Origin of the sequence: Vogesella fluminis, from assembly GCF_014652335.1 — a bacterium.
GTDB lineage: Bacteria > Pseudomonadota > Gammaproteobacteria > Burkholderiales > Chromobacteriaceae > Vogesella > Vogesella fluminis.
This window is the reverse complement of sequence record NZ_BMYP01000016.1, coordinates 1-57,133: the sequence shown is the minus strand read 5'-3', so window position 1 is coordinate 57,133 and position 57,133 is coordinate 1. Positions and strand designations below refer to the sequence as shown.

At 63.6% G+C, this 57,133-nt stretch carries 52 protein-coding genes (1 of these 52 cut by a window edge); 21 read left to right on the top strand and 31 right to left on the bottom strand.

Going from position 1 to position 57,133, the window contains the following annotated elements; translation table 11 throughout:
• On the bottom strand, positions 1-1,278 hold the 5' portion of the coding sequence (locus IE083_RS08190; RefSeq protein WP_189353120.1) for a leucyl aminopeptidase. It extends 285 nt beyond the left edge of the window; only the first 1,278 of its 1,563 coding nucleotides appear in the window; its start codon is at positions 1,276-1,278; the stop codon falls past the left edge of the window.
• A gap of 169 nt (positions 1,279-1,447) precedes the next feature.
• Here IE083_RS08190 and lptF point away from each other — a divergent pair, with 169 nt between their 5' ends.
• Genes lptF through IE083_RS08170 form a run of 4 tightly spaced genes read left to right on the top strand, consistent with a single transcriptional unit; the run spans position 1,448 to position 6,649 of the window.
• The gene (gene lptF / locus IE083_RS08185; RefSeq protein WP_189353119.1) at positions 1,448-2,554 is read left to right on the top strand and encodes an LPS export ABC transporter permease LptF; all 1,107 of its coding nucleotides are present in this window, start codon (positions 1,448-1,450) and stop codon (positions 2,552-2,554) included.
• Entirely contained in the window at positions 2,555-3,628 is a 1,074-nt protein-coding gene (lptG, locus tag IE083_RS08180) for an LPS export ABC transporter permease LptG (RefSeq protein ID WP_189353118.1), read from the top strand.
• Positions 3,625-6,198: a [protein-PII] uridylyltransferase gene (locus IE083_RS08175; protein WP_189353117.1), complete on the top strand. Its 2,574-nt coding sequence runs from the start codon at positions 3,625-3,627 to the stop codon at positions 6,196-6,198. Before lptG ends, IE083_RS08175 begins: the two co-directional genes overlap by 4 nt.
• Before the next feature lie 4 nt (positions 6,199-6,202).
• Complete coding sequence (locus tag IE083_RS08170) at positions 6,203-6,649, top strand: MaoC family dehydratase (protein ID WP_189353116.1); 447 nt, start codon at positions 6,203-6,205, stop codon at positions 6,647-6,649.
• An 84-nt stretch (positions 6,650-6,733) separates the two neighbouring features.
• Here IE083_RS08170 and IE083_RS08165 read toward each other — a convergent pair whose 3' ends face one another.
• Positions 6,734-7,819 (bottom strand): M14 family metallopeptidase, encoded by a 1,086-nt coding sequence (locus IE083_RS08165; protein ID WP_189353115.1) that lies wholly within the window; start codon positions 7,817-7,819, stop codon positions 6,734-6,736.
• 63 nt (positions 7,820-7,882) lie between these two features.
• Entirely contained in the window at positions 7,883-8,650 is a 768-nt protein-coding gene (locus IE083_RS08160; RefSeq protein ID WP_189353114.1) for a transporter substrate-binding domain-containing protein, read from the bottom strand.
• Positions 8,651-8,775: 125 nt separating this feature from the next.
• Between IE083_RS08160 and IE083_RS08155 the strand changes: the two genes are divergently transcribed.
• Entirely contained in the window at positions 8,776-10,167 is a 1,392-nt protein-coding gene (locus tag IE083_RS08155; protein WP_189353113.1) for an aminotransferase-like domain-containing protein, read from the top strand.
• Between the two features lie 89 nt (positions 10,168-10,256).
• On the opposite strand, the gene speA is transcribed toward IE083_RS08155, so the two are convergent.
• The 5 genes from speA to IE083_RS08130 form a co-directional block, all read right to left on the bottom strand.
• Positions 10,257-12,137 carry an arginine decarboxylase gene (gene speA / locus IE083_RS08150; RefSeq protein ID WP_189353112.1) on the bottom strand — a complete coding sequence of 627 codons (1,881 nt, stop codon included), beginning with the start codon at positions 12,135-12,137 and terminating at the stop codon, positions 10,257-10,259.
• A gap of 428 nt (positions 12,138-12,565) precedes the next feature.
• Positions 12,566-13,855, bottom strand: a complete 1,290-nt coding sequence (locus IE083_RS08145; protein ID WP_189353111.1) for an NAD(P)/FAD-dependent oxidoreductase — start codon at positions 13,853-13,855, stop codon at positions 12,566-12,568.
• 145 nt (positions 13,856-14,000) lie between these two features.
• A complete protein-coding gene (locus IE083_RS08140) occupies positions 14,001-14,852 on the bottom strand; it encodes an ABC transporter permease subunit (protein WP_189353110.1) in 852 nt (283 codons plus the stop codon).
• Positions 14,845-15,762: an ABC transporter permease subunit gene (locus IE083_RS08135; protein ID WP_189353109.1), complete on the bottom strand. Its 918-nt coding sequence runs from the start codon at positions 15,760-15,762 to the stop codon at positions 14,845-14,847. The genes IE083_RS08140 and IE083_RS08135 overlap by 8 nt, the downstream gene beginning before the upstream one ends.
• An 11-nt stretch (positions 15,763-15,773) precedes the next feature.
• Positions 15,774-16,898 carry an ABC transporter ATP-binding protein gene (locus IE083_RS08130; protein ID WP_189353108.1) on the bottom strand — a complete coding sequence of 375 codons (1,125 nt, stop codon included), beginning with the start codon at positions 16,896-16,898 and terminating at the stop codon, positions 15,774-15,776.
• A gap of 182 nt (positions 16,899-17,080) precedes the next feature.
• Between IE083_RS08130 and IE083_RS15965 the strand changes: the two genes are divergently transcribed.
• Positions 17,081-17,212, top strand: a complete 132-nt coding sequence (locus IE083_RS15965) for a hypothetical protein (protein WP_268245125.1) — start codon at positions 17,081-17,083, stop codon at positions 17,210-17,212.
• 159 nt (positions 17,213-17,371) lie between these two features.
• On the opposite strand, the gene IE083_RS08125 is transcribed toward IE083_RS15965, so the two are convergent.
• Positions 17,372-19,177: a GGDEF domain-containing protein gene (locus IE083_RS08125; RefSeq protein ID WP_229799657.1), complete on the bottom strand. Its 1,806-nt coding sequence runs from the start codon at positions 19,175-19,177 to the stop codon at positions 17,372-17,374.
• A 136-nt stretch (positions 19,178-19,313) separates the two neighbouring features.
• Between IE083_RS08125 and IE083_RS08120 the strand changes: the two genes are divergently transcribed.
• Together IE083_RS08120 and astE are read left to right on the top strand one after the other, a co-directional pair.
• On the top strand, positions 19,314-20,102 hold the full coding sequence (locus IE083_RS08120) for an alpha/beta fold hydrolase (RefSeq protein ID WP_189353107.1): 789 nt from the start codon (positions 19,314-19,316) through the stop codon (positions 20,100-20,102).
• A 109-nt stretch (positions 20,103-20,211) separates the two neighbouring features.
• Complete coding sequence (gene astE / locus IE083_RS08115; RefSeq protein WP_189353106.1) at positions 20,212-21,225, top strand: succinylglutamate desuccinylase; 1,014 nt, start codon at positions 20,212-20,214, stop codon at positions 21,223-21,225.
• A gap of 117 nt (positions 21,226-21,342) precedes the next feature.
• Here astE and IE083_RS08110 read toward each other — a convergent pair whose 3' ends face one another.
• Entirely contained in the window at positions 21,343-22,731 is a 1,389-nt protein-coding gene (locus tag IE083_RS08110; RefSeq protein ID WP_189353105.1) for a D-2-hydroxyglutarate dehydrogenase, read from the bottom strand.
• Between the two features lie 79 nt (positions 22,732-22,810).
• Here IE083_RS08110 and serA point away from each other — a divergent pair, with 79 nt between their 5' ends.
• Positions 22,811-24,040: a phosphoglycerate dehydrogenase gene (gene serA / locus IE083_RS08105; protein ID WP_189353104.1), complete on the top strand. Its 1,230-nt coding sequence runs from the start codon at positions 22,811-22,813 to the stop codon at positions 24,038-24,040.
• A gap of 82 nt (positions 24,041-24,122) precedes the next feature.
• On the opposite strand, the gene accD is transcribed toward serA, so the two are convergent.
• The 15 genes from accD to leuC form a co-directional block, all read right to left on the bottom strand.
• Complete coding sequence (accD, locus tag IE083_RS08100) at positions 24,123-24,998, bottom strand: acetyl-CoA carboxylase, carboxyltransferase subunit beta (RefSeq protein WP_189353103.1); 876 nt, start codon at positions 24,996-24,998, stop codon at positions 24,123-24,125.
• A 79-nt stretch (positions 24,999-25,077) separates the two neighbouring features.
• Entirely contained in the window at positions 25,078-25,872 is a 795-nt protein-coding gene (gene trpA / locus IE083_RS08095) for a tryptophan synthase subunit alpha (RefSeq protein WP_189353102.1), read from the bottom strand.
• A gap of 96 nt (positions 25,873-25,968) precedes the next feature.
• Positions 25,969-27,168, bottom strand: a complete 1,200-nt coding sequence (trpB, locus tag IE083_RS08090) for a tryptophan synthase subunit beta (protein ID WP_120811087.1) — start codon at positions 27,166-27,168, stop codon at positions 25,969-25,971.
• A gap of 52 nt (positions 27,169-27,220) precedes the next feature.
• Positions 27,221-27,844 (bottom strand): phosphoribosylanthranilate isomerase, encoded by a 624-nt coding sequence (locus IE083_RS08085; protein WP_189353101.1) that lies wholly within the window; start codon positions 27,842-27,844, stop codon positions 27,221-27,223.
• Between the two features lies 1 nt (position 27,845).
• Complete coding sequence (truA, locus tag IE083_RS08080; protein ID WP_189353100.1) at positions 27,846-28,634, bottom strand: tRNA pseudouridine(38-40) synthase TruA; 789 nt, start codon at positions 28,632-28,634, stop codon at positions 27,846-27,848.
• Positions 28,631-29,242, bottom strand: coding sequence for a hypothetical protein (locus tag IE083_RS08075; RefSeq protein ID WP_189353099.1), 612 nt, complete (start codon positions 29,240-29,242; stop codon positions 28,631-28,633). The genes truA and IE083_RS08075 overlap by 4 nt, the downstream gene beginning before the upstream one ends.
• A gap of 2 nt (positions 29,243-29,244) precedes the next feature.
• On the bottom strand, positions 29,245-31,329 hold the full coding sequence (locus tag IE083_RS08070; RefSeq protein WP_189353098.1) for a FimV/HubP-related protein: 2,085 nt from the start codon (positions 31,327-31,329) through the stop codon (positions 29,245-29,247).
• 26 nt (positions 31,330-31,355) lie between these two features.
• Entirely contained in the window at positions 31,356-33,521 is a 2,166-nt protein-coding gene (locus IE083_RS08065; protein WP_189353097.1) for a motility hub landmark protein FimV, read from the bottom strand.
• Between the two features lie 164 nt (positions 33,522-33,685).
• A complete protein-coding gene (locus IE083_RS08060) occupies positions 33,686-34,702 on the bottom strand; it encodes an aspartate-semialdehyde dehydrogenase (RefSeq protein ID WP_189353096.1) in 1,017 nt (338 codons plus the stop codon).
• A gap of 68 nt (positions 34,703-34,770) precedes the next feature.
• Positions 34,771-35,877: an aspartate-semialdehyde dehydrogenase gene (asd, locus tag IE083_RS08055; protein WP_229799656.1), complete on the bottom strand. Its 1,107-nt coding sequence runs from the start codon at positions 35,875-35,877 to the stop codon at positions 34,771-34,773.
• Between the two features lie 156 nt (positions 35,878-36,033).
• The gene (gene leuB / locus IE083_RS08050) at positions 36,034-37,098 is read right to left on the bottom strand and encodes a 3-isopropylmalate dehydrogenase (RefSeq protein WP_189353095.1); all 1,065 of its coding nucleotides are present in this window, start codon (positions 37,096-37,098) and stop codon (positions 36,034-36,036) included.
• Entirely contained in the window at positions 37,095-37,421 is a 327-nt protein-coding gene (locus IE083_RS08045) for a hypothetical protein (protein WP_189353094.1), read from the bottom strand. The genes leuB and IE083_RS08045 overlap by 4 nt, the downstream gene beginning before the upstream one ends.
• Before the next feature lie 23 nt (positions 37,422-37,444).
• Positions 37,445-38,083, bottom strand: coding sequence for a 3-isopropylmalate dehydratase small subunit (leuD, locus tag IE083_RS08040; protein WP_189353093.1), 639 nt, complete (start codon positions 38,081-38,083; stop codon positions 37,445-37,447).
• Positions 38,080-38,202, bottom strand: a complete 123-nt coding sequence (locus IE083_RS08035; protein ID WP_082133711.1) for an entericidin A/B family lipoprotein — start codon at positions 38,200-38,202, stop codon at positions 38,080-38,082. Before IE083_RS08035 ends, leuD begins: the two co-directional genes overlap by 4 nt.
• Before the next feature lie 26 nt (positions 38,203-38,228).
• Complete coding sequence (gene leuC / locus IE083_RS08030) at positions 38,229-39,635, bottom strand: 3-isopropylmalate dehydratase large subunit (RefSeq protein WP_189353092.1); 1,407 nt, start codon at positions 39,633-39,635, stop codon at positions 38,229-38,231.
• A 211-nt stretch (positions 39,636-39,846) separates the two neighbouring features.
• Here leuC and IE083_RS08025 point away from each other — a divergent pair, with 211 nt between their 5' ends.
• Complete coding sequence (locus tag IE083_RS08025) at positions 39,847-40,632, top strand: helix-turn-helix transcriptional regulator (RefSeq protein ID WP_189353091.1); 786 nt, start codon at positions 39,847-39,849, stop codon at positions 40,630-40,632.
• Positions 40,633-40,659: 27 nt separating this feature from the next.
• Here the strand turns inward: IE083_RS08025 and IE083_RS08020 are convergent, their stop codons facing one another.
• The 3 genes from IE083_RS08020 to IE083_RS08010 form a co-directional block, all read right to left on the bottom strand.
• Positions 40,660-41,811 (bottom strand): MFS transporter, encoded by a 1,152-nt coding sequence (locus IE083_RS08020; protein WP_189353090.1) that lies wholly within the window; start codon positions 41,809-41,811, stop codon positions 40,660-40,662.
• A gap of 79 nt (positions 41,812-41,890) precedes the next feature.
• Positions 41,891-42,304, bottom strand: coding sequence for an RNA-binding S4 domain-containing protein (locus tag IE083_RS08015; RefSeq protein ID WP_189353089.1), 414 nt, complete (start codon positions 42,302-42,304; stop codon positions 41,891-41,893).
• Complete coding sequence (locus IE083_RS08010; RefSeq protein WP_189353088.1) at positions 42,301-42,951, bottom strand: fumarylacetoacetate hydrolase family protein; 651 nt, start codon at positions 42,949-42,951, stop codon at positions 42,301-42,303. Before IE083_RS08010 ends, IE083_RS08015 begins: the two co-directional genes overlap by 4 nt.
• A gap of 381 nt (positions 42,952-43,332) precedes the next feature.
• Here IE083_RS08010 and IE083_RS08005 point away from each other — a divergent pair, with 381 nt between their 5' ends.
• The 4 genes from IE083_RS08005 to IE083_RS07990 all read left to right on the top strand — a co-directional run bounded on the left by IE083_RS08005 (position 43,333) and on the right by IE083_RS07990 (position 49,215).
• Positions 43,333-45,099 carry a PHA/PHB synthase family protein gene (locus tag IE083_RS08005; protein ID WP_189353087.1) on the top strand — a complete coding sequence of 589 codons (1,767 nt, stop codon included), beginning with the start codon at positions 43,333-43,335 and terminating at the stop codon, positions 45,097-45,099.
• A gap of 100 nt (positions 45,100-45,199) precedes the next feature.
• Positions 45,200-46,381: an acetyl-CoA C-acetyltransferase gene (locus IE083_RS08000; RefSeq protein WP_189353086.1), complete on the top strand. Its 1,182-nt coding sequence runs from the start codon at positions 45,200-45,202 to the stop codon at positions 46,379-46,381.
• 155 nt (positions 46,382-46,536) lie between these two features.
• A complete protein-coding gene (locus IE083_RS07995; RefSeq protein ID WP_189353136.1) occupies positions 46,537-48,327 on the top strand; it encodes an aminopeptidase P family protein in 1,791 nt (596 codons plus the stop codon).
• Positions 48,328-48,447: 120 nt separating this feature from the next.
• Positions 48,448-49,215 (top strand): substrate-binding periplasmic protein, encoded by a 768-nt coding sequence (locus IE083_RS07990; RefSeq protein ID WP_189353085.1) that lies wholly within the window; start codon positions 48,448-48,450, stop codon positions 49,213-49,215.
• Between the two features lie 76 nt (positions 49,216-49,291).
• On the opposite strand, the gene IE083_RS07985 is transcribed toward IE083_RS07990, so the two are convergent.
• A complete protein-coding gene (locus tag IE083_RS07985; RefSeq protein WP_189353084.1) occupies positions 49,292-50,500 on the bottom strand; it encodes an amino acid aminotransferase in 1,209 nt (402 codons plus the stop codon).
• 358 nt (positions 50,501-50,858) lie between these two features.
• Here IE083_RS07985 and IE083_RS07980 point away from each other — a divergent pair, with 358 nt between their 5' ends.
• Positions 50,859-51,458 (top strand): HutD/Ves family protein, encoded by a 600-nt coding sequence (locus tag IE083_RS07980; RefSeq protein WP_189353083.1) that lies wholly within the window; start codon positions 50,859-50,861, stop codon positions 51,456-51,458.
• Positions 51,451-51,783 carry a cysteine-rich CWC family protein gene (locus IE083_RS07975; protein WP_229799655.1) on the top strand — a complete coding sequence of 111 codons (333 nt, stop codon included), beginning with the start codon at positions 51,451-51,453 and terminating at the stop codon, positions 51,781-51,783. Before IE083_RS07980 ends, IE083_RS07975 begins: the two co-directional genes overlap by 8 nt.
• A 4-nt stretch (positions 51,784-51,787) precedes the next feature.
• Here the strand turns inward: IE083_RS07975 and IE083_RS07970 are convergent, their stop codons facing one another.
• A complete protein-coding gene (locus IE083_RS07970; RefSeq protein WP_189353081.1) occupies positions 51,788-52,546 on the bottom strand; it encodes a sulfite exporter TauE/SafE family protein in 759 nt (252 codons plus the stop codon).
• Between the two features lie 173 nt (positions 52,547-52,719).
• On the opposite strand from IE083_RS07970, the gene IE083_RS07965 reads away from it, so the two are divergent.
• Positions 52,720-53,001, top strand: a complete 282-nt coding sequence (locus IE083_RS07965; protein ID WP_120811049.1) for a SemiSWEET transporter — start codon at positions 52,720-52,722, stop codon at positions 52,999-53,001.
• A 30-nt stretch (positions 53,002-53,031) separates the two neighbouring features.
• Here IE083_RS07965 and IE083_RS07960 read toward each other — a convergent pair whose 3' ends face one another.
• Positions 53,032-53,706, bottom strand: a complete 675-nt coding sequence (locus IE083_RS07960; protein WP_053068126.1) for a MarC family protein — start codon at positions 53,704-53,706, stop codon at positions 53,032-53,034.
• Positions 53,707-53,845: 139 nt separating this feature from the next.
• Here IE083_RS07960 and IE083_RS07955 point away from each other — a divergent pair, with 139 nt between their 5' ends.
• From IE083_RS07955 to IE083_RS07940, 4 genes are all read left to right on the top strand, one after another.
• On the top strand, positions 53,846-54,292 hold the full coding sequence (locus IE083_RS07955; protein WP_189353080.1) for an AAA family ATPase: 447 nt from the start codon (positions 53,846-53,848) through the stop codon (positions 54,290-54,292).
• Complete coding sequence (locus tag IE083_RS07950; protein WP_189353079.1) at positions 54,285-55,595, top strand: replication-associated recombination protein A; 1,311 nt, start codon at positions 54,285-54,287, stop codon at positions 55,593-55,595. The genes IE083_RS07955 and IE083_RS07950 overlap by 8 nt, the downstream gene beginning before the upstream one ends.
• Positions 55,596-55,617: 22 nt before the next feature.
• Positions 55,618-56,595 carry a PD-(D/E)XK nuclease domain-containing protein gene (locus IE083_RS07945; RefSeq protein ID WP_189353078.1) on the top strand — a complete coding sequence of 326 codons (978 nt, stop codon included), beginning with the start codon at positions 55,618-55,620 and terminating at the stop codon, positions 56,593-56,595.
• A partial coding sequence (locus IE083_RS07940; RefSeq protein WP_229799654.1) for a hypothetical protein occupies positions 56,592-57,133 on the top strand: 542 nt, incomplete at its 3' end. The genes IE083_RS07945 and IE083_RS07940, both read left to right, overlap by 4 nt.

Sequence of the window (57,133 nt, the reverse complement as noted above, 5' to 3'; positions counted from 1 at the left end):
CAATTCCTGGTAGTCGTCCCACAGCGGCATGTGCCAGGCGCGGTCGCCGACTTCTTCGCCGGCGGCGATCAGCTCCTTGGCCAGACCGTCCTGGTTGCTGAACAGACCGGTGGCGATATTGCCCAGCGCCACCACGCAGGCGCCGGTCAGTGTCGCCACGTCCACCACCGTCGCCGGATTCAGGCGCTCGGCATAGGTCAGCGCGTCGCACAGGATCAGGCGGCCTTCGGCGTCGGTGTTGAGCACTTCGATGGTCTGCCCCGACATCGAGCGCACGATGTCACCCGGCTTCAGCGCGCGGCCGGACGGCATGTTTTCGCAGGTCGGGATCAGCGCCACGATGTTGAGCGGCAGCTTCATCTCCACGGCGGCGCGGAAGGTACCCAGCACCGAGGCGGCACCGCCCATGTCGTACTTCATTTCGTCCATGCCTTCGCCCGGCTTCAGCGAAATGCCGCCGGAATCAAAGGTGATGCCCTTGCCGATCAGCACCACCGGCCGCTCGGTACGGTCGCGGGCGCCGAAGTGCTTCAGCACGATGAAGCGCGCCGGCTCGTCGCTGCCGCGCGCCACGGCGAGGAAGGAATCCATGTTCAGGGCGGCGATCTCGTCCGGGCCGAGCACCTCGACCTCGCAGCCGAAGTCTGCAGCCAACGTTTGCGCCGTTTGCGCCAGATAGTCAGGCGTGCAGTGGTTGCCCGGGGTATTGGCCAGGTCCTTGGTCAGCTTCATGCCGGCGGCAATGGCCTGGCCGCGCTGCAGGCCGCGTTCGCCGTCGGCGAGGTCGCTGCGGCGCGGTACGGCAAAGGTGAACTTGCGCGGTTCGCGCGCCTCGTCCTGCTTGGACTTGAACTGGTCGAAACGGTAGAAGGCATCGACGGTGGCGACGGTGGCTTGTTCCACCATCCACTCCACATCGTGTTTTTTGACGTGCAATTCCGACAGGTAGCTGACGATTTCGTTGGCCTGGGTCGAGGCCAGTGCCTTGACCGAGGCACGGATCGCCTCGCGGTATTCCTTGGCGCGGAAGTCGCGCTCCTTGCCGAGGCCGACCAGCATCACGCGGTCACACAGCGTGTGCGCCACCGAGTGCAGCAGCAGGGTGGAGCCAAGCTTGCCGTCCATGTCGCCACGCTTGAGGACATCGGTCAGGAAGCCGTTGGAAATGCGGTCGAGCAGGTCTGCGGCAAAAGACAGCTTGCGGGTTTCGTAGACGCCGACCACAACGCAGGCGACGCGCTGTTTTTCCGGGCTTCCGCTTTTGATGTTAAACTCCATGACACAGCTCTCCGATGTATGTTGGGATCATCAAGGCGCATCCCGTCAAGCTTTTGGCTTGGCTTGAATCTACCGGCCCACCTTGATTTTTGACCGAAAGCCTCTTCGGCTAATATTTCTAATTATCACTACCCTTTTGACGCATTGTCAAAAACAGGCCCGCTTTAATATGCTTTTCAAGAAAAGCCTTACGCGCGAACTGACTTATACCAGTATCGGCGTTTTTTTCATTCTGCTGGCGATTTTGCTGACCACCCAATCCATCAATCTGCTCGGCCGCGCGGCACAAGGGCGCATCGCCAACGAGGCGGTGGCGGCGCTGATCGGTTTCTGGACGCTCGGCTTCTTTCCGGTGCTGATGATCCTGACCGTGTTCGTCAGCGTGATGGTGGTGTTCACCCGCATGTGGCGCGAGCATGAAATGGCGGTGTGGCTGGCCAGCGGCAAGTCGCTGTCCGACTGGGTTGGCCCGGTGATGCGTTACGCGCTGCCGCTGAGCCTGCTGGTGGCCGCCGGCACGCTAGTGGTCGAGCCGTGGGCGCAGCAGCGCAGCCGCGAATATGCCGAAGTGCTGAAACAGCGCGAGGAGATGACCGCGCTGGCACCGGGCGTGTTCAAGGAATCGCGCAGCAATGACCGTGTCTACTTCATCGAGAGCTACTCCGTCGCCACCGGTGCCACCCGCAACGTGTTCGTGCAGAACATCGCCGATGGCGAGGTGTCGTCGGTGTTCGCCAAGGAAGGCCAGCTGGGGCGGGACGAATTCGGCAACCGCACGCTGACCCTGCGCAACGGCCGCCGCTATGTCGGCGAGCCGGGCAGCGGTGCCTTCGAGGTGGTGGAGTTCGACAGCTACCGCATCAAGATCAGTGACAATATCCGCACCGCGGTGCCGCAGATGGACAGCAGTACGCGGCCAACCTTGCAGCTGTTCGGCAGCGACGATCCGAAAGACCGCGCCGAGCTGGCCTGGCGCCTGTCGCTGCCGCTGTGCGCGCTGCTGCTGGCGCTGCTGGCGCTGCCGCTGAGCTACTACAACCCGCGCTCCGGCCACGCCTACAATCTGGTGTTCGCGCTGGGCGCCTATCTTGCCTACCAGAACCTGCTCTGGCTGCTGCGCAACTGGATTGCCAGCGACAAGCTGCCGAGCGCGCTGGCCATCCTGCCGGCGCACCTGCTGATCCTGCTGCTGGCACTGGCCTTGCTTCACTACCGCAACCGTCCTGCCGGCTCGCTGCTGCCGGTGCTGCGCGGCTGGCTGCGAAAGACCCCGTAAATGAAGACCGTACGCAACTACATGATGGCGCGCTTTTTCGGCGCGACCCTGTTCACCCTCGCCTGCCTGCTGGGCCTGTACGGCTTTTTCGACATCATCCGCGAAGTGCCTGACCTCGGCAAAGGCAGCTACCAGACCGGCACCATGCTGGCCTACGTCGCGCTGCAGATCCCGGGCCACGCCTACGAGCTGATGCCGCTGGCGGTGCTGATCGGTGCGCTGGTGGCGATGTCGCAGCTGTCCGGCAGCGCCGAGTACACCGCCATCCGCACCTTCGGCGTCTCGCTGGGGCAGATCGCCCGCTTCAAGCTGATCTTCGGCCTGATCATGGCGCTGTCGGCGCTGGCGCTGGGCGAATTCATCTCGCCGCAGTCGGAACAGATGGCCGAACGGCTGAAGCTGCAGTCGACGCGTTCGCTGATCGCGCAGGAGTTCCGCTCCGGGCTGTGGGTGAAGGACGACAACAACATGATCAACGTGCGCGAGATGCTGCCGGACAACACCCTGCTCGGCATCCGCATCTACAGTTACGACGACGAGTACCGGCTGATCCGCAGCGAGTTCGCCGAGCGCGCCACCTACCGGGGTGAAGGCAACTGGCAGCTGGAAGGCGTGCGCTCGTCCACGCTGCACGCCGACCACGTCAGCACCTCGCGCCAACCCGGTCGCCAGTGGCAGTCGGTACTGCAGCCGGACATCCTGTCGGTGCTGCTGGTGGTGCCGGAACAGATGTCGGCGCTGGACCTGCTGACCTATATCGAGCACCTGCAGAACAACCACCAGAAGACCCAGCGCTACGAGATCGCGCTGTGGAGCAAGCTGTTCTACCCGCTGGCCTGTATCTCGATGGCGCTGGTGGCGCTGGCGTTCACCCCGGCCCAGCGGCGCCAGAACGACCTCGGCGTCAAGCTGTTCACCGGCATCAGCCTCGGCATCGCCTTCCACTTCTGTAACCGGCTGTTCGGCCATCTCGGCCTGCTGTACGACTGGAACCCGCTGCTTTCGGCCACCATCCCCACCACGCTGTTCCTGATCGCGGGAGGCTGGGCCATACTCCGACTGGAAAAACGATGACGGCAACCGCACACCAGCAGCTCTGCCAGCGCTGGCGCAAGACCCTGCAGGACGGCCGCGCCACGTTGGCCGCACGCTATACCGCCGACCGCAACGGCCGCGCCTACCTGCAGGCACACAGCGCGCTGGTCGACGGCGTGATCCGCTCCGCCTGGGACGTGCTGGGACTGGGACAGCGCGCGGCGCTGGTGGCGGTGGGCGGCTACGGCCGCGGCCAGCTGTTTCCGCACTCCGACATCGACCTGCTGCTGCTGCTGCCCTCGGCCACCTGCGACAGCCTCAGCAGCTTCGTGGAGGACTTCATCGGCGCGATGTGGGACATCGGCCTCGATGTCGGCCACAGCGTGCGCACCATAGACGAATGCCTGCAGGAAGCGGCCAAGGACATCACCGTCGCCACCACGCTGCTGGAAAACCGCATGCTGGCCGGCAACATCACCCTGTTCCACCAGCTCAACAGCGCGGTCGAGCGCAACCGTGACCCGCTGCCCTTCCTGGAGGGCAAGCTGCTGGAGCAGCAGCAACGTCACAGCAAGCACTACGGCCTCGGCAGCAACCTGGAGCCGAACATCAAGGAAAGCCCGGGCGGCCTGCGCGACCTGCACACCATCCTGTGGATCAGCAAGGCCATCGGCGTCGGCCAGACCTGGGACAGCCTGATCAGCAACGACATCCTCACCGCCTCCGAGGCGCGGCTGCTGAAGTACAGCGAACGTCAGCTGGAACGCATCCGCATCGACCTGCACCTGGCCGCCAAACGCCGCGAAGACCGGCTGATCTTCGACCTGCAGAACACCGTCGCCACCATGTCCGGCCTCAGCGACGACGATGCCCGCCGCGCCAGCGAACAGCTGATGCAGACCTTCTACAAGGCCTCGAAGAACGTCAGTCAGCTCAACGGCATCCTGCTGCCCAACCTGCGCGCGCGCTACGTCTGCACCGTGCCACGGCTGACGCAGGATCTCGACGAGCACTTCTACAGCGTCAACTGCATGCTCGGCATCCGCGATCCGGACATCTTCGAGAAGCAGCCGTCGACCATCCTCGGCGCCTTCCTGCACATCCAGCGCCACGGCCTGCGCGGCATGGCACCGCGCACCCTGCGTGCGCTGTGGCACGCGCGACGCCAGATCAACGAACGCTTCCGCCGCGATCCGCACAACCGCGCGCTGTTCATGCAGTTCTTCAAGGAACCGGTCGGCCTGACCCGCACCCTGCGCCGCATGAACCTGTACGGCGTGCTGGGCAAGTATCTGCCGGCCTTCGGCAAGATCATCGGCCAGATGCAGCACGACCTGTTCCACGTCTATACCGTCGACGAACACATCCTGATGGTGGTGCGCAACCTGCGCCGCTTCGCGGTGCCGGCGTTCAACCACGAATACCCGCTGCTCAGCCGCCTGATCGACGAATTCGAGCGCCCGGAAGTGCTGTACATCGCCGGCCTGTTCCACGATATCGCCAAGGGCCGCGGCGGCGACCACTCGCAACTGGGCATGGCCGATACCCGCCGGTTCTGCGAGGCGCACGGCATGGCCGCCGCCGACACCGACCTCGCGGAATGGCTGGTGGCGCAGCACCTGACCATGTCCAGCGTGGCGCAGAAGCAGGATATCTACGACCCGCAGGTGGTGCAGGAGTTCGCGGCCAACGTTGGCGACCTGCGCCATCTGGTGGCGCTGTACATCCTCACCGTCGCCGACATCCGCGGCACCAGCCCCAAGGTGTGGAACGCGTGGAAGGCGAAGCTGCTGGAGGACCTGTTCCAAGCCACGCGGCGCAAGCTGCAGCAAGGCGGCGAAGTCGATCTCGACCTGGAACTGGCCGAACGCATGAAGGCGGCGCAGACCATCCTGCGCCTGAATGCGATCCCGGACGGTGCCGAGCAGGCGCTGTGGCAGCACGTCGACAGCATCTACTTCCTGCGCCACGAGGCGCGCGAGATCGCTTGGCATGCCCGGGTGCTCAATCGCAGCGTGCATACGCCAACGCCGATCGTGCGGGCGCGGCTGTCGGAGGACAAGGAAGGCATCGAGCTGCTCGTCTATGCCGCCGACCAGCCCGACCTGTTCGTGCGTATCTGCGCCTTCCTCGGCGGTGCCAGCTACAGCATCGCCGATGCCAAGATCCATACCACCCGCCACGGCTATGCGCTGGACACCTTCCACGTGTTCCTGCCGGAGCACCACGACGGCGATTACCGCGACCTGATCAACTTCATCGAGTTCGAGCTGGCGGCCAACCTTGCACGGCAGGAGCCGATCCGCATGCCGCCGCCCGGCCGCCTAAGCCGCCATCTGAAGCACTTCCCGATCCAGCCGCAGGTGTTGATCCGCGCCGACGACAAGCAACGCCACTACGTGCTGTCCATCGTCAGCGGCGACCGCACCGGCCTGCTGGCCAGGATCGCCAAGGTGCTGTCCGACTATCACGTCAACGTCGATGCCGCCAAGATCATGACCCTGGGCGGCCGGGTGGAAGACTCCTTCTTGCTGTCGCTGCCATCCGGCCACGACGACAAGCTGCTGCTGGCACTGGAAAACGACCTGATCAACGCGCTACGGATATGACAAAATGCTGCACTTCGAAGACCTCATCCCCGGCCGCCGCTTCCACACCGCCAGCCATACCCTGACGCTGGCCGAAATCCGCGATTTCGCCGGCAGCTTTGATCCGCAGTTTTTCCACCTGGACGAGGTTGCGGCCGAGGACAGCGTGTTCAACGGTCTTGCGGCCAGCGGCTGGCACGTCGCCAGCCTGACCATGCGCATGGTGGTGGCCAGCGAGCTGGGACGGGTCGCTGGCGGCCTGGTCGGCATGAAGGTGGACAATCTGCGCTGGCCGCGGCCAACCCGTGCCGGCGACACGCTGCAAACCGAGATCGAGGTACTGGCACAGCGCGTCTCCGCCAGGCAGCCGCAATTCGGCATCGTCACCCTGCAGTGGACGACCCGCAACCAGCATGAAGAAATCGCCGTCCAGCTGGAAACAGCGATCTGGGTGAAACGCAGGGACGGCTGAAAGCCGGAAACCTGCCAATACCGGCCCGGTGCCGGAGCACGGTGCCGCAACCCGGCACAGGAAGGTTCCGTTACTGCCAGCCATTCATGCCGATAGCAAATCACCATTGCGCCAAATACCGGTACCCGCAACAAATGCCAGCTCCGCACCGGTTGTTGCCAGCCGGTTTGCAACACGTGCATAAAAGTAGCCGCCACGCTGGCTAAGCAAGGGCGTCTGGTTGCCATCCAGCGGATTGAGCAGATAACCGATACGCGAGCCGGCAGCCAGAATCTGTCCGGGAGCCGTCTGATACACGACCACGCCACCATGCGGCGCCACTATGGTCTCAACACCCGCCAATGGTGTAACAGCCTGCGGTGCCAGTGGTGGCTCGACCCGTTCGCCATCCAGCACGCCGACCCAGCGCAGCCATGCCAGCAGGCCACCTTCGTCACGCGCCGCCAGCCTGTCCTCGACATCAGCCACTCCACGCAACTCGACAGTCAGCGCCAATGGAATATCCAGATGAATACCGAGCCTACCCTCCAGGCGCCGCCAATTCTGTACCACCGCATCATCAAATGACATGCCACCAGCTTCATCGCATAGCAGCGTCGCCCCTGCCTGCAAAAAACCAGCCAGCTCACTTACTGCCTTGAGATGCCGATTATTGCCGTACAGATGCAACACCGCCTCGCTATCACAATGTATATCCAGCACTATGTCTGCCTGCAACGCCATATCGAACAGCGTATGGCGCAGAGCCTCAACCGTGCTTATCACTGGCAGTGCTGCCAGCGCCTGACGCAGGGCCTGACGCACCTTGGCACTGTCTGCTGCCGTATCCAGTTCTGCCACAGCACTCAGATCGGGATAGTAACGATTGAAGTTTTCCGAGCTGATACCATCGAAACGGCCGGAGTGCTGCCCCTGCAAATACTGGGTCATGCCTTGCGGATTAGCCATTGGCACCACGGTCAATTGCCCACGAATGTGCCCTTCACTTTCCAATGCCTCCAACCGGCGGCACAGGCGGTGCAACAACACGATGCCCGGTAATTCATCTGCGTGTAGCCCCGCCTGCAAATAAACATGCGGCCCACTACCCTCCTTGCCGAAATGGTAACTATTGAGCACATGCTGTGTACCGGGCATAACCCCCGGCAGGGTATGTTTCTGGATATGCATAATTGTTGTCAAAAAATACCCGGCCGTAGCCAGGTCACAGTGGGGGTTGTTTGCCGGGGGTGCTCAATCGTACTGGTTGTAGTCAAAATACTGGTCGTTGATCTTTTTGTAGGTGCCATTCGCCAAAATGGTCTTTAGCGCGGCGTTGATCCTGCCCAGCAGGACTTTGTCATCCTTACGCACGGCAATGCCGGAACCGGTACCAAAATATTTCACATCATTCATTTTCGGGCCGAACATCTCGACCTGCTTGCCCTTGGGGCTTTTCTTCAATTCATAAGCACCACCGACATCAATCATCAGCGCATCGATGCGGCCGCTAACCACATCAAGAAATGCATTTTCCACCGTGCTATAGGTATTGAGCTTGGCACCTGCTGGCTGATATCTGGCACGGGCATAGTTCGCCTGGATAGTGCCTTGCTGGACACCGATGATCTTGCCCTTCATGCTCACTGGCGTGCCGTCCAGCTTCTGACCGATTTTGCCGATCAGCGTCGTGTAGCCACCCTGGTATTTGTCACTGAAAGCCACCGCCTTCTTGCGCTCCTCGGTAATAGCCATCGAAGCCACGGCCACATCGAATTTTTTTGCGATCAAACCGGGGATCATGCCGTCAAAATCATTGGCCTTGATCTCGCAATTCATTTTCATTTCACGACACAAAGCCTTGGCAATATCGACATCAAAACCGGTCAGACTGCCATCGGCACGGGTCATGCTGTATGGCGGGAAAGTGCCCTCTGTCACAATGCGCAGCGACTCTTCGGCAAATACGCTCTGGCTGCTGGCAGCAAACAAGGCCAGCACTGCAATCGATAGCTTCTTCATGTCGTGTCTCTTTTCTCCGAGTAGGTGCCGCTACTGTAGGCGCGCCACAAACACGCTACCATGTACGACCAGCCCGCTTTTCACCATGGCTGTACAGGCCGGATTACCAATACAATGGAGACCCCATGCCCTTGCAACTGAACGCCTTTAACGGCTCGCTTATCGAACGCATCACTGCTGCAGTACAGGATGCCGTGAACAGCCGGCAATGGCGCGCCGGTGAGCAAGTGCCCTCAATCCGCCAGTTTGCCACCAGCCACGGGGTCAGCACCTTTACTGTGGTGGAAGCCTATGACCGCCTCGTCGCTGAGGGTGTATTGATTGCACGTCGTGGTGACGGCTTTTATGTGCGTCCGCAAACCACTGGCAACCTGGTTTCTGCACCACGCCAACCGCAGAAGACTGCCGATGCCTACTGGCTGATAGACAACCACTTCAACCCTGCCGATAGTGACCGGCAACCGGGCAGCGGCTGGCTGCCTGCCGACTGGTACGACCAGAGTGGGCTCGGCCGCAGTCTGCGTGCCCTCGGCCGCGACCCACAGCCGCCAGCACACTATGGCGACCCGATGGGGCTGCTACGCCTGCGACAAACACTGGCCGCCAACCTTGGCGCCCAAGGCCTACCGGCGACACCCGACAATATCCTGCTGACGCAGGGCGCCAGCCAGGCGCTGCAACTGGTCATCAAGATGCTGGTAAATAGTGGTGACGTAGTACTGGTAGACGACCCAGGTTACTGCAATCTGATTACGCTACTGAAAATGGCCGGCGCCCGCGTCATCGGCGCGCCGTGGACCTCGCACGGCCCCGATACCACGCAACTGGCGCAGCTGATGCAGGCACACCAGCCGCGCGCCTTTTTCACCAACCCGCGCCTGCACAACCCCACCGGCGCCAGTTACGACCACGCCACCGCCCATCGCGTGCTGCAACTGGCCGAGCAGCACGCCTGCTGGGTGGTGGAGGACGACGTGTCCGCCGCACTGGTCGAACCGGGCAGTAGCCCGTTGCAGGCGCTGGCCGGCACCCAGCGCGTCATCCATATCGGCAGCGTTTCGAAGACGCTGGTGCCGTCGCTGCGGGTCGGCTATGTGGTGGCCAGCGACGAGGTGATCGACGCCCTCGTCAACCACAAGATGCTGACCGGACTGACTTCGTCCCTGATCAACGAACAGCTGGCGCAATCCATGCTGGCCGATGGCAGCTATCGCCGCCACCTGCAGAAACTGCGCGACCGCCTGCTGGCGGCCAACCTTGCCGCCAGAAGCGGCTTTGATGCGCTGGGCTGGCCGGTATTTGCCGAGCCCGCCGCCAGCCTGTTTGCCTGGGTGCAGCTGCCGCCGGAACTGGATGCGGTCCGTTGCACCGAGGCAGCATTGCAGCAGGACATCCTGCTGGCTCCCGGAGTGCTGTTCCGGGCACAGCCGGAAGCGACACCGTGGCTGCGCTGCAATGTCGCGCACCTGGCGCCAGAAGTGTTTACCTTCCTGGCAACCGCTGCTGAGCACAAATAACAAAGGTTGGCCGCAAGCGTGGAGCTTGCGGCCAACCTTTTTGTACTGCACCGGCGGCGGGTGTTACCCGGCCAGATTCACCGCAGCATTCAGACGTTCAGATACGACGACTGCTTCAGGCCGCGGCAGAATTCGGCAAAGTAACTGGAGCGCTCTTCCGCACTCAGCCCGGCGGTGCGCGCCTTGGCTTCGTAGCGGTTGAGGATTTCCTCCGGCGACAGGTGCACATAGCGCAGCATGTCCTCGATGGTGTCGTGCTCTTCCACGCCCTCGTACGACAGGCGGCCGCCTTCGCGCACGTAGACGTTGACCGAATCGGTATCGCCGAACAGGTTGTGCATGTCGCCGAGGATTTCCTGGTAGGCACCGACCAGGAACACCGCGATCAGGTATTCCTCGCCCGGCTTCACCTCGTGCACCGGCATGCTGGACTCGATGCTCTGCTCATCGACGTACTGCTTGACCTTGCCGTCGGAATCGCAGGTCAGGTCCTGCAGCACGGCACGGCGCGTCGGCTGCTCGTCCAGGCGGTGCACCGGCATGATGGGCAGCACCTGGTCGATGGCCCAGGTATCCGGCAGACTCTGGAACACCGAGAAGTTGCAGAAGTACTTGTCGGCCAGACGGTCGGTCAGGTCGTCGAACACCTGACGCTGCGAGCGCTGGCTGGCGGTCAGCTGCGACAGCAGGCGGCGGCACAGCGCGGCGTGCAGCTGCTCGGCGACGGCCTTTTCCTTCAGCGTCATGCGGCCTTCGGCGTACATGTCCGACACTTCCGACGCCAGATGGCTGGCGCGGTAGTAGGTCTCGGTCACCATTTCGGCGTCGGTGAGGCTCATCAGCTCGAACAGCTTGGCCACCGGCTTGGCCAGCAGGCTGACGTCGTCGATCTGCGGCATGGTGTCCGGCAGGCGCTCGACGTCGGTCACGTTCATCATCAGCACCGCGTGGTGCGCAGTCATCGCGCGGCCGGACTCGGACAGGATGCGCGGATGCGGGATGTCGTTCTCGGCGCAGAATTCGTGCAGCATCGACACGATCACCTGCGCGTATTCGTCCATGTCGTAGTTGATGGAGCTGGCGTTGCGCGAGTGGGTGCCGTCGTAGTCGACGCCCAGACCGCCGCCGACGTCGACGTGATCGACCGGCAGGCCCAGCGCGCGCAGCTCGGAGAAGTAGCGGATCGCCTCGCGGAAGCCGGCACGGTAGTCGGCGATGTTGGCGATCTGCGAGCCCATGTGGAAGTGCATCAGGCGCACGGTGTCACCGTGGCCGGCGGCCACCAGCTTGTCCACCGCCGAGATCAGCTGGCCGGCGGACAGGCCGAACTTGCCCTTGTCGCCACCGGTGTCGGCCCACTTGCTGGATGCCAGCGAGGACAGGCGCACGCGCAGGCCGATATTGGCCTTCACGCCCAGCTTCAGGCTTTCCTCGATCAGCAGGTCGACCTCGGACTCCTTCTCGATCACCAGGAACACCTGGTGGCCCAGACGCTGGCCGATCAGCGCCAGGCGGATGTAGTCGCGGTCCTTGTAGCCGTTGCAGATGATGGTGCAACCCTTGGGCGCCAGCGCCAGTACCGCCATCAGTTCCGGCTTGGAGCCGGCTTCGAGGCCGATGGACACGTCCGGGGTGGCGATGATGCTTTTGACCACCGCCTCCTGCTGGTTGACCTTGATCGGGTAGATCGCGGTGTACTGGTTGTCGTAGCCGATGCCGGCGATGGCGTTGTCAAACGCGCGGCACAGGCGGGTGACGCGGTCTTGCAGGATGTCCGGGAAACGCACCAGCAGCGGCATGTCCAGACCCTTGTCCGACAGCGTGTGAGCCAGTTCGTACAGATTGATTTCGCGCTGATGGTTGGCGTTAGGACGCACCTTGACGCAACCGCTCTCGCCGACGTTGAAATAGCCAGCCCCCCAATGCCGGATGCCGTAGAGGCTCCGGCTATCTGCCACAGTCCAAGCCATGAAAGGATTTCCTGCTAAAAATTTGGAAAAACTGCTCCTTAGTGCGCGGCTTTCGGGCTAAGAAAGCTTCATGTGGGCCTGGGATGTCGGAGCGCGCAATAAACGGCTGATCGCCGCAAAATGAGCGCGGATTTTAGCAACATCACGCGCTGTGACAAGCACAATTTTGGACCGTCCATTTTAATCAACACGACACCGGCCACCCCTGCGGCCAACGCCCCAGTGTAGCGTCGTCATGTGAATGTTTTTTAACCGTTCCGCGACCACCCGGCGGCGACGTTCCGCGCGTGGCGCGTCCATGATATTCAACACCGCGGCCGCAGGCTGATGTCGCACCGCAACATGAGGCAAAACGCCGACACCGGCGCACCGTTATGTGGCACGACACCATCGCCTCACTATAGCCGTGCCGCACCGGGAGCACCGGCTCAGAGGCGATCCTGCAGCCGGTACCAGGCCATGCCCAGCACCAGCGCCGGGGTGCGCAGCAGCTCGCCGCCGGGGAAGCGGCGGTGGCGCAGTCGCTCGAACAGTGCCAGCCGGCTGTCGTCGCCGCTGATCGCCTCGGCCAGCACCTTGCCGGCCAGCCCGGTGATGGCCACGCCGTGGCCGGAGAAACCCTGCGCGTAGTAAACGTTGGCCGCAAGGCGGCCGAAGTCCGGCGCCCGGTTCATGGTGATGTCGCAAAAGCCGCCCCAGGCGTAGTCGATCCGCGCGTCGGCCAGCTGCGGGAACACGCGCAGCATGTCGGCGCGCATGCTGCCGGCCAGATCGCGCGGCTCGCGCCCGGAGTAGCTGACCTTGCCGCCGAACAGCAGGCGATGGTCGGCGGACAGGCGGTAGTAGTCGAGCACGAAATTGGTGTCGCACACCGCCATATTGTTGGCGATCAGGCCGCGCGCGCGCGCCTCGCCCAGCGGCTCGGTGGCGATGACATAGGTGCCGACCGGCATGATGCGGCGATTGAGTGCCGGCACCAGCTGGCCGACGAAGGCATTGCAGGCCAGCACCAGCTGCCGGCAGTGCACCTCGCCCTGCGCGGTCCGCACCAGCGGCCGTTCGCCACCCTCGATACTGGTGACCGGCGAGTTCTCATGCAGCACCGCGCCGGCCGCGCGCGCGGCGGCGGCCAGCCCCAGCAGATAGTTCAGCGGATGGATATGCCCGGCCAGCGGATCGAACAGCCCGCCCTGATAACGATCCGAGGCGAGGTTGGCGGCCAACGTTTCCTTGTCCCACAGCGTGTAGTGGCGGTAGCCGTAGAAGCTTTCCGCCTCGTGCTGCCACGCCAGCAGGTCGTCGAGGTGCGCCGGCTTCACCGCCGCGGTGCAGTAGCCGCGCGTCCAGTTGCAGGCGATGCCGTACCGCCGTACCCGCTGCTCGATGATGTCGATCGCCTCCAGCGACATCTGCCAGAACACCTTGGCCAGCTCGTCACCCAGTTGCTGGCGGATGGTGTCCATTTCGCAGGCGTAACCGGCGATCACCTGGCCGCCGTTTCGGCCGGAGGCGCCAAAGCCGATCTGCGAGCCTTCCAGCAGCACCACGTGCAGGCCGCGCTCGGCCAGATTCAGCGCGGTGGACACCCCGGTCAGGCCGCCGCCGATCACGCACACGTCGCAGTCCACCCGCCCTTGCAGCGCGGCACCCGGCGCCCGTGGCACGGCGGTGGCGGCGTAATAGGATGGGGCATGCGGCTGGTGGGCGTAATTGAGCATAGAGTCCTCGTTGGTGGTCAGGAAAACGGCAGGGTAAACGGCAAGATCAGTCCCTTTTTGACAAGCGGCAGGATAGGTCGGGCAAAAAAAACGGCGGAGCCTCGCAACGCCGCCGTCCGGGGGCGCCGGGCGGCACCCGTCATTGTCAGCTAGCGTTGCTTTCGCGCATCGCCGCCGCCAGTGCCCGTTCGCGCTTGCGCTGCGAATTCAGCATCAGGTAGTTGGCGACAATCACCAGTACACCGACCGCCAGCACGGTAATCGAGGCCAGCGCGTTGATTTCCGGATTCAGGCCGAGGCGCACCTTGGAGAAGATCACCTGCGGCAGGGTGGTGGAACCGGGACCGGACAGGAAAGCGGTCATCACCAGATCATCCAGCGACAGTGTCACCGACAGCAGGAAGCCGGAGGCAATCGCCTGCGTCACCAGCGGCAGCGTGATCACGAAGAAGATCTTCAGCGGACGCGCGCCCAGGTCCATCGCCGCGTCTTCCAGCGACTGGTCGATTTCCAGCAGCCGCGAGCGCACCACCACCGCGACGTAGGCCATGCACAGCGTGGTGTGGCCGACCCAGATGGTGAAGAAGCCACGCTCGGCCGGCACGCCGATCAGCTGCTGCATCGAGATGAACAGCAGCAGCATCGACAGGCCGGTAATCACCTCCGGCATCACCATCGGCGCCGTCATCATGCCGGCGAACAGCGAGCTGCCCGGAAAGCGCTTGAAGCGCGCCAGCACGAAGCCGGCAATGGTGCCCAGAATCACCGCCGCGGTGGCGCTGGCCAGCGCGATCTGCAGCGACAGCTTCACCGCAGACATGATCTGCTCGTTCTGGAACAGCGATACATACCACTTGGTGGAGAAGCCGCCCCATACCGTCACCAGCTTGGAGTCGTTGAACGAGTACACCACCAGGCTGACGATGGGGATGTACAGGAACAGCAGCCCCAGCAGCAGCATGCCCTTGAGGAAGGGGGACAGTTGTTGATTATTCATTGCCTTTTCCTTCCAGCTGGCGGGTTTCGAAACGGTGCAGGAACGCAATCGGCACGATCAGCAGCAGCACCATCACCGTCGCCACCGCGGCGGCCATCGGCCAGTTGTTGTTGTCGAAGAACTCGTTCCACAGCACCTTGCCGATCATCAGCGTATCCGGGCCACCGACCAGCTCCGGAATCACGAATTCGCCGACCGCCGGGATGAATACCATCATCGAGCCGGCGATGATGCCGTTCCTGGATAGCGGCAACGTGATGGTGAAGAAGGCCTTGATCGGGCCGGCACCGAGATCGCTGGCCGCTTCCAGCAGGCGACCGTCCATCTTCACCAGGTGCGAGAACAGCGGCAGGATCATGAACGGCAGATAGGCATACACCATCACCAGATACAGCGAGAAGTTGTTGTGGAACAGCGGCAGCGGCTCGTCGACGAGGCCGATCGCCAGCAGGAAGCTGTTGATGAGGCCGTTTTCGTTGAGCAGGCCCATCCAGGCGTAGACACGCAGCAGGAACGAGGTCCAGAACGGCAGCATTACCAGCATCAGCAGTACATTGCGGCGTGCCGGATCGGTGCGCGCGATGGCATAGGCGATCGGATAGCCCAGCAGCAGGCACATCAGCGTGGTGAACAGTGCGGCTTGCAGCGAGGACAAATAGGTTTTGGCGTAGAAGTCGTCGCTGAGGATGAAGTCGAAGTTGCCGAGGTTGAGCGTGATATGCAGCAGCCCGCCCTCCTCCAGGTTCATCAGGCTGGTGAATGGCGGAATGGCGAGATCCTGCTCGGCGAAGCTGATCTTTAGCACGATGAAGAACGGCACCAGGAAAAACAGCAGCAGCCAGAAGTACGGAATCGAGATCACCGCACCGCGGCCGGGCTTGAGGCGCTTGAAGAGGCGCTGGATATTCATGTCGCAGCTCCTTAGCGGGTAAGCACGACCGGCATGTCGGCGCGCCAGCTGACGTAGACCTGGTCGCCCCAGGTCGGCGGCTCCAGATTGGCCTCGTGCCAGCGGTTGACCGGCACCATCGCCTTGAGCACCTTGCCGCTGCCGAGCTTAACATGATAGACGGAATAGCTGCCGAAATAGGCAATCTCCGTCACTGCGCCCTTGGCGGCGTTGGGGCCGGCGGCCACCGGATCACGGTCGACGCGCACGTCTTCCGGCCGGATGCTGGCCCACACCTGCATGCCCTTGGGGCCGGTGATGCCGTGGTCGATCCAGATGCGCCCGCCCAGCTCGGCGGCCTCGATCTCGACACGGTCCGGCTCGTCGACCACCACCGGGCCGGTGAACAGGTTGGTGTCGCCGATGAATTCGGCGGTGAAACGGCAGTTGGGGTAGTCGTAGATTTCCGCCGGGGTGCCGACCTGCAGCAGCTGGCCCTCGCTCATGATGCCGATGCGGGTGGCCATGGTCATCGCCTCTTCCTGGTCATGGGTCACCATGATGCAGGTCACGCCGACTTTCTCCAGCGTGTTGACCAGTTCCAGCTGCGTCTGCTGGCGCAGCTTCTTGTCCAGTGCGCCCAGCGGCTCATCCAGCAGCAGCAGCTTCGGGCGCTTGGCCAGGCTGCGCGCCAGCGCGACACGCTGCTGCTGGCCACCGGACAGCTGGTACGGCTTGCGGTTGGCATACTTGCGCATCTGCACCAGGTCCAGCATCTCCGCCACGCGGGCGTCGATCTCGCCCTTGGGCATCTTGTCCTGCTTCAGGCCGAAGGCGATGTTGTCCGCCACGCTCATGTGCGGGAACAGCGCGTAGCTCTGGAACATCATGTTGATCGGGCGCTCGTACGGCGCCAGCCTGGTGATATCCTGGCCATCGAGAATGATCTGGCCGGAAGTAGGCCGCTCCATGCCCGCCAGCATGCGCAGCAGGGTGGATTTGCCGCAGCCGGAGCTGCCGAGCAGGGCAAAGATTTCCTTGCGCCGGATGTCCAGTGTCACACCATCGACGGCTGCGGTGTCCCCGAATTTCTTGACGATATTGGTAATCGACAGATAAGGCTTTTCGCTAGCAGATTGCTTTGCAGCATCAACCATGATTGTTTCCCCTGAAGGACGTGGTCCGTCCCTGTGATATTTTCGTACGTCTTCGTCATCATGGCGCGGTAGATACCGCACCATTCAACATAAACCGACACCCTACTTGCGGCCAACCTTGCAGGCAATATCCGCGGCCGCAGGCATTTGCCGGCAACAGCACTTAAAAACGGGATTGTTGTATGCACCGCTGCATTGCTTGCGACATGACCGGCCCCGACCGCTACCCGGCTCGCACGGAGCACCCGGACACCGGCACCGGCTATCTGCCGCGGCGTGCGCACAAACGCCACCACCCGTCGAAAAAAGAGTAGCGCACGTTTAATAAAATTGACAAGAAGAAACGGAAGAACCGCACAAAAAACGGGAAATCAAAAAGCATTAGCGAATCATGCACTTAAACAGCACGTTCATGCTGCCCCGCAGCATAACGTGCTTGACGACCACCTCGCACAACAACAATGTTTAATTACTCAAACAGCCGGCACCGTTGGCCGCACCAGAACAGGGAACTCGCGCGCTTCGACAAACAGGCTGCTACCTTCCTGTTTTTTCGCCATTTTTTTGGCCTGTGTCGCCGCCGCGGCCACTTCATAGTGCGACCGGAAGCGCCCCGGCAATACCGGCAGCACCCCGATGGACACGCTGGTCAGCGGGAAGAACTGCATCTTGCCACTGCGGTCGGCGATGTGATAGCCACCGGCCTGGCGCGCTGCGGCACAAAAGAACGCCTGCACCCGCTGATCGAACAGCTGGATGATGGCCTGCAACTGGCGCCGCCAGTTGCAAGTCTGCAACAACAGTACGAAGTCATCGCCGCCGATATGGCCGGCAAAATCCAGCGTCATGTCCAGCTGCGACAGCAAAGTCCGCCCCAGCTCGCGGATCAGGTCGTCGCCGGCGCCGTAGCCGTAGTGATCATTGAACGGCTTGAAATGATCGAGATCGACATAAGCCACCACGAACGGGCGCTCGCCCTCCAGCAGCCGCTGCACCTCCTCGCCGATCGGCACGTTGCCCGGTAGCCCGGTCAGCGGGTTGGCGTAGCGCGCCGCCGACAGCTGCATCTCGCTGATCAGGCGCATCAGGTCATAGCCGGTGCCCATGCCGAGATAGGCGTCATCCTCTACGATAATGAAACCATCGACCAGGTAGCGCTGCTCAGCCTCCACCACCCGCCCGGACAGCGACTGGATATCCATCTCCGCCGCCACCAGCAGCGGCCTGTCATCGGCCAGCGCCATGCATGGCTTCTTGGCGAACAGCTCACGGTTGAATGGTCTGGCAAAGGTTTCCAGCACATGGTGCCGTGTCAGCAGCCCCACCGGGCGCTGCTCGTGCAGCACCGGAATGGCAAAGCGCTGCAGCGAGGCGGCAAACATCTGGTAAGCCTGCTCACAGCTGTGCGCGGTGCTCAGATACGGCACCTCCTGCAGCAGGTCGCGTGCCACCGGCTGACGCCGGACACCGGCGTGCTGCGGCGCACGCGGCAACGGATAATGGCAGCCATTGCCGGGATCGGCCTGTGGCCGCGCGATCAGGTAGCCCTGCCCCATCGCCACCCCCAGCTCGCGCAGCACGCGCAACTCCTCGGCCTGCTCCACCCCTTCTGCCACCAGCAGGGCGCCGGAGGCGCGCGCCATGTCCACCAGCGAGCGCACGAACTGCGCCTTCAGCGGGTCGGCATGAATGTTCTGCACGAAATACTTGTCCAGCTTGACCACGTCCGGACGCAGCTCCGACCACAACCGCAGATTGGAAAAGCCCTCGCCCAGATCATCCAGCGCCAGCCGCAAACCAGTGCGGCGCAGCTCGTCCACCACCTGGCGCAACACCGGGTAGCCGGCATTGGGACGGGTCTCGGTCAGCTCCAGCACCACTCGCTGCGGCGGCACACCGTTCAGCTGCAACAAGCCGAGCAGCGCCTCGACCGAGACATCGGCGCTGAGCAGGGTATCGGGAATGACATTGATGAACAGGATGCCCGGCAGCTGGCGCAGCGCAAACTGGCGCAGAATCGCGGCGATGCAGACCTGGTCCAGCACCCCGGACAGGCCGGCGCGCGCTGCCTGCTCGAACAGCATCACCGGTGAATGCAGGATGGAGTCGGACGGCCCGCGCACCAGCGCCTCGTAGCCGTACAGCTCGCCGTCAGCCAGCTGCACGATGGGCTGGAACACTACCTGCACCTGTCCGTCATGAATGATCTGCTCCAGCAGCGCCTGATGCACCAGGCCCGACGCGACACTGACGGTGGTGGTTTCCTGCATGGTTTCCATTGCACAAGTCCGTTTCCAAGAACGGCAATGCTAGCACCGCAACATGACAAATCGGCGATAGCGGCGGCAACCGCTATTGCGGGCCGGCGCTTCCTGCACCACACTGACATTAACCGTATCCGACAAGGAAGACGCCATGCCCATGCTGCAGCACGACGGACGCCAGCTGTATTACGAAGTCAGTGGCCACGGCGAACAGCCGCTCTTGCTGTTCAACGGCCTGACCATGAGCACCGCCGCTTGGACGCTGATGGCGCCGTTGCTGGAGCCGCGTTTCAAGCTGATCCGTCTCGACTTCCAGGGCCAGGGCCAGAGCGAACGGCGGGTGCAGGACAGCTACCCGCTGACGCAGCAGGCCGACGACGCCGCCGCGCTGCTCGACCACCTCGGCATCGAACAGTGCTACCTCGCCGGCCTGTCCTACGGCGGCATGGTGGCACTGCACTTTGCCCGCCGCCATCCGGCGCGGCTGTCGCGGCTGCTGCTGGCCTCGACGCTGGCGTGGTCGGATGCGGCCAACGTTTACATCGCGCAGAGCTGGAGCGCGGCGCAACAGGCCGGCGGCCCCGGACTGCGCTTCGACATCAGCCTGCCGTGGCTGTTTTCCAGCCGCTTCTTCGTCAGCAGCGCGCAGATGCTGCCGGACCTGCGCACCATCGCCGCCACGGTGGACTGGCCGGGGGTGGAACGCATTCTGGCCGGCATCCGTGAACACGACGCGCGCAGCTGGCTGGACGAAATCAGGGTACCGACCCACATCATCGTCGGCAGCGAAGACCGCCTCACCCCGCTGTACCAGTCGGAACTGCTGCACCAGGGCATCGCCGGCTCGACACTGACGGTACTGCCCGGCGCCGGCCACGCCATCCACCTCGAGGCGCCGGCCGCCTTCGCGCAGCAGATCAGTCGCTTCGCCGAAGCCTGAGGCGGCGAATGTCCGGTTTGCGCCATATACGGACAAGGCGGTGACAGCCGCGTTGGCGCCGGCGGGCATTTGATTAGAATGGGGCAACACCACAAGCACAGGACACCCCATGACGCCGTTTGCCCCCGCCCGTGATTTTCTGCACGCCACGCTGGACGGCCGCTTTGCCGCCCCCCGCCAGTGGCAGACCGCGACCCTGAGCCTGCAGTGGCTGGCCGAAGGCGTGCTGGTGCTGGCGCCGCTGGACGCCGCCGACACGCTGGACCACGTGCTGCTGTCCACCGGCATCCACGGCAACGAGACCGCCCCGATCGAAGTGGTCAACAGCATCGTCAACGACCTGCTCGCCGGCGCCATGCCGCTGCGCTGCCGGCTGCTGGTCATGCTGGGCAATCCGGTGGCGATGCGCAGCGGCGCGCGCTTTACCGACTACGACATGAACCGGCTGTTCAACGGCGCCCACATCAGCCAGCCGCAGGCGCAGGAGGCACGCCGCGCCGCCGAGCTGGAACGGCTGGCCGCCGACTTCTTCCGCGCCGCGCCGGCCGGCGTGCAGCGCCTGCACTACGACCTGCACACCGCCATCCGCGGCTCGGTGTTCGAGAAGTTCGCCATCTACCCGTACACCGACGGCCGGCCACACAAGCGCGAACAGCTGCTGTGGCTGGAAAGCGCCGACGTCAGCACCCTGCTGCTGCACAGCAAGCCGGCGGCCACCTTCAGCTACTACACCAGCCACCATTTCCACGCCGACGCGCTGACGCTGGAGCTGGGTAAGGCGCGGCCGTTCGGCGACAACGACCTCGCCCGCTTCGCCGGCATCGACCGCGCGCTGCGGCGCCTGGTCTCCGGCAGCACCCCGCCGCTGCCGGCCTACGACGCCAGCCGCTTCGCGGTGTTCCACGCCAAGTACGATCTGGTGAAGCACAGCGAGCAGTTCAGGCTGCACCTGGCCGACAGCGTGGAGAACTTCACCGCCCTTCCGCATGGCATGACAATTGCCGAAGATGGTGACATCCGTTACGTCGCCGACGGCGGCGAAGAACGCATCCTGTTCCCCAACCCCAAGGTCGGCGTCGGCCTGCGTGCCGGCATCGTGATCAGCCCCTGCCAGCTGGATTGAGCGCTTATCCACAGCCAAACAGGGAAAAAGCTGTGGATAAGCTGTTGAAAGCCAAAAAAAACAGCGCGGCGTCAGCAGTTTGCTGACGCCGCGCATTTTTCGGGCATCGTCTGCCGCTTACACCAGCTTGCCCGGGTTCATAATGCCATCCGGATCAAAAAGCGATTTCATCGCTTTCATCAGCCGGATTTCGGCATGACTGCGGCTGACGTCAAGATAGTCGTGCTTGAGCAGGCCGACGCCGTGCTCGGCCGACATGCTGCCCTTGAAGTCGCGCACCAGCTCGAACACGTACTTGTTGACCTGTTCGCAGGCGCGGCGGAAGTCGTCGATGGCCAGCGCCTCCGGCTTCAGCACATTGATGTGCAGGTTGCCGTCGCCGATGTGGCCGAACCACACCACCTCGAACTGCGGGTACTCGCGCGCCAGGATCTCGTCCAGCTGCGCGACGAAGGCCGGCACCTTGCTGACCACCACCGCGATGTCGTTCTTGTACGGCTTGTACGGGGTGATGGACTCGCTGATGTCCTCGCGCAGGCGCCACAGCTCCGCCGCCTGCTGCTGCGACTGCGACAGCACGCCGTCGACCAGCCAGCCCTGCTCGGCGCAATGCTCGAACAGCGCCAGCGCCTGCGTCTCGGTGTCCGGCGCGATCTTCTCGAACTCCAGCAGCACGTAGTAGTCGGCCGCCTCGTCGAACGGCCGCTGCACCGCACCGCGCGCCAGCACGTGGCGCAGCGCCTGCTCGGAGAAGAACTCGAACGCGGTCAGGTCCAGCTTGTCGCGGTAGGCGTTGAAAATATTCATGATGTCGGCAAGATTCGGCACCGCCAGCACCATCACCGCCAGCTCCGCCGGCGGCCGCGCCAGCCGCAGCGTGGCCTCGACGATGAAGCCCAGCGTGCCCTCCGAGCCGATGAACAGGTGGCGGAAGTCGTAGCCGGTATTGTTCTTCGCCAGGCCGTGGTTCAGCTCCAGCACCTCGCCCTCGCCGGTGACCACCTTCAGCCCGACCACCCATTCGCGGGTCATGCCGTAGCGCACGACCTTGATGCCGCCGGCGTTGGTGGCGATATTGCCGCCGATCTGGCTGCTGCCGCTGGAGGCAAAATCCACCGGGTAGTACAGGCCGTTGGCCCGCGCGAATTCCTGCAGCGTCCTGGTGATCACCCCCGCCTGGCAACGCACGGTGCGGCCAACCTTGTCCAGCTCCAGGATCGCGTTCATGCGATCGAACGACACCACCAGCTCACCGTTGCGCGCCACCGCGCCGCCGGACAGGCCGGTGCGGCCGCCGGACGGCACCAGCGCAAACTGCTCGCGCTGCGCCCAGCGCACCAGCGCCACCACCTCCTCCACCGTTTTCGGAAACAGCACCGCAGCGGCATCGGGTGTGAAATAGCGCGTCCAGTCCAGGCCGTAGCGCGTCAGGGTATCGGTATCGGTGGCCACGCGGTCGGCGGCCAGCAGGCGGCCCAGTTCGGCCAGCTGTTGCGGTGCAAGCATGTGCGCTCTCTCTAGTCAAAAAACGGCAATCGGGGTCATAATACCCGAGAAATTTAGTCAACAAAGGGCCATTCGCATCATGCAAACCGTATCGCTCGCCAAGGACAAGATCAAGGTATTGCTGCTGGAAGGCGTGCACCAGAGTGCACTCGACACCTTCCGTGACAATGGTTACCACAACATCGAGTATCACAAGAAGGCACTGCCGGACAGCGAACTGAAGGAGCGCATCGCCGATGCCCACATCGTCGGCATCCGCTCGCGCAGCCAGCTCAGCGACGAGGTGCTGGAGGCGGCGAAAAAGCTGATCACCGTCGGCTGCTTCTGCATCGGCACCAACCAGGTCAACCTCGCCGCCGCCAGCCGCCGCGGCATCCCGGTGTTCAACGCGCCGTTCTCCAACACCCGCTCGGTGGCCGAGCTGGTGATCGCCGAGAGCATCATGCTGCTGCGCGGAATCCCGGAGAAAAACGCCCTCGCCCATCGCGGCGGCTGGCTGAAATCGGCGGAAGGCAGCTTCGAGGTGCGCGGCAAGACGCTGGGCATCGTCGGCTACGGCCACATCGGCACCCAGGTCGGGGTGCTGGCGGAAAGCCTGGGCCTGAAGGTGGTGTTCTACGACATCGAGAACAAGCTGCCGCTGGGCAACGCGCGCCAGATCGGCAAGCTGCACGAGCTGCTGGCCGAATCCGACGTGGTCACCCTGCACGTGCCGGAAACGGCACAGACCAAGGACATGTTCGGCGCCGCCGAGTTGGCGGCGATGAAGGCCGGCAGCCATCTGATCAACGCCTCGCGCGGCACGGTGGTGGTGATCGAGGCGCTGGCCGCCGCACTGGCTGGCAAGCACCTGGCCGGCGCCGCCATCGACGTGTTCCCGGTGGAGCCGGAGGGCAACGGCGAGGAGTTCCTGTCGCCGCTGCGCGAATTCGACAACGTGATCCTGACGCCGCACATCGGCGGCAGCACGCTGGAGGCGCAGGCCAATATCGGCGGCGAAGTGGCCGCCAAGCTGGTGAAGTACAGCGACAACGGCTCGACGCTGACCGCGGTCAACTTCCCCGAGGCCTCACTGCCGGCGCACCCCGGCAAGTGCCGCCTGCTGCACATCCACAAGAACCAGCCCGGGGTGCTGGCGCGCATCAATGACGCTTTCTCCAAGCTCGGCATCAACATCGCCGCGCAGTACCTGCAGACCAGCGACGAGATCGGCTACGTGGTGATCGAAACCGACAGCGCCGCCAGCCAGCCGGCACTGGAGGCGCTGCAGCAGATCCCCGGCACCTTGCGCTGCCGCGTGCTGTACTAGGCTCAGCGCTTGCGGCCAACGTTGGCCGTAAACGCAAAAACGCCACGGCAAGCCGTGGCGTTTTGTCTGGCAGCCGCGACGATCAGGCGCTGAGCGGCTGTGCTTCCTTCATCAGCATCGCCACCAGTGTCGCCACGCGCAGCTTCAGCTCGCGGCGATCAACGATCATGTCCAGCGCGCCTTTTTCGATCAGGAACTCCGAGCGCTGGAAGCCTTCCGGCAGCGTCTCGCGCACCGTCTGCTCGATCACGCGCGGGCCGGCAAAGCCGATCAGCGCACCTGGCTCGCCGATCACCACGTCGCCGAGGAAGGCGAACGAGGCGGACACGCCGCCCATGGTCGGGTCGGTGAGGATGGAGATGAACGGCAGCTGGTAGTCGGACAACAGCTGCAGCGCAGCCGAGGTCTTCGCCATCTGCATCAGCGAGTTGAGGCCTTCCTGCATGCGCGCACCACCGGAGGCGGCGACGCAGATGAAGGGCGCACGCGCCTCGACGGCCGCCTGCACGCCGCGCACGAAACGCTCGCCGACCACCGACCCCATCGAGCCGCCGATGAAGCGGAACTCGAAGGCGGCGACCACCGCCGGCATGTTATGGATACTGCCCTGCATCACCACCAGCGCGTCGTCCTCGCCGGTGCTTTCTGCCGCGGCGACCAGACGGTCGGGGTACTTCTTGCTGTCCTTGAACTTCAGGATGTCGATCGGCTTGACCTCGGCGCCGATCTCGCGACGGCCTTCCGCATCCAGCAGCATGTCCAGCCGCTCGCGGGCATTCAGCGAGTGGTGATGGTCACACTTGGGACATACCTGCAAATTGGCCTGCAGGTCGGTGTGGTACAGCACCGCCTCACACGCGGGGCACTTGCTCCACAAACCTTCCGGTACCGCCGACGCCTTGCTCGTGCGCGGATCGCGCTTGATCTTAGGCGGCAGGAGTTTATTCAACCAGCTCATTGCTGACTCCTTGAATCAATACGTTGCGGCCAACGGTAACGTTGGCCGCAGGGTGCTGGCACGGGTGACCAGCATTGTTCTAACGGATGGCATCCTTCAGCGATGCCACCAGACGGGTAAGCTGCTCTTTGGCAGTTTCGGGTGTCGCCGCTTCGATTTCCTGCACCAGGCGGCTGCCGACCACCACCGCATCCGCGGCGGTGGAGATGGCGCGCGCCGTTTCGGCATCGCGGATTCCGAAGCCGACACCGATCGGCACATCAAGAAATTCTCTAAGGGCGGCAATTTTACGCGCTACGTCGTCAATGTCCAGATTTCCGGCACCGGTCACACCCTTAAGTGACACATAGTAGACATAGCCGCGCGCAAGAGCGGCAATCTGCTTGACCCGCGCCAGCGGCGTGGTCGGTGCAATCAGGAACACCGGATCCAGTTTGGCGGCGATCAGCGCCGCCGACAGCTCGGCCGCCTCTTCCGGCGGGCAGTCCACGGTCAGCACGCCGTCGACACCGGCGGCGGCGGCTTCCTGCGCAAACACCTCGTAGCCCAGCACGTGCACCGGATTGAGGTAGCCCATCAGCACCACCGGGGTCTGCTGGTTGCTGCGACGGAATTCGCGCACCATGCCCAGCACGTTGCGCAGGCCGACCTTGTGCAGCAGCGCACGTTCGCTGGCGCGCTGGATCACCGGGCCATCGGCCATCGGATCGGAGAACGGGATGCCCAGTTCGATCACGTCGGCACCACCCTCCACCAGACCGTGCATCAGGCTGACGGTCAGGCCGGGATTGGGATCGCCGGCGGTGATGAACGGGATCAGGGCTTTTTCGCCGGCGGCTTGCAGGCGGGTAAAGGTTTCAGCAATACGGCTCATCACGCGTTTCCTTGCAGCCGGCAGGCACAGCGCGCCGGCCGGTATCATCGGGGAGCGGCAAAGGTTGGCCGCAGCGTGCGGCCAACCCTGGCCACATTACAGGGTCAGGCCCATCAGACCGGCGACGGTGTTGATGTCCTTGTCGCCACGGCCGGACAGATTGACCAGAATGATCTGATCCTTGGCCATGGTCGGCGCGATCTTGGCAGCATAGGCCAGCGCGTGACTGGACTCCAGCGCCGGGATGATGCCTTCCAGGTGGCAGCAGTCCTCGAACGCCTTCAGTGCCTCGTCGTCGTTGATGGCCACGTATTCGGCGCGACCGATGTCCTTCAGCAGGCTGTGCTCCGGGCCGACGCCCGGGTAGTCGAGGCCGGCGGACACCGAGTGGGTCTCGATGATCTGGCCGTTCTCGTCCTGCATCAGGTAGCTGCGGAAGCCGTGCAGCACGCCCGGCTTGCCGGCCGACAGCGGTGCCGCGTGGCGGCCGGTGGCCACCCCGTCACCACCGGCCTCGACGCCGACCAGACGCACGCCCTCCACCTCCACATAAGGATGGAAAATGCCGATGGCGTTGGAGCCACCGCCGACGCAGGCCACCACCATGTCCGGCTGGCGGCCGACCATCTCCTGCATCTGCTCCTTGGCCTCGATACCGATGATGCGCTGGAAGTCGCGCACCAGCATCGGGTACGGATGCGGGCCGGCGGCGGTGCCGAGGATGTAGAAGGTGCTGTCGATATTGGTGACCCAGTCGCGCATCGCCTCGTTCAGCGCGTCTTTCAGCGTCTTGGAGCCGGATTCCACCGGCACCACGGTGGCACCGAGCAGCTTCATGCGGAACACGTTCGGTGCCTGGCGCTTCACGTCTTCCGAACCCATGTACACCACGCACTCCATGCCGTAGCGCGCGGCGACGGTGGCCGAGGCCACGCCGTGCTGGCCGGCACCGGTCTCGGCGATCACGCGCTTCTTGCCCATGCGCCGCGCCAGCAGCGCCTGGCCGATGGTGTTGTTCACCTTGTGCGCGCCGGTGTGATTGAGGTCTTCGCGCTTGAAGTAGATCTGCGCGCCGCCGAGCTGTTCCGACCAGCGCTTGGCGTGGTAGATCGGGCTCGGGCGGCCGACAAAGTGTTTCAGTTCGTAGTGATATTCCTGCCAGAACGCCGGATCAGCCTTGGCACGGGCATACTCGGCATTCAGCTCGTCCAGGGCTGCCATCAATGTTTCCGCTACATAGACACCGCCGTACGGGCCGAAGTGACCGCGTGCATCGGGGAAGTCATAACTGCTCATGGAATGCTCCTGATGGTTTGATGATGGTGGCGGCACGCGGTGGCGCGCCGTGTTAATTCTGTGCCGCCCGCACCGCTGCGACGAAATCCGCCACCCGCTGCGGGCTCTTGATGCCCTTGCCGGCCTCGACGCCGCTGGACACGTCGACCGCCGCCGGGCGCACGCGGCGCACCGCGTCGGCGACATTGTGCTCGTCCAAACCGCCGGACAGGATCAGCGGCAACGGCAGTTGCGGCGGGATCAGCGTCCAGTCAAAGGTCTTGCCGGTGCCGCCGTGCGCGCCCTCGACAAAGGCATCGGTCAGCAGGCCGCGCGCGTCATGGTACCGTGCGGCCAACGTCTGCAGATCGGCACCGGGTTGCACCCGCACCGCCTTCAGGTACGGCCGGTGGAAGCTGCGGCAGAACTCGGGCGACTCTTCACCGTGAAACTGCAGCACGTCGATGGCGCACTGCGCCAGCACGTTTTCCACTTCTTCACGGCTGGCGTTGACGAACAGCGCCACCACGGTCACGAACGGCGGCAGCGCGGCGATGATGGCCTGCGCCTGTGCGATGCCGACGTGGCGCGGGCTCTTGTCGTAGAACACGAGGCCGATGGCGTCGATGCCAAGCTTGGCCGCCGCCACCGCATCCTCGACACGGGTGAAGCCACATACTTTGATGCGAACGCTCATCTTATCTCCACAGGGTCAGGCGCGCGGCCTGTGCCTGCGACGGCAGGTCGAACTGCGCCGGGTAGCCGACCCCGGTCAGGTACAGGCCGTCGGGCATGAAGGTCGGCGGCGCCTTGGTGCGATCACCGGCAGCCAGCAGCGCAGTCATGCCGGCAGTATCGAGGCGACCGGTGCCGACATACAGCAGCGCGCCGACAATATTGCGCACCATGTGGTGCAGGAAGGCGTCGGCGGTAAGGTCGAAACGCAGCAGGCCGTCCACTTCGCTGATGTCCAGCTGCTGCAGGTCTTTCAGCGGCGACTTGGCCTGGCACTCGGCCGCGCGGAAGCTGGAAAAATCGTGCCGCCCCAGCAGCACCGCCGCCGCCGAGCGCATCGCGGCCACATCCAGCGGCTGGTGGTACCAGCCGACGCGGCCGGCGGTCAGCCCTGGGCGCACCGGGTGCGTCAGCAGGAAATAACGGTAAGAGCGGGAAAACGCGGAAAAACGCGCATGAAATTCGTCACTGACCTTCCGCGCCCACACCACGGCGATCTCGGGTGGCAGATGGGCATTGACGCCGCGCACCCAGGCGCTGAGCGGGCGAATGGCATCACTGTCGAAGTGCACCACCTGCATCAGCGCGTGCACGCCGGCATCGGTACGGCCGGCGGCGAGGGTGGTCACCGGGTGACCGGCGATGCGCGACAGCGCCTGGTTCAGTTTGTCCTGCACGGTGTTACCACCGGGTTGCGTCTGCCAGCCGGAAAACGCACGGCCGTCATACTCCACGCCCAACGCAACTCTCATTGTCCCACTTTCACGAGTAAGCCGGACAACAGCAACAGCAGCAACAAGGCCAACGTGTCACGCATGGTCCACGGCGAAAAGCCTAACTTTACCTCATCCGCCGGGGCTTGTGTCAGCTGCGCCGCCAGCGCCGCGCGCCACGCCGCCAGGCTCAGCGCCGGCGGATGCTGCAACCAGTGCTCGGCGTAAAACAGCGTCAGCCCCAGCCGCAGCAGCAAGCACTCCAGCGGCAGGCCGAGCCACGCCAGCGGCTGCAACAGCCACGCCAGCGCCTGCAGCATGCCCTGCTGCCCCAGTTGCAGCCAGACGCAGCGCAGGCTGGCCATCAGCAACAGCAACCGCAACTGCTGCTGCAACGCCAGCGCCAACCCCTGCCGTGACGGCGACCACGCGGCGGCAAACAGCGCGTCACCCGGCACCGACCAGGCAGTCACCAGCAGCAGGGTCAGCAGCAGCCAGCGCATGCGCCGCAGCGCCAGGCACAGCTGCCGCCATAACAGGGGCAGGCAGAACAGGAACAACAGGGACAGCGCCGGCCAGGACCAGGCTTGCAGCACCAGCACCAGCAGCAACCACGCCACCAGCGCCAGTACGGGATGGCCGCGCACGATCAGGAGCCGTCCACCGCTTCTTTGGGCGCTTCCAGCAGCCCGGCATCGCGCAGCAGGGTATCGGCCATCTCGCTGTCCCCCATCTCGCGATAGAGCTGCGCCAGCTCGGCAATCGCTGCCTGCTCCGACAGCTCGCCTGCCACCGACACCGGCTGCCGGTCATTGGCGGCGAAGTCGGCGGCGCGTCGTTTCTCGACCGGTTCCGGAACGGGTTCAGGAGCGGAAACCGGCTCTGGCACCGGCTCTGACTCAGGCACCGGCTCAGGCGTTGATTCCGGCATCGACAGCAATACGTCCTCTGCCACCGGCAACGGCACCTCGGGTACCTCGTTCGCGGCCGGCGCAGAGGCCAGCACCACGGCCTCGCCCATCGGCCGCTCGATGGCACGATACAGCGGGTTGTCCGCATCCAGCGTGGCACCCAGCTGCTGCACCCGAGTCCACAGACCGCTCAGCGGGCCGAATACCGCCAGTACGTCCAGCGCCAGCGACTCGAACTCGCCGCGATTGCCCTGCACGGCGATCAGGTCGAGCAACTTGATGCGTAGATCCTCGCGCTCAGGCTCGGCATCCAGCGCATTGCGCAGCAGCGCCTCGGCTGCCTCGCGCCGGTCATACGCCAACAGCACTTCCACCTCGGCCAGTACGTCGATGGTATCGAGCCTGATATCGTCAGCTGGCGCGGGTGGCGGCACGGGCACAGCCGGTGCCGCATCCTGCGGCGTCGCGGCCAACGTCTGGCCTGTTTCTGCTGCGACAACCGCCGGTTTCTGCTTGCGGCGCCGCAGCAGCATCCACGCCAGCAGGCTGGCCACGGAAATACCGCCGACACCGGTCAGCACCCACTCCGTCAAGCGGCCATCAAGAAACGCCGCCTCGCTGTCCGACAACGGCGGCATCGCGGGCGCGGCACTGGCCGTTGGCGCTGGCGCAGCCTCCAGCCGGCTGATTTCCGCTTCCAGCCATTTCATGCGCTGCTGTGCCGCCTTCAGTTTCTGACCGACCTGGGCCGATTGTGACGGTGGCTCCGCCACTTCCGCCGGTGCCACGGTCCTGGTTCGGGGTGCAAGTGCCGGAGCCGGCTTGCCCTGTGGAAGTGCCAGCCAGGCACCGGCAAACAGCAGATCACGGTCGCCACCGGCAAATGCCTGCGGGTTGCGCACCAGCACCTCGGCCATCCATGCCTGTTGCGCTGCCGGGGCATAGCGCTGAGCCAGCCGGGACAGACTGTCCCCCACCTTGACACGGTAGCCATCCACCGGCAGTGCTTGTGCCAGTGGTGGTACATGCTTGCGATAGCGCTGGCCGGCCCTGGGCACGGCGACACTGAAACGGCGCACCACTGCCGCCTCGCCCTGCCGGGCCTGCAATTCAAAGCCGATGCGGCCGGCCGTTACCGGCTGCGGATGATGCAGCTGCAAGAACAGGCGACCGCCACGGCTGCGTGTGCCAAAGCGTACCGCTTGCGCATCAGTCAGCCCGTGCAATGCCGTCAGCTGAAACTGGCCGGCCTGATCGGTTGCCGGCCAGTCGCCCAGCAGCTCGACTTCCATGCGCAACGGCAGCCCGCGTACCGACAACACCCGTCCGGCACCGAAAGCGGGCGATGTCGTGCCGGTGATGAAGGCCGGTTTTTCCGCGGGCAAGGCACTGTGCGGTGAAGGTTTCTTGTCGGGCGTTACCGGCCACTGCCCCGATGCCGGCAGGTGATATTCGCGGATGGCACGGCCGGAAGGCCAGGCCAGCTCAAGGGCAAAGTGCAGATCCTGACCATGGACTGGCACCGGGCCGGATAAGGTAATCAGGTAGCGGCCGGGCGACACCTCGCTGGTACGGATCGCCAGCTGTCGTGCAGCCTCGGTGTAAGGCCCCAGCATCGGATAGCGTTCGAGTGATGCCAGCGACGCCGTCGGCGCACTGAGCCCGGCTTCCGGTTCGACGGTCACTTCGGCATAAAATGCCTCATCGGCAGCTGACAGCACCCGCAGTGCGCCAAGACCCGCCCATGCCGGCAGCGCCATGCAGGCAGCCAGCAGGCCGGCCAGTGCCGGACGCAGGGTGAAATGCGCTTGGCTAGCGTTCATTCTCATCGACGATCACCAGGGCAGCATCAAAGCGAAGACAGCAGATTGGCGGCTTCCTGCTTCAACGTCCCGTCCGCCTCGGCCACCAGTTCCTCCAGCACTTCGCGTGCGCCATCCTTGTCGCCCATGTCCAGATAAACGCGGGCCAGATCCAGCTTGGTCGACAGCGGATCGTCCGATACCGACAGGCCCTCGGTGCTGACTGCCGGAGTTTCCGGATTATCCAGGCCGAAATCGAAATCGACGCTATTGGCATCCGGCCCGGCTGCGGCCAACGTTTCCAGCGGGCTGCCGTCGCTTGACGGTGCATCCAGCTGGAAATCGAAGTCCAGCATGTGCTTGCTCTCTTCCGGCTCCGGCTCGGCCGGCGCCGGCGTTGCCACTACTTCCTCGGCATCGGCGAGCAGGTTTTCGATGTCCAGCTCCGGTGCCAGTGCCTTGGGTGGCGCATCTGCCGCGAACGGATCATCGCCGAGCAGGGCTGTGCGCAGCGGGTCATCATCCACAACCGGCGCTGCCGGTTCGGTTGCCGCGGCCGGCATATTGCCCATCAGCTCGCTATCGAGATCGATATCCACCGGTGATACGGCGGGAGCACTGTCGGATACCGCGTCGGCGGCAACGACAGTACCGCCATACAGCGCATTACCCGGGTCGATACCGCGCCCCAGCCTGGCAACTTTGTCCCACAGTGTGCCCTGCCCGCCCAGTGCGTCATGCAGCGGCCTGGCATGCAATTCAAAAGCGGCACGATCCTGGCGTGACGCGTAGATTTCCAGCAACTTGGCTCGCACATCGTGCAGGGTCGGGTCTTTCGCCAGCGCTTCTTTCAGGATTTCCTCGGCCTGTTGATCGCGGCCGTAGGCAAGATAGACCTCGGCCTCGGCAATCGGATCGACATCACCGGCCTCGGCACCACCGCTACCGCTACGGGTAAAGTCAGTGAGGAAGGTATTGCCGGCAGTTACCGGGTCGGTGTGCGACGGCTGCAGCGGCGACTTGCGCAAAAGGTTGGCCGCATCGCCCTGGCCTGCGGCGCCGGCCCGGCGGCGGCGGCGGCGGCGCAGCATGATGATGGCTGCCAGTCCCAGCAATACCGTGGCCAGAGCGCCGCCGATCAGCGGCAGGTAGGCCATTACCCGGTCCAGCAACGGCTCGCCATGCTCCTCGGCAGCCGGTACCGGCTGCGAGGCGGCCGCTGCCTGCAGCGCATTGAGGCGTTTCTCCAGTTCGGCAATCTTCTGCTGTGCCTGCTGCAGCTGCAGTGCCTGTGCCGTGGCCGTGGCCGTGGCCGTGGCCGTGGCAGAAGTATCCGGCACCGGCGCCGAAGCGGTAACCGGCTCCAGCTTTACCACTTGCTCTGTTGTCGGCTTGGCCTGCCCGGCAGTCGCGGCAGGAGCCGCGGCCGGCGCTGCGGCAACAGGCGCCGCCCCGACCTGCGGTGTTCGCCCGGCAGCGAGTATGCTGTTGCTGCGTTCGCGCCCCAGGGCACGGATTTGTGACAGCGGCGGCACCCTCAGGCGTGCGCCTGCGCGCAACTGGTCGGGATTGCCGGCGACGAAGGCCTGCGGATTGGCCTCCAGCAGCGCGGCCATCACCTGGCGCAGCGAAACATTCGGCAGCGCCAGCGACGCCGCCAGCTGGTGCAGGGTCTGCCCCGGCCGCACGCGGACACGATCCGGCGGCAAACGATCGGCAGCGGCATGTTCGTGACTTGGCAGTAGCGGCAGTGCGGCGGCGGCCGGCGCAGGCCGTTCAGCCTGAGGCCGGACGGCGGCCGGCACCGGGGCCTGGCTGGATGGCAGCGCATAATCGACCGGGTCCAGCAGCACGGTGTACTCGCGCACCGAACGGCTGCCCGGCATTTTTGCTTCTACCACGAAGCGCAGATAGGGTTCGCTGATCGGCGCCAGCGACGTGACCCGGATATACGGCCGGCCGTTGGCGCGCAGGGCCAGCGTGAAGCGCAGGCTGCTCAGCAGCGGCGCGTAATCGACTTTCAACTCGCGAAAGGTATCCTGGGAGGCCAGGCCGACCCGCTGCACATCGCCATCCGGGCCGCTCAGCTCGATCTCGGCACGCAACGGTTCGCCAAGATTGGACTTGACGACCACCCCCCCCAAACCTGCCCAGGCTGCAGAAGAAAATGCCACTGACAGCAGTAATACGCTCAGTTTTTTCTTGGCCAGCATTCTTTTTTGCTACCTTTCGGTGTGTTGTTTGCTCTGACGCTGTTGCCGCTCATTTATCCGCCATCTGCTTCGGCAAGGCTGCCGGCGATTATCAAACCGGCCTGATAAATTTTGCAAGCGGACAGCCGGCTCAGTATAGCGACATACTACCTTGAGATTCCGGCTCAGGCAAAATAGCCACGCTTCATCAAGGCTGCGGCCAGCGCCACGCAAGGCTCTGCGGCGCCGGCGCGGACATTGTCGGCCGCCAGCCAGAACGACACGCTACCGCCAGCAGTCTGCCGCACACGGCTGACCCAGACCGCCTCGTTGCCGGACGCTTCCAGTGGCGTGACATAAGGCAGTTCGCCACGCGGATCGTCGACGATTTGCAGGCCGCCGGCGGCCAGCAGTTCGCGCGCCTTGTCCGCAGTCAGCGGGTCGCGGGTCTGCAGCGTCACCGCCCAGCCGTGACCGAAGAAGACCGGTACCCGCACGCAGCTGGCCTCGACCCGCAGCGCCGGTTCGGCCAGCACCTTGTGCAGCTCGTCGACCAGCGACTGCTCTTCTTCGCTGCTGCCCTGCTCGTCGACGTCGCCGATCAGCGGCAGCACGTTGAAGGAGATGCGCTTCTGGTAGACCTCCAGCTCGATGTCACGGGCGCCAAACAGCGCGGTGGTCTGATTGGCCAGCTCTTCCAGCGCGGCGCGGCCGGTGCCGGATACCGACTGGTAGCTGGCGATGGTGACCCGCTCCAGACCGCAGGCCTGCAGTGCGGCCAACGCCTTGGCGACCGGTGTCACCGTGCAGTTCGGCACCGCCAGCAGCAGGCCTTCGCCGAGATCGTCCAGCGCGGCGTCGTTGATGCCGGGCACCACCAGCGGCACGTCCTCGGACAACCGGTACACCGAACTGAAGTCGATCACGGCGCAACCGGCGTTGCGTGCTTCCGGCACGAAGCGGCGCGACAGTTCACTGCCGCCGACAAAGATCGCCAGTGAGGCGTTGGCAAAGTCAAAGTCATCCACCGTGGCCACATCCAGCTCAAGATTGCCCAGCGACACGGTTTCGCCGTCCTTTTCCGCCACATCCAGCGCAAACACGCGGCCGACAGGCAACGCACGTTCGGCCAGCAATTCAAGCACGGCCTCGCCAACCAGCGAGGTGGCACCAACAACAGCAATACGCAGGGTTTCAGACATTCATTTATCCAGTTCTAGAAAACAGAAAGGGCGCCGCTGGCGCCCTTGGCTAACAGTATCGCACTATTTTAGCGTTCAATCAGGATCCGTAACATACGGCGCAGCGGTTCGGCCGCGCCCCACAGCAGCTGGTCGCCGATTACGAAGGCCGACAGGTACTCGCCGCCCATGTTCAGCTTGCGCACGCGGCCGACGCCGATCTGCAGACCGCCGGTGATGGCGGCCGGGGTCAGTTCCTTGACGGTGATGTCGCGGTCGTTCGGCACCCACTTCACCCAGTCGTTGCCGGACTTGATGATGGCCTCGATCTCGTCCAGCGGCAGGTCTTTTTTCAGCTTCACGGTCAGCGCCAGGCTGTGGCAGCGCATGGCGCCGATGCGCACGCACAGGCCGTCGACCGGGATGGTCGTAGCGGTGCCCAGAATCTTGTTCACCTCGGCCTGGCCCTTCCACTCTTCCTTGGACTGGCCGTTGTCGAGCTGCTTGTCGATCCACGGGATCAGGCCGCCGGCCAGTGGCGCGCCGAAGAACTCGGTCGGCACGTCTTCGCGGATGGTGGCGGCAACCTTGCGGTCGATGTCGAGAATCGCGGACGACGGGGTGGCCAGTTCGTCGGCGACCGCGGCGTGTACCACGCCCATGCCCTTCAGCAGTTCGCGCATGTGGTTGGCGCCGCCGCCGGAGGCCGCCTGGTAGGTCATCGAAGACACCCACTCCACCAGGCCCTCGCGGAACAGGCCGCCCATACCCATCAGCATGATGGAGTTGGTGCAGTTGCCGCCGATGAAGTCCTTGACGCCGCTGGCCAGGCCCGCTTCGATCACGTTGCTGTTGACCGGGTCGAGCACGATGATGGCGTTGTCTTCCATGCGCAGCGTGGAGGCAGCGTCGATCCAGTAGCCGTTCCAGCCGGCCTCGCGCAGCTTGGCGTACACCTCGGTGGTGTAGTCACCGCCCTGGCAGGTAACGATGGCGTCCATCGCCTTCAGCTCGTCGATATTGCGCGCGTCTTTCAGCGGCGGTACGTCGCGGCCAACGTTGGGAGCGGCGCCACCGACATTGGAGGTCGTGAAGAACACCGGTTCGTCGATAACGGCAAAATCATTCTCTTCCAGCATGCGCTGCATCAGCACGGAACCGACCATGCCGCGCCAGCCAACAAAACCTACTCGCACGATAATTCTCCTGAATGTCTTGGGTGTTTGAAACTGTCTCGCCAGTCATCTCTTGACAGACCGGCTTTATGTAGTGATCAGCCCCATTGTGCAGGGCAACAGCGGCACGCACAATGGGGCTGACGTTTTTTATTCAAACGACATTAAAGATGCGAATTACAAGGCTGCAACCACCGCGTCGCCCATGCCGGAGCAGCTGACTTTCTCGCAACCGGCCTCGAAGATATCGGCGGTGCGATAGCCCTGCGCCAGCACCGTTTTCACCGCGCTTTCCACACGCTGGGCGGCAGCTTCCTGGTTGAAGGTGTAGCGCAGCATCATCGCCGCCGACAGGATGGTGGCCAGCGGGTTGGCCAGGTCCTTGCCGGCGATGTCCGGTGCCGAGCCGTGGCTGGGCTCGTACAGGCCCTTGTTGTTCTGATCCAGCGATGCCGACGGCAGCATGCCGATGGAGCCGGTGAGCATCGAGGCCTCGTCGGACAGGATGTCGCCGAAGATGTTGCCGGTCACCATCACATCGAACTGCTTCGGGTTGCGCACCAGCTGCATCGCGGCGTTATCGACGTACATGTGGCTCAACTCCACCTGCGGGTACTCGCGCGCCACGTCGATCATGATCTCCTTCCAGAACTCGGTGGTTTCCAGCACGTTGGCCTTGTCCACCGAGCACAGCTTCTTGCCGCGCTTCATGGCGATGCCGAAGGCGACATGGGCGATGCGGCGGATTTCGCCCTCACTGTAACGCATGGTGTTGTACGCCTCGCGCTCGCCCAGCTCGTTGACGGCGATACCGCGCGGCTGGCCGAAGTAGATGTCGCCGGTCAGCTCGCGCACGATCATGATGTCGAGACCGGACACCACCTCCGGCTTCAGCGTCGATGCGTTGGCCAGCTCCGGGTACAGGATGGCCGGACGCAGGTTGGCAAACAGGTTGAGGTCCTTGCGGATCGCCAGCAGGCCGCGCTCGGGCCGTAGCGGGCGATCCAGATTGTCGTAAGCGGGGCCGCCGACGGCACCGAGCAGCACCGCGTCGGCGTCGCGACACAGGTTCTGCGTGAACGACGGGTAGGGATGGCCGAACTCGTCGTAGCCGGCGCCACCCAGCGGCGCCTGCTCCATCTCGATCGGCAGGCCGTCGCTGCGCAACACTTCCAGCACGCGCTGCGCCTGGGCAATGATTTCCGGACCGATGCCGTCACCTGGCAACACTGCAATTTTCATGATTTCTCCTTGGCTTTCGATTGCCCTGCTTCTACGCCGGTGCCGCCATCTTCGCAGAACCGGTCCAGCAATAATTTTTCACACAGTTTGAACAGCACCCAGGCCAGCATCGCGCCGTAGCCCAGCAACAGCAGCTCCAGTGACTGCTGCAGCGCACCGTCCATCGCTGCCTGCCAGCCCACCGCCAGCCACAACTCGGCATTGCGCTGCAGCAGGAACACCAGGTTGAAGGTCAGCACCCCGAACAGGAAGAAGCTCGCTCCCAGCAGCAAGAAACACAGTAGCGGATGCCGTGACAGCCAGGCGGTCAGACGACGGCGCATGTTGCGGCCAACCTTGTGCCGACTCAGGCAAACAGCCACGGCTGCGCCGCGCGGTGCTTGCTCTCGAACGCCTTGATCTCGGCTTCGTGCTTCAGCGTGAGGCCGATCTCGTCCAGGCCGCCGAGCAGGCAGTGCTTGCGATGCTCGGTGATGTCGAAGGCAAACACCTTGCCGGACGGCGTGGTGATGGTCTGCGTTGGCAGGTCCACGTTCAGCATGTAGCCTTCGGTCGCTGCGCATTCGCGGAACAGCTGGTCGACCACTTCCGCCGGCTGCACGATGGGCAGCAGACCGTTCTTGTAGCAGTTGTTGAAGAAGATGTCGGCGAACGACGGCGCGATCACCACGCGGAAGCCCTGGTCTTCCAGTGCCCACGGCGCGTGTTCGCGCGAAGAGCCGCAGCCGAAGTTCTCGCGCGCCAGCAGTACCTGCGCACCGGCATAGCGCGGGAAGTTGAGCACGAAGTCCGGATTCAGCGGCCGCTGGCTGTTGTCCATGCCCGGCTCGCCGTGGTCGAGGTAGCGCCACTCGTCGAACAGGTTGGGACCGAAGCCGGAACGCTTGATCGACTTCAGGAATTGCTTGGGGATGATGGCATCGGTATCGACGTTGGCGCGATCCAGCGGGCACACGAGGCCGTCAAGGGTGGTAAATGCCTTCATTGTGCTGCCCTTTCAATGGCGGAACCTGCGTTTCTGAGATCCTGGCCGACACCGGCCACGGTATTGCATCCGGTGACTGCCGCCAGCAAGGCCAGCGCAGTCAGAAGTCGCATTGTCATGTCTGTATCTCCTGGCTGTGGCCCGCTTACAGCGCGCGAATGTCGACGAAGTGGCCGGCCACCGCGGCGGCGGCAGCCATCGCCGGGCTGACCAGGTGGGTACGGCCGCCCTGGCCCTGACGGCCTTCGAAGTTGCGGTTGGAGGTGGAAGCGCAACGCTCGCCCGGTTGCAGGCGGTCGGCGTTCATCGCCAGACACATTGAGCAACCCGGCTCGCGCCACTCGAAACCGGCGGCCACGAACACCTTGTCCAGCCCCTCCTGTTCCGCCTGCGCCTTCACCAGACCGGAGCCCGGCACCACCAGCACCTGTTTGACGTTGGCCGCCTTGCTGCGGCCCTTGGCCACCGCGGCGGCTTCGCGCAGGTCTTCGATGCGGCTGTTGGTACAGGAGCCGATGAACACGATGTCCACCGGAATCTCGTTGATCGGGGTGTTGGCCTGCAGGCCCATATAGGCCAGCGCGCGCTCCATGCTGCCCTTCTTCACCGGATCGCTTTCCTGCGCCGGGTCCGGCACACGGCCGTTGATGTCGGTCACCATTTCCGGCGAGGTGCCCCAGGTTACCTGCGGCTGGATGGCGGCGGCATCGAGCACCACCACCTCGTCAAACTGCGCGCCGTCGTCGCTGTGCAAGGTGTTCCAGTACGCCACGGCGGCGTCCCACTGTTCGGCCTTCGGCGCGAACGGACGGCCCTTCACGTAGTCGATGGTCTTCTGGTCCACCGCCACCAGGCCGGAACGGGCGCCGGCTTCGATGGCCATATTGCACAGGCTCATGCGGCCTTCCATCGACAGCTCGCGGATCGCTTCGCCGCCGAACTCGATGGCGTAGCCGGTGCCGCCGGCGGTGCCGATCTTGCCGATGATCGCCAGCGCCACGTCCTTGCCGGTGATGCCGGCCGGCAGCTTGCCGTCCACGCGCACCAGCATGTTCTTGGATTTCTTCGCCACCAGCGTCTGGGTGGCCATCACGTGCTCGACCTCGGAGGTGCCGATGCCGTGCGCCAGCGCGCCGAAGGCACCGTGGGTGGAGGTGTGGCTGTCGCCGCACACCACGGTCATGCCCGGCAGGGTGGCGCCCTGCTCCGGCCCCATCACGTGCACGATGCCCTGGCCCTTGTCCTTGAACGGGAAGTAGGCCAGCGCGCCGAAGGCCTTGATGTTGGCATCCAGCGTTTCCACCTGCTGGCGCGAGATCGGGTCCTTGATGCCCTCGTCCCAGTGGTCGGTCGGGGTGTTGTGGTCGGCGGTCGACACCACCGAGTCCACGCGCCACAGCGGACGATTGGCCAGCTTCAGGCCTTCGAAGGCTTGCGGGCTGGTCACTTCGTGGACCAGATGACGGTCAATATAGAGCAATACGGTGCCGTCTGCTTCTTCGTGCACCACGTGGCTGCTCCACAGTTTGTCGTAGAGGGTCTGTGCGGTCATGGTTCTGCTTTCCCGATGAGTTTGCCGACAACATTCCGGCAGTGGATCCGGTCATTCTGTCACGTCCGCCCCAGGCGGAACAGGCCGTTGCGGCCAACCTTGAGCCGGCCGCGGGCCGTGCGTAGTGGCCCTATCATTGATCAAGCCGGTTCCTAGTACAAGATAAGCATTTATACTAGTAGTGTTACTACCAAGCTAAGCCGCCCACACCATGAACGACGAGCGCACCACCAGCCCGCTGGGCGACTTTATCCGCAGCCACCGCGAGCGCATGTCGCCGCAGCAGGCCGGCCTGCCCGCCGGCAGCCGCCGCCGCGCCAAGGGCCTGCGCCGCGAGGAGGTCGCCGCGCTGTGCGGCATCAGCCCCACCTGGCTGACCTGGATCGAGCAGGGCCGCACGCAGTCGGTATCGGCCGCCACGCTGGCACGACTGGCCGATGCGCTGCTGCTGAGCCGCGCCGAACGCGACTACCTGTTCAACCTCGCCGGGCAGAAGAATCCGGACGACGCCCATCTCGCCAGCGATCCGGAGGCACAGCAGGCGCTGGCGCTGGCGGTCGGCAAAATCGATGGCCCGGCCTATGTGCTGGACGCCTTGTGGTTCGTGCCGGCGTGGAACGCACAGGCCGCCACCCTGTTTTGCGGCTGGCTGGACCAGCCGGAGCCACGCCACAACCTACTGCATTTCATGTTCCTTCACCCGCTGGCGCCGCAGCTGGTCGACGACTGGCCGATGCGGGCGCGGCGCATGGTGGCGGAATTCCGCGCCGAGATCAGCGCCCGCCGCGATGACGGCGAAGTCGGCGCCCTGCTCGACGGCCTGCGCCGGCAGAGCAGCGACTTCGACAGCCTGTGGCGGCAGCAGGACGTGCAGGGGCGCGAAGGCGGCGAGCGCGCGTTCAAGCACGCGCAACTGGGACGGGTGATTTACCAGCAGCTGACGCTGCGGCTGGCCAACGCACCAGGACTGAAGCTGGTGATGCTGCTGTCGAGCTGAGGGCGGTGCTGCGGCCAACCTTTGGCCTCAGCCGCGCGCCGGTGTCCGCAGCCAGCGCCAGCACACCAGCACGCCGAGGAAGGTCACCAGCGCGGATACGGCAAAGGTCAGCGTCACCCCGCCATGCGGCCACAGTACACCGCCGAGCAGGCCGCCGGCACTGCCGCCGACGCCGAAGGAGGCGATCACGTACAGGCCCTGGCCGCGCGCCTGGTGCTGCTCGGCAAAGTAGCGGTGGATCAGCCCCACCGCCGCCGCGTGATGCACGCCGAAGGTGAAGGCGTGCAGCGTCTGCGCGAACACCGCCACCGCCGGCTGCGCCAGCAGCAGCGCAATCAGCACAAAGCGCAGCGCGGTCACCAGCAGGGACGCCAGCATCAGCTGCTCCAGCGCGAAGCGCGCCATCAGCCGCGGCATCAGCAGGAAGACGCCGATCTCGCAGATCACCCCCACCGACCACAGCCAGCCGATGGCGCTCTTGCCGTAGCCGGCCTGCTGCAGGCCGATCGAATAGAAGGTGTAGTAAGGCCCCATGCCGAAGGCGAGCAGGAAGCAGCAGGCGAACAGCGCCAGCACCTGCGGCCGGCGCAGGGTGCCGGCAATCGACTGCCGCACAGCACTGCGCGGCGCGGCCGCCACCTCTGGCACGAACCAGGCGGCCAGCGCAATCAGCAGCAGCAGCGCCAGCACCGCCCACGGCAGATTGCGCAGCCCGATCAGCTCCAGCAGGGCGCCGCCGACCAGCGACAGCGTGACAAAGCCGATCGAGCCCCACACCCGCACCCGGCTGTAGCGCCCCGGCGTGGCGCGCGTCAGGTGCGCGGTACTGGCCTCGACCAGCGGCAGCGCCGCCGCCCAGAAGAAGTGCGATACCGCCAGACTGACGAACACCCACCAGAAGCCGTTGTCTAGCCCGACAAAGGCGAACGCCAGCGCCGATAGCAGCGAGGTCGACAGGATGATGCTGCGCCGCCGGCCACGCCTGTCGGCCAGCCAGCCCCACAGCCCCGGCGCCACGATGCGCGCCAGCGTCGACAGCGCCATCAGCACCGAAATCTGCACCGTGCTGAACGCCAGCGACTCCAGATACAGCCCCCAGAACGGGCCGAACAGCCCCTGGAAGGCGAAATAGCTGAAGTAGAACGCGGCGAACGGACGCAGGTCGGCAACGGCGGGCATGGCAGATTTTTCTCTCAGGCAAAGGCGAAAACAGGCGCGGGGCGGCATGATAGCGCCATTGCCGGCTCCCGCCTACCGCTCACCAGCCGTCCTTGAAACGGGAGATGTCGCGGCGCGCCTTTTTCGTCGGCCGGCCGTCACCGTGCGGATAGCTGGCGTGTTCGGCCTTTTGCAGCGCGATCTGGTGTTCGCGCGCAGTCACCGACGCCTCGCTCTCGCTGTACAGCAGCTGCGCCTCCCTGGCCGGCCGCCGTTGCGTCGCCAGCGCCAGGATGGTGACCTTGTACTCCAGCCGCTCGATGCGGATCAGCAACTCGTCGCCCTCCTTCGCCACCCGCGAGCCCTTGACCCGCTCGCCGCCGACCAGCACCCGCCCCAGCTCCAGCGCCTCGTGCGCCAGCTGCCGCGTCTTGTAAAAGCGCGCCGCCCACAGCCACTTGTCCAGCCGCACCTTGTCGTCATCCGCCGTTGCGGCCAACCTTGCCTTGCTCATGGCGCGACCTGCCACTCAGCCTGCAGCAGCCCCGGCAGCGCCAGCTGCAGGCGATCGCCGCCTTGCAGCCGGCCCACCCCTTCCGGCGTGCCGGTAAACACCAGGTCGCCGGCGCGCAGGCCGTAGACGTGCGACAGATAGCTGACGATGGTCGCCACCGGAAACTGCATCCGCGCGGTATCACCTTGCTGGCGCAACTCGCCGTTGATGATGAGGCTGAACTGCAGTCGCACCGGATCGGCGACAAGGTTGGCCGCAACGAAATCCGACACGCAGGCGGCGCCGCGAAAACCCTTGCCCTTGGCCCACGGCAGCCCCTTGGCCTTCGCCGCCGACTGCACGTCGCGCGCAGTCAGATCCAGGCCGAGGCCGTAGCCGGCGATGCAGGACAGCGCCGCGGCCTCGTCGACGTGGTCGGCGTCCTTGCCGATCAGCAGCACCAGCTCGCACTCGTAGTGCACGTCCTGCGAGTAGTCCGGCAGCACGATGGGGCTGCCCTCATGCAGTAGTGCCGCGTTCGGCTTCAGGAACACCACCGGTTCGCTTTCCACCGCGTTGCCAAGCTCGGCGGCATGGGCCGCGTAATTGCGCCCGATGCAGAACACCGTATTCACCCGCTGCGCGGTCCCCGACAGCTGCACGTACATGAATGTTTCCTTTTCTGAAGTGATAGGGCCGGACCGGCAACGGGCACGGCGCGACCACTGCCGCAGTATGATTTTCCTGCCGCCGCAGGGCAACCTTGCCGCTGCAACAGCTCGCCATCGGCCAGCAGCTGACGCATCGCAACATACCAGACGCATCAAACCGGTTATACTTACGTCATTATCCGTACCACCAGCCTGGCCGGGCCGGCATGGCACCGGCGGGCCCGCAACGCCATTCCTGCGCCGCAACAATAAGGCGCTGTGTTTTGTCATAAAGCGGTGGTACAGTCGTAACCATCTACCGACAGTGCCAGCAAGAAAACAGCCTGTACGCAGGGCGGGATGGTGCTTGATCGTCTTTCCACTTTCGAAGGAGAACCAATGAGCCAGGAAACCCCCAACCCGCTGGACAGCTTTTTTGCCAACCTGTCCGAGGCCAATCAAAAGTGGATGCAGCAGTTCGTCAACTCCATGAGCAGCGGCCTGACGCCGCAAGATGCCGCCAACCCGATGGCCGGCGCCTGGAACCAGATGGTCAACAACGCCACCCAGTTCATCGCGATGCAGAACAGCCTGTACCAGCAGCAGATGAACCTGTGGATGCAGTTCCTGGGCCAGAATGGTGCCGCCGCGGCCCCGGCGGCCAGCACTGACCGCCGTTTCTCGGCACCGGAATGGAACGAGCATCCGTTCTACAGCTTCATCAAGCAAAGCTACCTGCTGACCTCGAAATGGATGACCGACCTCGCCGACCAGACTCATCTGGAAGGTGAAGACAAGGAACGACTGGCCTTCATCACCCGCCAGTACATCGACGCCATGGCGCCGACCAACTTCATGCTGACCAATCCGGAAGTGATCAAGCAGGCCATCGAGACCAAGGGCGAGAGCCTGGTCGAAGGCATGAAGAACATGATGGAAGACATCCAGAAGGGTCACATCTCGATGTCGGACGAGACCAAGTTCGAGATCGGCAAGAACATTGCCTGCACCCCGGGCGAAGTGGTGTTCCGCAACGACCTGATGGAGCTGATCCAGTACACGCCGACCACCGGCGAAGTCTACGAGAAGCCGCTGCTGATCGTGCCGCCGTGCGTCAACAAGTACTACCTGATGGACCTGCAGCCGGAAAACTCCATGGTGCGCCACTTCGTCGCCCAGGGTTACCGCGTGTTCCTGGTGAGCTGGAAATCGGCGACCCCGGAGATGAAGCAGTACCAGTGGGACAACTACATCGAGGAAGGCGTGATCGCCGCGGCTGAAGCGGTACGCAAGATCACCAAGCAGAGCAGCATGAACGCGCTGGGCTTCTGCATCGGCGGCGTGATCCTCACCACCGCGCTGTGCGTGATGGAAGCGCGCGGCCTGAACTACATCGATTCCGCCACCTTCATGACCTCGCTGATCGACCATACCGATCCGGGCGAGATCAAGGTCTTCCTCGACGACAACTTCTTCAAGGGCCGCGAGGCCAAGCTGGCCGCCGGCAACGGCGGCATCGTCAGCGGCAAGGATCTGGGCCGCACCTTTGCCAGCCTGCGCGCCAACGATCTGGTGTGGAACTACGTGGTCAACAACTACCTGCTGGGCAAGACCCCGCCACCGTTCGACCTCTTGTACTGGAACAACGATGCGGTGGATCTGCCGATGCCGATGCACACCTTCTTCCTGCGCGAGTTCTACGACCGCAACGCGCTGACCCAGCCGGACAGCATCACCCTGTGCGGCGTGAAGATTGACATCCGCAAGATCAAGGTGCCGGTGTACATCTTCGCCGCGCGTGAAGACCACATCGTGCCGTGGAAATCGGCCTTCGACGGCGTCAAGTTCCTGGAAGGCGCCGCCTCGCGCCGCTTCGTGCTCGGCGCCTCCGGCCACATTGCCGGCTCCATCAACCCGGTGACCAAGGACAAGCGCAACTACTGGGTCAACGAAACGTTGGCCGCAGACGCTGACACCTGGCTGGAAACCGCGCAGAGCATGCCGGGCAGCTGGTGGAAGGATTGGGACGGCTGGCTGGCACCGCAGTCCGGCAAGAAAGTGGCCGCACCGAAGGCAATGGGCAGCAAGGAATTGCCGCCGCTGTGCCCGGCACCAGGTCTGTACGTGCAGGCCAAAGCCATGCCGCAACTGGCGGCCATGCAGTAATCAACCCGGTTCATGATTGTGCTACAGTGCTTCTTGTGCATCGCACAACAGCACTGTAGCCAATCCAATAACAAGCAAACACATTCGTGGAGAAACTCTCATGCAAGATATCGTGATCGTTGCCGCCCTGCGTACCGCTGTCGGCAGCTTTGGTGGTTCGCTGTCCAAAATCCCGGCACCGGAGCTGGGTGCAACCGTTATCAAGGGTTTGCTGGAGAAGACCGGCGTGCAGCCGGAAGCAGTGAGCGAAGTGATCCTCGGTCAGGTGCTGACCGCCGGCGCCGGCCAGAACCCGGCTCGCCAGGCGCTGATCAAGGCCGGCCTGCCGGTGTCGACCCCGGCCTCCACCCTCAACGTGGTATGCGGCTCCGGCCTGCGCGCCGTGCACCTGGGTGCCCAGGCCATCGCCAACGGCGATGCCGAGATCGTGATCGCCGGCGGCCAGGAAAGCATGTCGCTGTCGCCGCACATCCTGCCAGGCTCGCGTGACGGTTTCCGCATGGGCAACGCCCAGCTGGTGGACACCATGGTCGCCGACGGCCTGACCGACGTCTACAACCAGTACCACATGGGCATCACCGCCGAAAACGTGGCCGCCAAGTACGAGATCAGCCGCGACGAGCAGGATGCGCTGGCACTGGCGTCGCAGAACCGCGCCGAAGCTGCACAAAAAGCCGGCAAGTTCGTCGACGAAATCGTGCCGGTACTGGTACCGCAGCGCAAGGGCGACCCGGTGGCCTTCGCCAGCGACGAATACATCAAGGCCGGCACCACCGCCGAAACCCTGGCCAAACTGCGCCCTGCGTTCAAGAAGGACGGCACCGTCACCGCTGGTAACGCCTCCGGCATCAACGACGGCGCCGCCGCGGTGATGCTGATGACCGCCGCCAAGGCCGCCGAACTGGGCCTGACGCCGCTGGCCACCATCAAATCCTACGCCCTCACCGGCTGCGCGCCGGAAATCATGGGCATCGGCCCGGTAGCCGCCACCCGCAAGGCGCTGGACAAGGCCGGCTGGAAAGTGGAAGACCTCGACCTGGTGGAAGCCAACGAAGCCTTCGCCGCACAGGCACTGGGCGTGGCGAAAGAGCTGGGCTGGAGCGCCGACAAGGTCAACGTCAACGGCGGCGCCATTGCACTGGGTCACCCGATCGGCGCTTCCGGCTGCCGCGTGCTGGTCACCCTGCTGCACGAAATGCAGCGTCGCGATGCCAAAAAAGGCCTGGCGACCCTGTGCATCGGTGGCGGCATGGGCGTGGCGCTGGCGGTAGAACGCAAGTAAGCCAGTCGCAAGCCAAACCAAGCCGGAGCCTGCTCCGGCTTTTTTCATGCCCTATTCATTTACAGAAAGACAGACTATTGCGCCAATTGGCAAAATAATTTGCACAAAACACCCCGCCATCGCAGAATGCATACAATCTCCCATCGAGAAGCATGATGACGCACACCATCCCTACCCGCCTGGCCGCCCTGCGCCGCCACATGCAGCAGCAAGGCATCGCCGCCTGCCTGATTCCGTCCTCCGATCCGCACCTGTCCGAGTACCTGCCGCCGTACTGGCAGGGCCGGCGCTGGCTGTCCGGCTTTCACGGCTCGGTCGGCACCCTGATCGTCACCGCCGGTTTTGCCGGCCTGTGGGCCGACAGCCGCTACTGGGTGCAGGCGGAACAGGAGCTGGCCGGCAGCGGCATCGCGCTGATGAAGATCCAGACCGTAGCGCAGCCGCTGCATCTGGACTGGCTTGCGGCCAACCTTGGCGCTGGCGACGTACTGGCGGTGGATGGCGACGTGCTGGCCCTGGCCAGCGCCCGCGCGCTGCAGGACAAGCTCTTCGCCGCCGGCATCACGCTGCGCAGCGACCTCGACCTGCTGCAGGCGGTGTGGCCGGATCGCCCGCCGCTGCCGGGCCAGCCGGTGTACGAACACCTGCCGCCCTACGCCGCCACCCCCCGCGCCGACAAGCTGGCCGCGGTGCGCGACGCGATGCGGCAGCACGGTGCCAGTCACCATTTCCTCTCCACGCTGGACGACATCGCCTGGCTGCTGAACCTGCGCGGCAGCGACGTCAGTTACAACCCGGTGTTCGTCGGCCACCTGCTGCTGAACGACCGTGGCGGCATCCTGTTCGTCGGCGACGGCAAGATCGACGCTGGGCTGGCGCAAAGGTTGGCCGCAGACGGCATCGCCGTCGCCGATTACGGTCAGACCAAGGCCGCGCTGGCAGCCTTGCCGGCGGACAGCCGCCTACTGCTGGACCCGCGCCGCGTCACCCTCGGCCTGCGTGCCGCGCTGGCGGCCAACGTTGCCGTGATCGAGACCATCAACCCCAGCACCCTGCTCAAGTCGCGCAAGAGCGAGGCCGAGGCGCAGCACGTGCGCGACACCATGGTGCAGGACGGCGTGGCGCTGGCCGAGTTCTTTGCCTGGTTCGAGGGCGCGGTCAACCGCGAGGCCATCACCGAGCTGACCATCGACGAGCAGATCACCGCCGCGCGCGCGCGCCGCCCCGGCTTCGTATCACCCAGCTTCGCCACCATCGCCGGCTTCAACGCCAACGGCGCACTGCCGCACTACCGCGCCACCGCGGCGCACCATTCCGCGATCGAGGGCAACGGCCTGCTACTGATCGATTCCGGCGGCCAGTATCTGGGCGGCACCACCGACATCACCCGCGTGGTGGCGGTGGGCCAGCCCAGCGCCGAACAGAAGCGCGATTTCACGCTGGTGCTGAAGGGCATGATTGCCCTGTCGCGCACGCAGTTTCCGCAGGGCACGTTGTCGCCGATGCTGGACGCGCTGGCGCGCTCGCCAATCTGGCAGCACGGCATCGACTTCGGCCACGGCGTCGGCCACGGCGTCGGCTATTTCCTCAATGTGCACGAAGGGCCGCAGAGCATCTCGCGCTCGCAGCCGGAAGCGAGCATGGCGATGCAGCCGGGCATGATCACCTCCAACGAGCCGGGCATCTACCGCCCTGGGCAGTGGGGGGTGCGCATCGAGAACCTGCTGCTGAACGTGGCCGCCGCCAGCAACGCGTTCGGCGACTTCCTGCGCTTCGAGACGCTGACGCTGTGCCCGATCGACCTGCGCTGCGTCGAACCCGCGCTGCTGAACCAGGAGGAAACCGACTGGCTCAACGACTACCACCGCCACGTGCGCGAACGGCTGGCACCGCAGCTGGACGGCGCGGCGCTGGACTGGCTGCAGCAGCACACCCGCACACTGTAAACAGCCGCACAAGGTTGGCCGCAGGCTTGCGGCCAACCTTGTTGGCTGCCGCACCATAACGCCACATTGCTCATCGCCGCCTGTAGTAAACTGGTGCCCCGGCCCGATCAGGCTACCGATATGCGATACTCCTTTCTTGTCCTGTTCCTGCTGCTGACCGGCTACAGCCCGCCGGGGCACACGCTGGCGATCTACACCGAAGACTGGCCGCCGATCAGCTTCCGCAACAAGCAGGACGCCGCCGCCGGCATGGCGGTGGAAGTGGTGCAGGAACTGCAAAAACGCACCGGCAACCGCGACACCATTCAGGTACAGCCGTGGGCACGCGCCTACCAGCACCTGCTGAGCGAACCGGACGTGCTGCTGTTCACCGTGGGCCGCAATGCCGAGCGCGAAGGCCGGATGACGCTGCTGGGACCGGTGGCGATCTCCAGCACCGACGTGTTCGCGCTGCGCGAACAGGCACAGCTGCTGCGTGACATGGGCGACGTGCGGCGGCGGCTGCCGACCGCAGCCTATCGCGGCAGCATTTTCGAGAGCACCGCGCGGGCGCACGGCTACAACGTCACCGCCACCACCGACCCTCAGCACTCGGCCAAGATGCTGCTGGCCGGCCGCGTGCGGCTGTGGGCGGAGGGCAATATCGTGGTGCCACAAGTGCTGCAGCGGCTGGGCATGGCCGACAACGCGGTGGAGCGCATCGCGACGCTGGATTCGCTGGCGCTGTACCTCGCCTTCTCCAGGGGCACGTCGCGACAGCAGGTGCTGGCCTGGGAGCAGGCGCTGCGCGACATGAAGCGTGACGGCAGCTTCCAGGCCATCCACAAGCGCTGGTTCCCGCTCAGCGCGCCGCCGCTGGAGGTATTCCGCGTCGGGCTGGAGCCGTAAGCCCGGCCGTGCAACGACCATGAAAAATCCCGCTGTCAGACAGCGGGATTTTTCGTGGCAAAGCCGGCCGGATCAATCAGGCCTTGACCACCTTGGCAATCGCTTCGGCCACGTAGCCGATGTTCTTGCTGTTCAGTGCCGCCAGGCAGATACGGCCGGTGGAAACGGCGTAGATGCCGAACTCTTCCTTCAGGCGCTCGACCTGGGCCACGGTCAGACCGGTGTAGGAGAACATGCCGCGCTGCTTGATCACGAAGCTGAAGTCCTGCGCCACGCCCTGGGCCTGGATCGCTTCCACCAGTGCCACGCGCATGGCGCGGATGCGCTCGCGCATGCCGGCCAGTTCGTCTTCCCACTGCTGGCGCAGTTCCGGGCTGGACAGCACCGCCGCCACCACCGCACCGCCGTGGATAGGCGGGTTGGAGTAGTTGGTACGGATCACGCGCTTGAGCTGCGACAGCACGCGCGCGGATTCTTCCTTGCTTTCGGTCACGATGGACAGCGCGCCGACGCGTTCGCCGTACAGCGAGAAGCTCTTGGAGAAGGAGCTGGACACGAAGAACTGCAGGCCGGAGGCGGAGAACAGGCGCACCGCCACCGCATCAGGCTCGATGCCGTCGGCAAAGCCCTGGTAGGCCATGTCGAGGAACGGCACCAGACCGCGGCTGCGGCAGGCGTCCACCACTTCCGCCCACTGGGCGTCGGACATGTCGGCGCCGGTCGGGTTGTGGCAGCAGGCGTGCAGCACGATCACGGAACCGGCGTCCAGGCCCAGCAGGAAGGCCTTCATCGCCTCGAAGTTCACGCCACGGGTGGCGGCGTCGTAGTACGGATAGTTTTCCACGATGAAGCCGGCGGATTCGAACAACGCGCGGTGGTTTTCCCACGACGGGTTGCTGATGTAGACCTTGGCGTCGGCATTCAGGCGCTTCAGGAAGTCGGCACCGATCTTCAGGGCGCCGGTACCACCCAGCGCTTCGGCAGTCACCACGCGGCCGGCGGCGGTCAGCGCGCTGTCGGCGCCGAACAGCAGGTTCTGTACTGCCAAGGTGTAGGCGGCCGGGCCTTCGATCGGCTGGTAGCCACGCGGCGGCATCGCTTCCAGACGTACCTTTTCGGCGGCCTTCACGGCGGCCAGCAGCGGGATCTTGCCATTGTCGTCGTAATAAACGCCGACCCCCAGGTTGACTTTCGTCGGACGGGTATCGGCGTTGAAGGCTTCGTTCAGGCCAAGAATCGGGTCGCGCGGCGCCATTTCCACGGCGGCGAAGATCGAAGAGGACATGCGGGGCTCCAAAGTGTTGAATTGCTTGCTGCCGGCGGTGTACGGGTCGCCACCAGCCGGCAGACAGGGTGACAAAATCCGGATGCAGAAGTCTATCACGAGGCATCGCGCCGCGCTGCGGCAAGCAGCTTGACGTTTGTGCCGCAGGCTTGCGCCGATACGCGCCAGGGCGGCACATCCTGCCATGCCGGTGGCCATGACTGCCGGCCGCGCGCTCCCGGCAGGTGCAGCCGGGCAGCATTGTGTCAATTCCGTCTGGTAGCCATTGCGGCCAACCTTGCACGCCGGCGCCCTGCCCGCTGCGGCAGCCGGCGGACGCATGCTACCATCGCGCTTTCCCTGTCCGGCCCGGCCCCTCATGCACATCGTACGCTTTGCCGACTGCCCGCCCAGCCCGTGGAAGAACGGCGGCGGCATCACCCGCCAGCTGCTGATCCGCCCCGCTGCGGCCAACCTTGACGACTTTGCACTGCGCGTCAGCGTCGCCGATATCGACAGCGACGGCCCGTTCTCGCGCTTTGACGGCATCGACCGCACCCTGACGCTGCTGGAAGGCGGCGGCCTGCAACTGCAGCGCGACGGTGCGCCACTGGCCACGCTGCACGCGGACAGCCCGCTGCTGCATTTTGTCGGCGAATGGCCGATCAGCAGCCAGCGCCTGGCCGGCAAGGTGCGCGATTTCAACATCATGACCCGGCGCAGCCAGTGCCGGCACCGTGCCGAACGGCTGTCGCTCGACGGCAGCCTGACGCTGGCACACGACGGCCCGCTGCTGCTGCTCTTGGCACAGGGCGACGCGGTGACGGTGAACCGTGACGGGGCCAGCGACACGCTGCAACCGTTCGACCTGCTGTGGCTGAAGCATGCCGGCACGCTGCAACTGCACAGCGACAACGCCTGCCAGCTGCTGCTGGCGCATGTCGTGTTTGCTGGCGAGAGGGGCGACGGCGATGCCTGACGACATCGCCTCGCCCTGCGTCAAGCAGTGCCAGCTCGATGCCAGCGGCCGCTACTGCACCGGCTGCCTGCGCACGCTGGCGGAGATCAGCGGCTGGGGCTCGGCCAGCAAGGCGCAGAAACAGGCGGCGTTGCAGCGCATCGCCAGCCTGCGCCAGCCCTTGCCGCTGCGCGAGCTGCACTGTGGCCGTTGCGGCCAACCTTTCCACTGCGGCGGCGACAACGGCGGCTGCTGGTGCATGACCCTGCCGCCGCTCGCCAGCGCCGATGGCGGCGGCGACTGCCTGTGCCCGGCCTGCCTGCAAAGGTTGGCCGCAACGCGCTAGCCACTTACTTCAGCATGTCGTAGGCCAGTTTCAGGATCAGCACGCTGACCAGCAGCAGGAACAGGATGCGCACGAAGCCGGCGCCCTTGCGCATCGCGATGTGCGAGCCGACCATGGCGCCGGCGACATTGCACACCGCCATCGGCAGCGCGTAGCCGAACAGCACGTTACCGGTCGGGATGAAGAAGCTCAGCGCCGCGATATTGGTCGACAGGTTGACCACCTTGGCCGAGGCCGAGGCGTGCAGGAAGTCGAAGGCGAAAAAGCGCACGAACAGGAACATCAGGAAGCTGCCGGTGCCCGGCCCGAACAGGCCGTCGTAAAAGCCGATGGCGCCGCCGATCAGCAGGCCGACCACCAGCTCGCGGCGGCCGATCGCCACCGGCGCGTGCACCGCGCCCAGGGTCTTCTTGCGGAAGGTGTACACCGCCATCACGATCAGCAGCACCAGCACCAGCGGCCGCATCACCGCCGCCGGGATCAGGCTCACCGCCGCCGCGCCGGCGAACGACATCACGAACGCCGCCGCCGCCGCCGGCAGCACCAGCCGCCACGGGATGGTGACCTGACGCAGGTAGGAACGGGCCGCCGACAACGTGCCCATCGCCGAGGCCATCTTGTTGGTGCCGAACAGCGCCGGCACCGAGGCATTCGGCAGCGCATTGAACAGCGCCGGGATCTGGATCAGGCCGCCACCGCCGACGGCGGCGTCGATCAGACCGGCAAGAAACGCAAACGCGCACAGAAACGACAAAGTCAACATCAATAGCATTCCGGACGTGGCAAGCCGGCCATTGTACCCCCGCTGCCGGAGCCGCAACAGAACAGCCTGTTCCGTTACTGCCGTGACGATGTAGTGCTTCGCTTACAGCAGTCTCTGCCGCAGAATGGGCGGCAAACTTTCCACTCACCGCCTGACCTCTCCGGTAGCACGCCATGGATACCACGCAACTGGGCTACCTCGCCGCCCTGCTCACCACCGGCAGCTTTTTGCCGCAGGTACTGCACACCCTGCGCACCCGCGACACGCGCAGCATTTCATTATCGATGTATCTGATGTTCGTGTGCGGCACCGGCACCTGGCTGCTGTACGGCCTCTCCATCGCGGCGCTGCCGGTGGTGCTGGCCAACGCGCTGACGCTGCTGCTGTCCTCGGTGATCCTGGTCATGAAACTGCGCGAGGTCGTGCGCACGCGCACAGCAAAAAGCGCGCCGTAGCGCGCCCTGTCATCCGCTTGCGGCCAAGCTTTAGCGCCGCACCGCCAGCAGCGGCTCCAGCAGGCCGCTGAGCCCCATCCAGATAATCTGCACCCCCAGGCACAGCAGAATGAAGGCGGTCAGGCGCAGGAACACCACCGAACCAGTCTGCCCCAGATAGCGGAACAGCTTGTCGGCATTGCGCAGGCACACCCAGATCGCCAGGCAAATGGTGGCCACCGCCGCCAGGCTCGCCACCGGCGCGATGGTGTAGCGCGCCAGCGCGGAACCGGTGCCGGTCAGCGAAGCGCCGATGGTGATCGCCACCGAAATCGAACCCGGCCCCACCGTCAGCGGAAAGGTCAGCGGATAGAACGCGCGCTGCTTCAACGCCTCGCGGTGCTCGCCCTGCGCCAGCTGCGGCGACGCCTCCGCCGGCGCGTCGTTGAGCATGCGCCAGGCGGCGATGGTGATCAGCAGGCCGCCGGATACCTGCACCACCGGCAGCGACACGCCGAAGAATTCCAGCACCACGCCACCGATATACATGCTGCCCAGCAGCAGCAGGAAGCAGTAGATCGCGATCCGCCGCGCCAGGAACGCGCGCTGCGCATTGCTGTTGTGCGAGGTCAGCGAGATGAAAAACGGCACCAGTCCGGGTGGATTGATGATGGGCAGCAGCGCCGCCAGCACGAACAGGTACTTGCTCACAAACAGGGACAGCATCGGGGTCATGGCCGGAAAACTCGCAGGGTGGGGGGACGGTCGCCGGATTCTAGCATTGCTTGCCCGCCGCCATGCCAGCAGCGTGCATGGCCACGCGATCGGCGCGGCACAAATACCGGTTTGCACGTAAAATCAGCGCATGAACGACCTGTTTGCCAAAGAACCTCACAAGCCGCTGGCCGAAGCGCTGCGGCCAAGCTCGCTCAACGACGTCATCGGCCAGCAACACCTGATCGGCAGCGGCAAGCCGCTACGCATGGCGATCGAGGCGCAAGTGCCGCACTCGATGATCCTGTGGGGGCCGCCCGGCGTCGGCAAGACCACGCTGGCGCGCATCCTCGCCGGCGCCTTCGACGCCGATTTCATCCCGCTGTCGGCGGTGCTGTCCGGCGTCAAGGACATCCGCGAGGCGGTGGAACGCGCCCATGCCACGCTGCAACGCAGCGGACAGCGCACCATCCTGTTCGTCGACGAGGTGCACCGCTTCAACAAAGCTGTCAACCACTATATAAATCAACAACTTAAAAAGTTGATTGTGCAATTATTTGTGCTTCCCCGTTGTTCAATGGGGGTGAAACATGGCTGATCTGTTCGCACAAGAGCCTGTTGCACCACTGGCAGAAGCACTCCGTCCCAAGACTTTGGATGAGGTGATCGGACAGTCCCATCTACTGGGTGAAGGCAAGCCTTTGAGATTGGCTTTCCTGTCTGGGAAACCTCACTCCATGATTTTTTGGGGCCCACCTGGTGTTGGGAAGACCACTCTTGCAAGGCTGACTGCTACAGCCTTTGACTGTGCATTCATAGCACTGTCTGCGGTGTTCTCTGGTGTCAAAGACATCAGGGGTGCGATGGAACAAGCAGAACAGAACCTTGCTCAAGGCAAGCACACCATTCTGTTTGTGGATGAAATTCACAGGTTCAATAAGTCCCAACAAGATGCTCTTCTTCCCTACGCAGAAAGTGGCTTGGTTACTTTCATAGGGGCCACAACTGAGAATCCATCTTTTGAAGTGAACTCTGCCCTGCTATCTCGTGCTCAGGTCTACGTGTTGAAGTCTTTGACAGAAGATGAGTTGAAGCTACTGCTAAAACGGGCACAAGAAAAAGCGCTTGATGGACTGGTATTTGATGACTTGGCACGTGACACCATCATTGGCTATGCCGATGGTGATGCAAGAAGGTTCTTGAACTTGCTGGAACAGTGCAAAACAGCTGCTGGCGCGGCAGGTGTTCGAAAGATTGATGCTGACTTCATCCAGAATGCTTTGACCTTGAATTCAAGGCGTTTTGATAAGGGTGGAGACAACTTCTATGACCAGATTTCAGCCCTGCACAAGTCTGTTCGTGGCTCCAATCCTGATGCTGCTTTGTATTGGCTAACAAGGATGTTGGATGGTGGGGCTGATCCAAGGTATCTATCCAGAAGAATTGTCAGGATGGCCTGGGAAGACATTGGACTTGCTGATCCAAGAGCCATGCAGATAGCCAACGATGCGGCTACAACCTTTGAACGGTTAGGAAGTCCTGAAGGTGAGTTGGCACTTGGACAGGCGGTGATTTACCTAGCTGTAGCTGCCAAGAGCAATGCTGGCTACAACGCCTACAACCAAGCAAGGGCCTTCGTGAAGCAAGACAAGAGTAGAGAAGTCCCTGTTCATCTCCGCAATGCGCCAACAAAGTTGATGAAGGAACTCGGTTACGGTCATGAATACCGGTATGCTCATGATGAACCCAACGCCTACGCTGCCGGTGAGACATACCTACCTGATGGGATGGATGAACCAGGGTGGTACCAGCCGGTGCCAAGAGGCTTAGAAATCAAGATTGCTGAAAAGCTTACGCTCCTGCGGAAGTGGGATGAAGAAGCGAAAAGTAAGAAAAGGTAAGTGAACCATTTTCGGAGGAATAATGGCAGAGACAATAAACATCGCAAAAATGGCTGAAAAGCTCTCAAAGGGGATTTTTATGGAGTTCCTTTGGGGGAGAATGGAGCATACCAATATAAATTGGTCTTGCGAGAATCAAGATAAGCACGATGTAAAGACACATCCTTCAGATGTCGTTTTTTGGTATGACGAGCCTTATTCTCAATCCAGAACCTACGTGAATTGCGACCTAAAAAGCTACGCCAAGGGTTCAATTACAGCCACGAAAATCCGTGAAGCCATAGAGAGTCTAGCCAAGACATTGAGTTGTGCTGAAGTTAGTCAAAACTTCAGTGATACGTATATTCATCAAGATGTTTCACCAAACATCCAGGGAATGCTTTTTGTCTACAATCACGACAAAGAATATGACAATGAATTTTCAAAAATACTAGACAAAGTCAAAAGTGAAGATCTCGACATACCCAAGGGTTCAAAGATTGTGGTTTTTGGCCCTGAAGATATCTTTTGGCTGAACAATGTTCATCATGAGATTATTCACCTAAGAGGTGGCGCTGGATTGCTTCCAGAGAGAGACTTTTGCAAGTTCTTCTACCCCCCATTAATTAGAAAGAAGAATGTGCAGCCCGACAATGCCAAAGCTGCCACCTTGGAAATGCTAACTGCACCTTGGATCATTCTTTCGTACACCAACCCTAAGAAAGAAAATAGAAAGGGCTTCGTGGTATTCATGCGCAAGCGGGGGCATACAGTTGATGAGTTTTTATACTTAATTGAATACCTTGTTCATCACCATGTTATCAAAAGTGGTCACGAAGTGACTATTCGCATCCTAGACCCACATCCTAATTCATCTCCAAATTTTTCAAAGGCAAAAGACCAGTATATTGCCGACTATGAAGGTGGAGAAGAATTTAGACAGATTCTTGATGCTATAGACATGGGAAAGCTTGAGCATATCCGTACCGATTTTTGCGAACTGGAGTTATCACGACAATGATTAAGAATACACTCCAATATTGTGCGACTGATAAAGAAATCTATGATGCTTTGATGTCAGCAAAACAAAAGATTAGCGAAAAAATACTTCTAGAACTTGCCAAGGATAGAGGAATCTTCTTTTCTGCCAAAGACAGTCGTGAAGAACTGATCAGTGCAATTTCCCTCCTTCCTCACGATTATCATGACCTCAATACCTTGCTTGAGCAACGCGAACACTCCGGGCGGCAGGAGAAACTGACATCAGTCACTCTGCCTGAAGCCCTGACTGTTGAGGAGATCAAGGAAGTCCTAAAGGAATACACAACGGAGTCACCACCAGACGAGAAAGTTACTCACCACGCAAAGGGCAATCAACAAGTTGTTGCTACAGTCAAGTATTCTGATATTGATTATGGCAAGACCCGACTGGTTCAGAGAACCCCCAAAGAAGCTGGGATTGAGTTTCATATAGAGAAGGATAAAACGGTCGTCCGCATGCCCGCAAACGACCGTAGCAAGCTTATATTCGGAAAACTGAAAGACAAACTTGATGCGAA

Bases quoted from the DNA above. Each gene is read 5' to 3' on its own strand.
- lptF (WP_189353119.1), top strand. From the start codon at position 1,448: ATGCTTTTCAAGAAAAGCCTTACGCGCGAACTGACTTATACCAGTATC.
- lptG (WP_189353118.1), top strand. From the start codon at position 2,555: ATGAAGACCGTACGCAACTACATGATGGCGCGCTTTTTCGGCGCGACC.
- IE083_RS08175 (WP_189353117.1), top strand. From the start codon at position 3,625: ATGACGGCAACCGCACACCAGCAGCTCTGCCAGCGCTGGCGCAAGACC.
- IE083_RS08170 (WP_189353116.1), top strand. From the start codon at position 6,203: ATGCTGCACTTCGAAGACCTCATCCCCGGCCGCCGCTTCCACACCGCC.
- IE083_RS08165 (WP_189353115.1), bottom strand. From the start codon at position 7,819: ATGCATATCCAGAAACATACCCTGCCGGGGGTTATGCCCGGTACACAG.
- IE083_RS08160 (WP_189353114.1), bottom strand. From the start codon at position 8,650: ATGAAGAAGCTATCGATTGCAGTGCTGGCCTTGTTTGCTGCCAGCAGC.
- IE083_RS08155 (WP_189353113.1), top strand. From the start codon at position 8,776: ATGCCCTTGCAACTGAACGCCTTTAACGGCTCGCTTATCGAACGCATC.
- speA (WP_189353112.1), bottom strand. From the start codon at position 12,137: ATGGCTTGGACTGTGGCAGATAGCCGGAGCCTCTACGGCATCCGGCAT.
- IE083_RS08145 (WP_189353111.1), bottom strand. From the start codon at position 13,855: ATGCTCAATTACGCCCACCAGCCGCATGCCCCATCCTATTACGCCGCC.
- IE083_RS08140 (WP_189353110.1), bottom strand. From the start codon at position 14,852: ATGAATAATCAACAACTGTCCCCCTTCCTCAAGGGCATGCTGCTGCTG.
- IE083_RS08135 (WP_189353109.1), bottom strand. From the start codon at position 15,762: ATGAATATCCAGCGCCTCTTCAAGCGCCTCAAGCCCGGCCGCGGTGCG.
- IE083_RS08130 (WP_189353108.1), bottom strand. From the start codon at position 16,898: ATGGTTGATGCTGCAAAGCAATCTGCTAGCGAAAAGCCTTATCTGTCG.
- IE083_RS15965 (WP_268245125.1), top strand. From the start codon at position 17,081: ATGCACCGCTGCATTGCTTGCGACATGACCGGCCCCGACCGCTACCCG.
- IE083_RS08125 (WP_229799657.1), bottom strand. From the start codon at position 19,177: ATGGAAACCATGCAGGAAACCACCACCGTCAGTGTCGCGTCGGGCCTG.
- IE083_RS08120 (WP_189353107.1), top strand. From the start codon at position 19,314: ATGCCCATGCTGCAGCACGACGGACGCCAGCTGTATTACGAAGTCAGT.
- astE (WP_189353106.1), top strand. From the start codon at position 20,212: ATGACGCCGTTTGCCCCCGCCCGTGATTTTCTGCACGCCACGCTGGAC.
- IE083_RS08110 (WP_189353105.1), bottom strand. From the start codon at position 22,731: ATGCTTGCACCGCAACAGCTGGCCGAACTGGGCCGCCTGCTGGCCGCC.
- serA (WP_189353104.1), top strand. From the start codon at position 22,811: ATGCAAACCGTATCGCTCGCCAAGGACAAGATCAAGGTATTGCTGCTG.
- accD (WP_189353103.1), bottom strand. From the start codon at position 24,998: ATGAGCTGGTTGAATAAACTCCTGCCGCCTAAGATCAAGCGCGATCCG.
- trpA (WP_189353102.1), bottom strand. From the start codon at position 25,872: ATGAGCCGTATTGCTGAAACCTTTACCCGCCTGCAAGCCGCCGGCGAA.
- trpB (WP_120811087.1), bottom strand. From the start codon at position 27,168: ATGAGCAGTTATGACTTCCCCGATGCACGCGGTCACTTCGGCCCGTAC.
- IE083_RS08085 (WP_189353101.1), bottom strand. From the start codon at position 27,844: ATGAGCGTTCGCATCAAAGTATGTGGCTTCACCCGTGTCGAGGATGCG.
- truA (WP_189353100.1), bottom strand. From the start codon at position 28,634: ATGAGAGTTGCGTTGGGCGTGGAGTATGACGGCCGTGCGTTTTCCGGC.
- IE083_RS08070 (WP_189353098.1), bottom strand. From the start codon at position 31,329: ATGAACGCTAGCCAAGCGCATTTCACCCTGCGTCCGGCACTGGCCGGC.
- IE083_RS08065 (WP_189353097.1), bottom strand. From the start codon at position 33,521: ATGCTGGCCAAGAAAAAACTGAGCGTATTACTGCTGTCAGTGGCATTT.
- IE083_RS08060 (WP_189353096.1), bottom strand. From the start codon at position 34,702: ATGTCTGAAACCCTGCGTATTGCTGTTGTTGGTGCCACCTCGCTGGTT.
- leuB (WP_189353095.1), bottom strand. From the start codon at position 37,098: ATGAAAATTGCAGTGTTGCCAGGTGACGGCATCGGTCCGGAAATCATT.
- IE083_RS08045 (WP_189353094.1), bottom strand. From the start codon at position 37,421: ATGCGCCGTCGTCTGACCGCCTGGCTGTCACGGCATCCGCTACTGTGT.
- leuD (WP_189353093.1), bottom strand. From the start codon at position 38,083: ATGAAGGCATTTACCACCCTTGACGGCCTCGTGTGCCCGCTGGATCGC.
- IE083_RS08035 (WP_082133711.1), bottom strand. From the start codon at position 38,202: ATGACAATGCGACTTCTGACTGCGCTGGCCTTGCTGGCGGCAGTCACC.
- leuC (WP_189353092.1), bottom strand. From the start codon at position 39,635: ATGACCGCACAGACCCTCTACGACAAACTGTGGAGCAGCCACGTGGTG.
- IE083_RS08025 (WP_189353091.1), top strand. From the start codon at position 39,847: ATGAACGACGAGCGCACCACCAGCCCGCTGGGCGACTTTATCCGCAGC.
- IE083_RS08020 (WP_189353090.1), bottom strand. From the start codon at position 41,811: ATGCCCGCCGTTGCCGACCTGCGTCCGTTCGCCGCGTTCTACTTCAGC.
- IE083_RS08015 (WP_189353089.1), bottom strand. From the start codon at position 42,304: ATGAGCAAGGCAAGGTTGGCCGCAACGGCGGATGACGACAAGGTGCGG.
- IE083_RS08010 (WP_189353088.1), bottom strand. From the start codon at position 42,951: ATGTACGTGCAGCTGTCGGGGACCGCGCAGCGGGTGAATACGGTGTTC.
- IE083_RS08005 (WP_189353087.1), top strand. From the start codon at position 43,333: ATGAGCCAGGAAACCCCCAACCCGCTGGACAGCTTTTTTGCCAACCTG.
- IE083_RS08000 (WP_189353086.1), top strand. From the start codon at position 45,200: ATGCAAGATATCGTGATCGTTGCCGCCCTGCGTACCGCTGTCGGCAGC.
- IE083_RS07995 (WP_189353136.1), top strand. From the start codon at position 46,537: ATGACGCACACCATCCCTACCCGCCTGGCCGCCCTGCGCCGCCACATG.
- IE083_RS07990 (WP_189353085.1), top strand. From the start codon at position 48,448: ATGCGATACTCCTTTCTTGTCCTGTTCCTGCTGCTGACCGGCTACAGC.
- IE083_RS07985 (WP_189353084.1), bottom strand. From the start codon at position 50,500: ATGTCCTCTTCGATCTTCGCCGCCGTGGAAATGGCGCCGCGCGACCCG.
- IE083_RS07980 (WP_189353083.1), top strand. From the start codon at position 50,859: ATGCACATCGTACGCTTTGCCGACTGCCCGCCCAGCCCGTGGAAGAAC.
- IE083_RS07975 (WP_229799655.1), top strand. From the start codon at position 51,451: ATGCCTGACGACATCGCCTCGCCCTGCGTCAAGCAGTGCCAGCTCGAT.
- IE083_RS07970 (WP_189353081.1), bottom strand. From the start codon at position 52,546: ATGTTGACTTTGTCGTTTCTGTGCGCGTTTGCGTTTCTTGCCGGTCTG.
- IE083_RS07965 (WP_120811049.1), top strand. From the start codon at position 52,720: ATGGATACCACGCAACTGGGCTACCTCGCCGCCCTGCTCACCACCGGC.
- IE083_RS07960 (WP_053068126.1), bottom strand. From the start codon at position 53,706: ATGCTGTCCCTGTTTGTGAGCAAGTACCTGTTCGTGCTGGCGGCGCTG.
- IE083_RS07955 (WP_189353080.1), top strand. From the start codon at position 53,846: ATGAACGACCTGTTTGCCAAAGAACCTCACAAGCCGCTGGCCGAAGCG.
- IE083_RS07950 (WP_189353079.1), top strand. From the start codon at position 54,285: ATGGCTGATCTGTTCGCACAAGAGCCTGTTGCACCACTGGCAGAAGCA.
- IE083_RS07945 (WP_189353078.1), top strand. From the start codon at position 55,618: ATGGCAGAGACAATAAACATCGCAAAAATGGCTGAAAAGCTCTCAAAG.